The 44496-nt window shown below is 44.1% G+C and carries 37 protein-coding genes and 1 tRNA gene (1 of these 38 running past the window's edge); 28 read left to right on the top strand and 10 right to left on the bottom strand.

Annotated features, from left to right (window positions below):
- Positions 1 to 148: 148 nt before the first annotated feature.
- The 3 genes from HQR03_RS02295 to HQR03_RS02285 form a co-directional block, all read right to left on the bottom strand.
- Entirely contained in the window at positions 149 to 499 is a 351-nt protein-coding gene (locus HQR03_RS02295; protein WP_173238985.1) for an IS630 transposase-related protein, read from the bottom strand.
- 101 nt (positions 500 to 600) lie between these two features.
- Positions 601 to 930, bottom strand: coding sequence for a CopG family transcriptional regulator (locus HQR03_RS02290; RefSeq protein ID WP_173238984.1), 330 nt, complete (start codon positions 928 to 930; stop codon positions 601 to 603).
- Positions 931 to 1111: 181 nt separating this feature from the next.
- Positions 1112 to 1187: transfer RNA gene (locus HQR03_RS02285), tRNA-Asn, on the bottom strand.
- Positions 1188 to 1727: 540 nt separating this feature from the next.
- Here HQR03_RS02285 and HQR03_RS02280 point away from each other — a divergent pair.
- The 8 genes from HQR03_RS02280 to HQR03_RS02245 all read left to right on the top strand — a co-directional run bounded on the left by HQR03_RS02280 (position 1728) and on the right by HQR03_RS02245 (position 11049).
- Positions 1728 to 2072, top strand: coding sequence for a DMT family transporter (locus HQR03_RS02280; protein WP_025650605.1), 345 nt, complete (start codon positions 1728 to 1730; stop codon positions 2070 to 2072).
- Between the two features lie 31 nt (positions 2073 to 2103).
- Positions 2104 to 2676 (top strand): TetR/AcrR family transcriptional regulator, encoded by a 573-nt coding sequence (locus HQR03_RS02275; protein ID WP_173238993.1) that lies wholly within the window; start codon positions 2104 to 2106, stop codon positions 2674 to 2676.
- Positions 2677 to 2815: 139 nt separating this feature from the next.
- Positions 2816 to 4354 carry a betaine-aldehyde dehydrogenase gene (gene betB / locus HQR03_RS02270; protein WP_217271521.1) on the top strand — a complete coding sequence of 513 codons (1539 nt, stop codon included), beginning with the start codon at positions 2816 to 2818 and terminating at the stop codon, positions 4352 to 4354.
- Between the two features lie 54 nt (positions 4355 to 4408).
- Complete coding sequence (gene betA / locus HQR03_RS02265) at positions 4409 to 6109, top strand: choline dehydrogenase (RefSeq protein ID WP_173238983.1); 1701 nt, start codon at positions 4409 to 4411, stop codon at positions 6107 to 6109.
- A 294-nt stretch (positions 6110 to 6403) separates the two neighbouring features.
- The gene (betT, locus tag HQR03_RS02260; RefSeq protein ID WP_173238982.1) at positions 6404 to 8449 is read left to right on the top strand and encodes a choline BCCT transporter BetT; all 2046 of its coding nucleotides are present in this window, start codon (positions 6404 to 6406) and stop codon (positions 8447 to 8449) included.
- 189 nt (positions 8450 to 8638) lie between these two features.
- On the top strand, positions 8639 to 9127 hold the full coding sequence (locus HQR03_RS02255; RefSeq protein ID WP_173238981.1) for a YgjP-like metallopeptidase domain-containing protein: 489 nt from the start codon (positions 8639 to 8641) through the stop codon (positions 9125 to 9127).
- Positions 9128 to 9451: 324 nt separating this feature from the next.
- A complete protein-coding gene (locus HQR03_RS02250) occupies positions 9452 to 9874 on the top strand; it encodes a tetratricopeptide repeat protein (RefSeq protein WP_173238980.1) in 423 nt (140 codons plus the stop codon).
- Positions 9875 to 9900: 26 nt separating this feature from the next.
- Positions 9901 to 11049 (top strand): flavin monoamine oxidase family protein, encoded by a 1149-nt coding sequence (locus tag HQR03_RS02245; RefSeq protein WP_025650598.1) that lies wholly within the window; start codon positions 9901 to 9903, stop codon positions 11047 to 11049.
- Positions 11050 to 11304: 255 nt separating this feature from the next.
- Here the strand turns inward: HQR03_RS02245 and HQR03_RS02240 are convergent, their stop codons facing one another.
- From HQR03_RS02240 to HQR03_RS02230, 3 genes are all read right to left on the bottom strand, one after another.
- On the bottom strand, positions 11305 to 12453 hold the full coding sequence (locus HQR03_RS02240; protein WP_173238979.1) for a catalase family protein: 1149 nt from the start codon (positions 12451 to 12453) through the stop codon (positions 11305 to 11307).
- 158 nt (positions 12454 to 12611) lie between these two features.
- Positions 12612 to 14162, bottom strand: coding sequence for a Dyp-type peroxidase (locus tag HQR03_RS02235; RefSeq protein WP_173238978.1), 1551 nt, complete (start codon positions 14160 to 14162; stop codon positions 12612 to 12614).
- A gap of 67 nt (positions 14163 to 14229) precedes the next feature.
- Positions 14230 to 14841, bottom strand: a complete 612-nt coding sequence (locus HQR03_RS02230; protein WP_025650595.1) for a hypothetical protein — start codon at positions 14839 to 14841, stop codon at positions 14230 to 14232.
- A 467-nt stretch (positions 14842 to 15308) separates the two neighbouring features.
- On the opposite strand from HQR03_RS02230, the gene folD reads away from it, so the two are divergent.
- Positions 15309 to 16196 (top strand): bifunctional methylenetetrahydrofolate dehydrogenase/methenyltetrahydrofolate cyclohydrolase FolD, encoded by an 888-nt coding sequence (gene folD, locus HQR03_RS02225; RefSeq protein ID WP_173238977.1) that lies wholly within the window; start codon positions 15309 to 15311, stop codon positions 16194 to 16196.
- 105 nt (positions 16197 to 16301) lie between these two features.
- Positions 16302 to 16820: a phosphate-starvation-inducible protein PsiE gene (locus tag HQR03_RS02220; protein ID WP_173238976.1), complete on the top strand. Its 519-nt coding sequence runs from the start codon at positions 16302 to 16304 to the stop codon at positions 16818 to 16820.
- Between the two features lie 70 nt (positions 16821 to 16890).
- Here the strand turns inward: HQR03_RS02220 and corA are convergent, their stop codons facing one another.
- On the bottom strand, positions 16891 to 18105 hold the full coding sequence (corA, locus tag HQR03_RS02215; protein ID WP_173238975.1) for a magnesium/cobalt transporter CorA: 1215 nt from the start codon (positions 18103 to 18105) through the stop codon (positions 16891 to 16893).
- 168 nt (positions 18106 to 18273) lie between these two features.
- Positions 18274 to 18663 (bottom strand): DUF2237 family protein, encoded by a 390-nt coding sequence (locus HQR03_RS02210; RefSeq protein ID WP_025650590.1) that lies wholly within the window; start codon positions 18661 to 18663, stop codon positions 18274 to 18276.
- A 478-nt stretch (positions 18664 to 19141) separates the two neighbouring features.
- On the opposite strand from HQR03_RS02210, the gene HQR03_RS02205 reads away from it, so the two are divergent.
- From HQR03_RS02205 to HQR03_RS02145, 13 genes are all read left to right on the top strand, one after another.
- Positions 19142 to 20437: an ATP phosphoribosyltransferase regulatory subunit gene (locus tag HQR03_RS02205; protein WP_173238974.1), complete on the top strand. Its 1296-nt coding sequence runs from the start codon at positions 19142 to 19144 to the stop codon at positions 20435 to 20437.
- Positions 20438 to 20635: 198 nt separating this feature from the next.
- Complete coding sequence (locus HQR03_RS02200; RefSeq protein ID WP_173238973.1) at positions 20636 to 21925, top strand: adenylosuccinate synthase; 1290 nt, start codon at positions 20636 to 20638, stop codon at positions 21923 to 21925.
- Between the two features lie 172 nt (positions 21926 to 22097).
- Positions 22098 to 22517: a lysozyme inhibitor LprI family protein gene (locus HQR03_RS02195; protein ID WP_025650587.1), complete on the top strand. Its 420-nt coding sequence runs from the start codon at positions 22098 to 22100 to the stop codon at positions 22515 to 22517.
- Between the two features lie 451 nt (positions 22518 to 22968).
- The gene (gene ndk / locus HQR03_RS02190) at positions 22969 to 23400 is read left to right on the top strand and encodes a nucleoside-diphosphate kinase (protein WP_055124481.1); all 432 of its coding nucleotides are present in this window, start codon (positions 22969 to 22971) and stop codon (positions 23398 to 23400) included.
- 359 nt (positions 23401 to 23759) lie between these two features.
- Entirely contained in the window at positions 23760 to 24944 is a 1185-nt protein-coding gene (gene rlmN / locus HQR03_RS02185) for a dual-specificity RNA methyltransferase RlmN (RefSeq protein WP_407074168.1), read from the top strand.
- A 296-nt stretch (positions 24945 to 25240) separates the two neighbouring features.
- Positions 25241 to 26176: a type IV pilus biogenesis/stability protein PilW gene (pilW, locus tag HQR03_RS02180; protein ID WP_227523224.1), complete on the top strand. Its 936-nt coding sequence runs from the start codon at positions 25241 to 25243 to the stop codon at positions 26174 to 26176.
- Entirely contained in the window at positions 26173 to 26991 is an 819-nt protein-coding gene (locus tag HQR03_RS02175; RefSeq protein ID WP_101211617.1) for a helix-turn-helix domain-containing protein, read from the top strand. Before pilW ends, HQR03_RS02175 begins: the two co-directional genes overlap by 4 nt.
- Positions 26992 to 27052: 61 nt before the next feature.
- On the top strand, positions 27053 to 28168 hold the full coding sequence (gene ispG, locus HQR03_RS02170; RefSeq protein ID WP_025650582.1) for a flavodoxin-dependent (E)-4-hydroxy-3-methylbut-2-enyl-diphosphate synthase: 1116 nt from the start codon (positions 27053 to 27055) through the stop codon (positions 28166 to 28168).
- A 90-nt stretch (positions 28169 to 28258) separates the two neighbouring features.
- On the top strand, positions 28259 to 29548 hold the full coding sequence (gene hisS / locus HQR03_RS02165) for a histidine--tRNA ligase (RefSeq protein WP_173238972.1): 1290 nt from the start codon (positions 28259 to 28261) through the stop codon (positions 29546 to 29548).
- 49 nt (positions 29549 to 29597) lie between these two features.
- Complete coding sequence (locus HQR03_RS02160; RefSeq protein WP_173238971.1) at positions 29598 to 30389, top strand: YfgM family protein; 792 nt, start codon at positions 29598 to 29600, stop codon at positions 30387 to 30389.
- Between the two features lie 186 nt (positions 30390 to 30575).
- Entirely contained in the window at positions 30576 to 31784 is a 1209-nt protein-coding gene (bamB, locus tag HQR03_RS02155) for an outer membrane protein assembly factor BamB (protein WP_173238970.1), read from the top strand.
- 522 nt (positions 31785 to 32306) lie between these two features.
- Positions 32307 to 33728 (top strand): ribosome biogenesis GTPase Der, encoded by a 1422-nt coding sequence (gene der, locus HQR03_RS02150; protein ID WP_025650578.1) that lies wholly within the window; start codon positions 32307 to 32309, stop codon positions 33726 to 33728.
- Positions 33729 to 33896: 168 nt separating this feature from the next.
- Complete coding sequence (locus HQR03_RS02145) at positions 33897 to 35855, top strand: sensor histidine kinase (RefSeq protein WP_173238969.1); 1959 nt, start codon at positions 33897 to 33899, stop codon at positions 35853 to 35855.
- 192 nt (positions 35856 to 36047) lie between these two features.
- On the opposite strand, the gene HQR03_RS02140 is transcribed toward HQR03_RS02145, so the two are convergent.
- Both HQR03_RS02140 and HQR03_RS02135 read right to left on the bottom strand, forming a co-directional pair.
- Entirely contained in the window at positions 36048 to 37214 is a 1167-nt protein-coding gene (locus tag HQR03_RS02140; RefSeq protein ID WP_173238968.1) for a D-alanyl-D-alanine carboxypeptidase family protein, read from the bottom strand.
- Between the two features lie 558 nt (positions 37215 to 37772).
- On the bottom strand, positions 37773 to 38207 hold the full coding sequence (locus HQR03_RS02135; RefSeq protein WP_025650574.1) for an MCR_0457 family protein: 435 nt from the start codon (positions 38205 to 38207) through the stop codon (positions 37773 to 37775).
- Positions 38208 to 38900: 693 nt separating this feature from the next.
- Between HQR03_RS02135 and surE the strand changes: the two genes are divergently transcribed.
- From surE to moaA, 5 genes are all read left to right on the top strand, one after another.
- The gene (gene surE, locus HQR03_RS02130) at positions 38901 to 39713 is read left to right on the top strand and encodes a 5'/3'-nucleotidase SurE (protein ID WP_173238967.1); all 813 of its coding nucleotides are present in this window, start codon (positions 38901 to 38903) and stop codon (positions 39711 to 39713) included.
- A 111-nt stretch (positions 39714 to 39824) separates the two neighbouring features.
- Positions 39825 to 40631, top strand: a complete 807-nt coding sequence (locus tag HQR03_RS02125) for a LysM peptidoglycan-binding domain-containing M23 family metallopeptidase (RefSeq protein ID WP_025650571.1) — start codon at positions 39825 to 39827, stop codon at positions 40629 to 40631.
- A gap of 97 nt (positions 40632 to 40728) precedes the next feature.
- Positions 40729 to 42033: a lytic murein transglycosylase gene (locus HQR03_RS02120; RefSeq protein WP_173238966.1), complete on the top strand. Its 1305-nt coding sequence runs from the start codon at positions 40729 to 40731 to the stop codon at positions 42031 to 42033.
- A 720-nt stretch (positions 42034 to 42753) separates the two neighbouring features.
- Entirely contained in the window at positions 42754 to 44049 is a 1296-nt protein-coding gene (locus tag HQR03_RS02115; protein ID WP_173238965.1) for a molybdopterin molybdotransferase MoeA, read from the top strand.
- A gap of 122 nt (positions 44050 to 44171) precedes the next feature.
- Positions 44172 to 44496: the 5' portion of a GTP 3',8-cyclase MoaA gene (gene moaA / locus HQR03_RS02110; protein WP_173238964.1), read on the top strand. Its footprint extends 788 nt past the window's final position; only the first 325 of its 1113 coding nucleotides appear in the window; its start codon is at positions 44172 to 44174; its stop codon lies beyond the right edge, outside the window.

The raw sequence follows: 44496 nt of genomic DNA, 5'->3' as shown, positions 1-44496 counted from the left end.
GTTGGTTCGCCTTTTACCTTGCCAGTTGTAGCTATCGATACAAGGCTCACCAATCGGTGCATAGCCATGAGAGCGAATGGTCTCGTGCTCAAAGCCGCTTTCGTCCATATAAACAATGGGATAGCCTTGTTGTTTAAAGATATCAAGCTTACTGTGGTATATCGCTCTTTTGATCGGACACGCTTTTGGATGCTCTAAGGTCTTTTTTTTGACTGATACCAAGGCGCTTTAGGGCATGATAAATGCCTGTTTTACTACAGTTTAGACGACGTGCTCGCTCATACTGGTAATCATCGGGATACTCTTTGACATCATTAAGTAGCACATCATCTGGTATTTTATAGGGCTTGGTTTGCCTGGTTGTTTTACTATGAACACGCCGCTTCCAGTTTTGTATGGTGGTTGGGCTCAGATTATAAAACTCAGCTGCCTCGGCAAAGGTCATACCCTCGTCTAAGCTTTTTAGTACTTGTTTGCGAAAATCTAGCGAGTAAGTCATGGTCTTTATAATAACAATTGAATTTGATAGTTAGTTTATAACACTTTTAGGTGGGGTTGACTATAGTAACGGATTAAAAGAATTGACGATAACAATATAGATTAATCGTTGTTCTGTAGCTTAGAGAGTGGGTGAGTGATATTGTTATTATGGGTTACCACAATGGCTTCATCGATGATGCGTTGACTGACACCGCGCTTACGCAAGGTCTCGATAAATACTTCGTCATGCGCTAAGGTATAATCTTGATGGTCACGGTCTAGACCTTGACGAATATATAGACGAATCAGTCCTTGGATACGTTTAAATCCCAACTCCGATGAGGTCGCTTCTAACAGCTCAATCATTTCTTCAGACAAGCGAATACTGACCGGACGCATGATTTTTTGCGGATGATCAGAAAACTTATTTTTTATACGTACAGGTATCATAATAAACCATTACTTTTAGTGAGTAGGAGTAAAGCACTCAGACGAAAACTGACTCAATCAAACTATCCTTACCATACAACAAAAACGCCTAAAAGAACACCACGGCAGTGCTAATATTATTACCATAAAACGGGCAACATAAAAAAACCTTCATCAAATAATGATGAAGGTTTTTAGTATATGGCTCTCCAACCTGGGCTCGAACCAGGGACACACGGATTAACAGTCCGTTGCTCTACCAACTGAGCTATTGGAGAATAAGCGGTCATAACGACAAGTTCAACAAACATGATGCTAAAAAGCATTGCTTGTTTGCGTTAAGAGGAGCACATTTTAGCCAAGTAGTTATAGGCTGTCAACCTTATTACGCCATTAATTATAAATATTGTCGTAATCTGTCAAAAATAACCGGTAATCCCTGATAAAACGAACTGCTTTGGCACATTTTGACCTTTACAATTTTTATTTATTGGCTAGGGCGTGTCTTCAATTCACTCAATAGTCATGCTAAATGAGCTAAAAATAGCTGAAATCCTTATCTATGCAGAATGATTATAAAATCATAATTGCAATTTAATCAGATAAATCGTGTAGATTTTCGACTTAGTATTTTGAATAATAAGACAATCGTTTGTATGCAATGAAACAAAATAGCATAAACCAGCCCTTCACATTGCTAAATTATTTCTATACAATACCGACCGTATGGTTTCTTTAATGCATACTCAAACTATTTATGCAGACTAACTTATGCTTAATCGAGAAGATATGCATGATTTGAAGCAGGTATCTTAACTATGAGTCCTACCACTATTGCTTACGGCTACCTAGCCATTGCTATCATTTGTGAAGTGATTGGCACGACATTTTTAGTAAAGTCAGAGCAGTTTACGCGTTTGGTGCCGACCCTGATTATGGGCGTGCTTTATGCTATCTCGTTTTATTTGTTGACCCAAACTCTCAAAACCATTCCGCTTGGTATCGCTTATGCGCTGTGGGGCGGATTGGGCATTGTTTTGACCTCGCTCGTGGGCTTGCTGTTTTTTAAGCAAAATCTCGATACCGCAGCGGTGGTAGGCATTGCGATGATTGTCGGCGGTGTCATTGTAATGAACTTACTGTCTAACTCTGTGGTGCACTGACAGGTAGGTGAAAACAAACATGGAAATAAAGATGGAAACAGAAAACCCTTATAAACGTAAAAAACAGCCAGAAATGGTGCGCCGTGCACTGCTAGATCAAGCGGCACGAATCACGTTAGAGCAGGGGCTGTCTAAAGTGACCTTTCAAGCCGTTGCTGATGCAGTCGGGGTGACCAAAGGTGGCGTGATGCATCACTTTGCTACTAAGAATGCGCTCATTCTTGAAGTGTTTCATGATGCGATGGCGAAGTTTGAGGCAGAAGTCAATCAAGCTATGGCGCAAGACCCTGTGCGTTATGGTTCTTTCACCCGCGCTTATATCGATGCCACGATTAGCTTGGGCGAAAAAGGGCAGGAAGAGTTTGATAATCAAGCCACTTTGTATGTATTGATGCTGGGTGATAGCGAGCTGCGTGAGTTGTGGGCTGCGTGGTCGAATGAGCAATTGGAAAAGCATAAAGCAACCGATAATACTGAAACGCTATGTATGGTGCGTTTGGTCGCTGATGGTATTTGGCTTTCTGATTTTTCAGGAATTAATATATCGGACAAAAAATCATTACGCGCGCGTTTGATAAAAATGACGCAACCTGAGGATGATTAAAACGCCGCTCTCAAATAACTCATTAAAGAAACCTTAAGAAAGAACCACGTAAATTTTATTTTTAAAACTTAAACCATGACGAAATTATTTGGTATTAGCTTTTGTATAAAGCTGTTGCCAGTCGTCGATAGGAGAACTCATGACAGATTCAAAGACAAACCCAAACCCAAATCCGAACCCAAATCTAAATAACTTAACAGACATTATCGATTTAGAACAAGTACAAACTGCCTATATTAACGGGCGTTATCTGGCTGTCGATGATTCATTAGCTACCTTTGAAGATATTAATCCAGCGACGGGTGAAGTGCTTGCCACCATTCAGCAAACGAGCACTGAGCAGATTAACGAAGCGGTAAAAGCGGCGCAAAAAGGTCAAAAAGTTTGGGCGGCAATGACGCCAGTTGAACGTAGTCGTATCTTGTTAAACGCAGTAGCCATCCTGCGCGAACGCAACGATGTGCTGGCGTTACTTGAAACCAAAGACACGGGTAAAGCTTACTCTGAGACCAAGTATGTCGATATCGTCACTGGTGCTGATGTCGTTGAGTATTATGCAGGGCTCGCGCCAATGATTGAAGGTCGTCAGATTCCGCTGCGTGATAGCAGTTTTGTTTATACTCGTCAGGAGCCGCTTGGCGTAGTCGCTGGTATTGGCGCATGGAACTATCCTATCCAAATCGCTATGTGGAAGGCGGGTCCTGCGTTGGCCGCAGGTAATGCGATGATTTTTAAACCATCAGAAGTCACGCCATTAACCGCCTTAAAACTGGCGGAAATATTTACCGAAGCGGGCTTACCAGATGGCGTCTTTAACGTCGTGCAAGGTAATTATGAAGTGGGCGAAGCATTAACCCAGCATCCTGATATTGCCAAAGTATCGTTTACTGGCGGTGTGCCGACTGGTAAAAAAGTCATGTCGAGCGCGGCATCATCGTCTCTTAAAGATGTGACCTTAGAGCTTGGTGGTAAGTCGCCATTAATCATATTTGATGATGCCGATATCGATACCGCTGCTGACATTGCGATGATGGCGAACTTCTATAGCAGTGGTCAGGTCTGTACCAATGGCACGCGCGTGTTTATTCCTAAAGCGTTACAAACCAAATTTGAAGAGGCTATTTTAACGCGCGCCAATCGTATCAAATTGGGCGATCCAATGGATGAGAACATCAATATAGGTCCAATGGTCAGCTTTACGCATATGGAAAGAGTGCTTGGCTATATCGAGCAAGGTAAAGAGGGCGGCGCGCGTCTATTAACTGGCGGCGAACGCATCATGTCAGGCGATCTTGCCAATGGCGCGTTTGTCGCACCGACGGTGTTCACCGATTGCAGCGATGATATGACTATTGTACGTGAGGAAATCTTTGGTCCAGTGATGTCGATATTGACTTATGAGACCGAAGAAGAAGTCATTCGCCGTGCCAATGATACCGAGTACGGCTTGGCAGCAGGGGTGGTGACTGCGGACTTGACTCGCGCGCATCGAGTGATCGGTCAGATTGAAGCCGGTATTTGCTGGTTAAATACGTGGGGTGAGTCACCAGCGCAAATGCCAGTTGGTGGTTATAAGCATTCGGGTATTGGCCGTGAGAATGGCATTGAAGCCCTTGAGCACTATACACAGACCAAATCTATTCAAGTAGAGTTGGGCGCGTTTGAGTCTGTATTTTAATAAATTGTATTTTATTAATTCTTATTTTAAACAGACTATATTATGGAGCATTTTATGACATCAACCACACCTGAATATGACTACATCATCGTCGGCGCAGGCTCAGCAGGCAATGTGCTGGCCACCCGTTTGACCGAAGATGCCAACATTAAGGTGTTGCTGTTAGAAGCGGGTCGTCCAGACCATCGCTTAGACTTTCGCACGCAGATGCCAGCGGCGCTCGCTATGCCGTTGCAAGGTACTACTTATAACTGGGGTTACAAGACCGATCCTGAGCCTTATATGAATAACCGCGTCATGGATTGTGGTCGCGGTAAAGGGTTAGGTGGCTCGTCTCTGATTAATGGGATGTGTTATATCCGTGGTAATGCCTTAGATTTTGACGATTGGTCTCAAATCAAAGGTTTAGAAGATTGGACCTATTTAGACTGCTTGCCGTATTTCAAAAAGTTAGAAAATCGCGATGCTGGCGAAAATGACTATCATGGCGTCGGTGGTCCTGTCGAGATGACCACTTCAAAACCAGGGGTCAATCCGCTGTTCCAAGCGATGATCGAAGCAGGGGTGCAAGCAGGCTATCCAAGTACCGATGATTTAAACGGCTATCAGCAAGAAGGCTTTGGGCCGATGGATCGTTTTGTCACGCCTAATGGTCGCCGCGCCTCAACCGCTCGCGGTTATCTCGACCGCGCCAAACCGCGTAGCAATATTACCATTTTGACGGGTGCATTGACTGACGTGATTTTGTTCGATGGCAAACGTGCTGTCGGCGTTAAAGTCGCCCATCAAGGTCAAACCAAAAAATTCTACGCGTCTCGTGAAGTGATTGTTTCATCGGGCGCGATTGCGTCACCTCAGTTATTACAGCGTTCAGGTATTGGTCCTGGTCAATGGCTTAAAGATTTGGGTATCAACGAGGTTTTAGAGTTGCCGGGTGTCGGTAATAATTTACAAGACCATCTAGAGCTGTATATGCAGTACGAATGTAAGCTACCGGTCTCAATTGCGCCTGCCAATAAATGGTGGAATAAGCCAGCAATTGGTGCTGAATGGTTGTTTATGGGTACCGGTCTTGGCGCGTCTAATCAATTCGAAGGCGGCGGCTTTATCCGTACCGATGAGAAGTTTACCCATCCTAATATTCAGTATCATTTCCTACCATTAGCGGTGCGTTATGATGGTCGCAGTGCGGTGAACTCCCATAGCTTCCAAGCACATGTAGGTTCATTGCGCTCGCCAAGTCGTGGTCGCGTTAAGCTGACCTCAAAAGACCCAAGCGCGCATCCGAGTATCTTATTTAACTATATGTCGCATGAGCAAGATTGGCAAGAGTTCCGCGCGGCGATGCGTATCACGCGTGAGATTATGCATCAGCCAGCGCTTGACCCTTATCGCGGTCGTGCTATTGCGCCGACCGATGATTTGGTGACCGATGCGCAGTTGGATGAATATGTCCGTAACCACAGTGAGACGGCTTATCATCCTTCTTGTACTTGTCCGATGGGCGAAGACAATGATTCAGTGGTTAATGGTGAAGGGCTGGTACATGGTATCGATGGCCTACGCGTGGTCGATGCTTCGATTATGCCAAATATCATCAGCGGCAACCTAAACGCCACCACCATTATGCTGGCAGAAAAAATCGTTGATAAGATGCGCGGTGTGCAGCTGCCACGCTCAACAGCAGACTATTATGTTGCCAATGGCGCGCCGCTCAGAGCGGAGCCGATGCGTAATTACAGTTCTGTTGTCTAAACGACTGTCTAAGCTATTGGACAATGAATAATATAAGACAATTTCAATAAGAAGGCCTTTCATAGTAAAGGTCTTTTTTATCCGCGCTAATGTTAAGCAGATGAAGCTTTTAAGGCTGCCTCTGTTTATCGTTTGCTTTGCTATTTTTCTAACAGTTTAAAGGTAGCAAATTTTATTTATTGGTACTGCTTTGTGCGTCATGCGGTTATTTATATGTCATGCGGTTATCAGTCATAAGGTTATGACGGACAAAGCAATATCAGACCCTGTTTAATTTACCTATTGAGGTCTTTTATGTACAGCTCGCCATCAAAAGATGCGACGAAACCCCTGACTCTAAATAAGACGGTTTTTTTAGGTTCAGCTATTATTTCTATTTTATTAATAATCTGGACAATTGCATTTCCAGATTATAGTGAGGCATTATTAAGCTCAAGTATGGCATGGGTATCAGAGAGTTTTGGCTGGTATTACATGTTGGTAGTTGCCGCTTATAGTATATTTGCGTTATTCGTTGGCTTCTCCAAGTATGGTGATATCAAGCTTGGTCAAGATCACGAAAAAGCCCAGTTTCCCTTTCTAGCGTGGGCGGCGATGCTGTTCTCTGCTGGTATCGGCATTGATTTATTGTTCTTTGGTGCGTCTGAGCCGTTGATGCATTATCTAACGCCGCATACGGGGCTCGAGCCTGCCAGTGAGGCGGCCATGCGTGAAGCACTTGCGCAGACCTTTTTACATTGGGGTCTACATGGCTGGGGCATTTATGCGCTAATCGGGATGGCATTGGCTTACTTTGCTTATCGCAAAAACATGCCACTCGCGTTACGCTCGCCGTTGACACCGATATTTGGTGAACGTTTAATCAAAGGTTGGTTAGGCGATGGTATTGATACCTTCGGTGTCGTCTGTACGTTGATGGGTATTGCAACCAGTTTAGGTATTGGGGTATTGCAGGCCAATGCTGGCTTGACCCATGTGTTCGGTATCGAATCTAGCAAAACGGTTCAGGCACTGATCATCGTCGGCGTTGTCGCTGCCGCTGCTATCTCTGCGATGACAGGTGTCGAAAAAGGCGTTCGTCGTCTATCTGAATTCAACATGCTGTCGTCAATACTCTTGTTGCTTGCCATATTGGTAATGGGCAATACGGTGTATCTATTAAATACCTTTACTCAAAATATCGGTCAATATTTTCAAACCATCATTTATAAAACCTTTGACGTTTATGCTTATGACGGTGCTGCTGGTGCCGAGTGGAAATCTTGGTGGACGATATTTTTCTGGGCATGGTGGGTTGCTTGGGCACCATTTGTCGGTCTGTTTATCGCGCGTATTAGCCGTGGCCGTACTCTACGTGAGTTTGTATTTGGTGTGATGTTTATTCCGCTTGGTTTTATCTTCGCATGGTTCTCTATCTTTGGTAATTCAGCGATAGATTTGGTTGCCAATGGCGCAACAGAGCTTGGCGAAATCGCGGTCAATGATGCGGCAATGGGCATGTTTGCGCTGTTTGAATACTTCCCTTACAGTGAAGTATTGTCATTTGCTGGTGTGGTTATTGGTCTTATTTTCTTTGTGACTTCTGCTGACTCAGGCGCTTTAGTATTAGCGAACTTGAGCTCAAGAGGTATGACCAATGATACCGATGCTCCTGTTTGGTTACGTCTGTTTTGGGCAGCAGCGACTGGTCTTATTACGTTAGGACTGCTATTTGCAGGTGGTTTTGCCTCATTGCAATCTGTCTCTGTCATTGCAGGCTTGCCATTCTCTATCATTCTTGTGCTTTACATGATGTCTATGTGGAAGTCGCTAAAAGAAGAAGGTAACAAGCGTAAAGCCAGTACAATCGGCACGGCAAATGTGTTGGACAGTGGTAAGAGCTGGAAAGCGCGCTTGCAACGTATTGTGAGTTTTCCAGGCCATGCACAGGTTGAAAAATTCTTGCATAATGTCGTGATGCCAGCGATGTCTGAGGTCGAAAAAGAGTTTAAAGCAGGTGGTCTCAAAACCTCGTTAGATACCAAAAACCTTGCTAGTATCGGCGAAGATATCGATGCAGGTATGGATCAAGACAGTGGTCAGGTAGACGGTCTAAAGCTGCGTGTCGGTCATGGCGATGAAGATGACTTTATTTATGAAGTCAATCTGATTAAAGCTCATCGTCCTAACTTTACATTGAGCACATCTACCAAGCATGCAGAATACTACTACCGTGCGGAAGTGTTCTTAAGTGAAGGCTCGCAAGAGTATGACTTGGTTGGCTACTCAAAAGAGCAGGTATTGGTTGATATCTTAAATCAGTACGAGCGCCATTTGCAGTATCTGCATTTAGAGCGTTAATGGATTCACTGGCAATCGCGTATAAAACTATCTATACGTGGTAGGTTCTAAATAAAAGTATTGTAATAGATAACCCTATAAGTTGGATTCAACTTATGGGGTTTATTTATGAACCAATGATAGGCAGATAGTAGATATAGGGTAAAATCTAGACAGACAAAATTTGAAGTACCAGCAAAGGATAAATTTGTGACCACACTCAAGTACATCGCTCATTATTCTGAGCAAATTCAAACCCAAGCCGCGTTACTCATTAGTGATGGTAGGCTAGGAGAGTACCTAGAAAACAAGTATCCTATTCAGCACCAAGTACAAAGCGATAAAGCACTTTATCAGTATATCAATGAGATAAAAAACCAATATATGCGCAAAGTTGGCCCGTTATCGAATGTCAGTTATAGCAGTAAATTAAAAGTCTTAAAACATGCGCTGGGTATTCATACCACTCAGTCTCGCGTACAGGGCAGTAAGCTGAAATCGCATAATAGCATCACCGTGGCGAGCTTATTTCAAGAAGCGCCGCCTGAGTTTTTGCGCATGATCGTCGTGCATGAATTGGCGCATTTTAAAGAGCATGAGCACAACAAAGCGTTTTATCAATTATGCTGCCATATGGAGCCTGAATATCACCAGTTTGAGCTAGATACGCGGCTTTGGTTACACTGGCGAGAGTTGTAGCATTAATAGCAACCTTAATAAGGTTCATAGTAATCTGAATAACGGCCATATAAATATCGTGTCCTTTTCTGTGGCAATCATCTGAGCCGCTAGGGCGTGTCCTCAATTCAATTGATCATATCTAAACGGGCTAAAAATGGCTAAATTTTGCCAAACATCGTTAAATAGCTGGTTAATATCCCGATATTATCTGCGCTATTTTCCTTGTTTGACTGCAATTTATCTCATTTTTATCACCATTTTTAAAATGAGGACACGCCCTAGAATTACGTTATAATCCTAACCAAATAATCTATACCCCAAGTTAATAAAAGGTTGTAAGCAATGATTAATACCAAAATATATAAATCTATTTATAAGTTAGCTGAAGAGTTATTGGAGGCCGACCGTATAGGCAATCAAGCAGCGTTTGATGCGTTTTATGCTGAGCTAAAAGCCATCTGTACTGATAACGAAAACACAGACAAAGATCATCCAGAGCAGTGGGAAACGCTTGCTGACTTTACAGAAGATTTGGACGAAGCACTGGTCCTTTATGACAAAGCACTAACCAAAGCCACGGCGATCAATTCGAAAGATCATCTGTCGTCGATTGCTTTTTCTATGGCGGTGCTACAGCTTGAGACAGGTAACAAAGAAGCGGCTATTCAAAGTCTGCAAAATGCCAAAATCACGGCCAATAAGATTGAAGATAAAGAGTTTAAGGTTGAGATAGACGAGCTGCTGACCAAGTTATTGGCTGAATAATCTTTATTGAGCAGGAATGATTTGTTATGCAAAACCTACCTATTGTGATTGTTGGCGGTGGCTTAAGTGGTCTATATGCGGCATTTTTATTAGAGCAACGAGGCATCGATTATATATTGCTTGAGGCACGTGATAGAGTGGGCGGGCGCATCGCTATTGCGAAATCATCAGTAGATCAGAATGCTAGTAGTCAAAGTGTGGATAATGAAAAATCAAACGATGGCTTCGACTTAGGGCCCTCGTGGTTTTGGCCAGAGTATCAGCCGCAATTAAGTGATTTGATTGAGGCATTAGATTTGACACGTTTCGCTCAGTTCGAAGAAGGCGACATGATGGTTGAGCGTGCTGCCAATGAGTTACCTAGCCGTACTCAAAGCTATCAGAGTTCGCCACCATCTATGCGCCTCGTGGGTGGAATGACGGCTCTAACTGATGCTTTATACGCGCGCTTAGATGCCAAGCGTATCGTAACGCGACAGATAGTAAGGCGCTTAACCAAGACTGATCACTATATCAAAATAGAGAGCGAATGCAGCTCTGAACACATGACAAATGGTCAAATAACTACTTATCGAGCGCAGCATGTGTTGCTTGCGCTACCGCCTCGCTTGGCGGTCAGTAATATCATATTTGAACCTGCTTTACCGCTAGATGTAGCAAATGAATGGCAAGAGACTGCGACGTGGATGGCGCCACATGCCAAATATGTGGCGGTTTATGATTCACCATTTTGGCGGAATCAAGGACTATCGGGTTCAGCGCGCAGTGCAGTAGGACCGCTTACTGAGATTCATGATGCGTCCTTGCTAGAGGGCGATGGGGCATTATTTGGCTTCTTTGGGGTTCCTGCTCATGTTCGCCAAAGCGTCTCTGAAACAGAGCTGAAAGCCCATTGCCGAGCGCAGCTGGTACGTCTATTTGGGGTGCAGGCAGAGACACCAACGGCTGAATATCTAAAAGATTGGGCGCAAGACCCATTGACTGCAATACCTGCTGATGCCAGTGGCACAGATCAGCATGCCGTAGCACCTACTGCCAAGCCAAAAACAGGCATATGGCAAGATGGTATAACGGGCAGCGCAAGTGAATGGTCAGAAGCATTTCCTGGTTATATCGCTGGTGCTATCGACGCAGCAAATAGGGCGGTACAAACTTTGCTTGATGTTATATTGTAGTCTGCAATTATTTGCCAATACATGGCGAAATTGTCTAACCTAGAACGACTAGGCGTCAAAAATTTCACTGCGTATTGTCTAAAAAATAGCCACCGCCACTGCCACATTTGAATGTTCAACAGACCCTAGACACTAAAAAAATAACCCAACCTTATTAAGAAATCGGCCTATAAAAGACCGATTTTTTGGTTAATTATTTGATGAGGTCGTACGGACAATAGTATGTTCAGCATCCTCTAAATCTACATCTAAAACTTAAAAGAACGATTTATCAAAAGTCTGCTTTAAGCTCTTAGGCTCTTGGCGTTTGACATCATTAAGTTTATGACGAGTCTCCGACGCGATCTGATAAGCTTTTAGGCGCGACTGTTGTAGATTACCAATAGGCCGGTTTTCTGCTAAGCAGCGAAACGGTGTAAAGGACAAGTTCTCCATAATCTCAAAATTGCCATCATCTGGCACATCTTGACACGGAATCGTCAATGTTGCGACCGTCACAAAGGGCGCGTCAGACTCTTTCCATTCAGTCGTAATCTCTTCAATGGGTTGCTTTTTCAGGTTACGGCAAAGCTGAATCTGGACGTCAAACTGATAATCATGCTCACGTATCTCTTCGATGATCAATGGACGAATCGCTTCTTGGCTTGCGTTAACATCTAAATCACGGCGAGTTATCTTCTTAGTAGATGCTGCTGTTGGCGTAACTCTGATTTTGGCCATGTAATCACCATGACGTACTACTCCTTGCGAGTGAAAATCGTAAAGTAAGGTGTTTTTAGACTCAATCGTCGTAAAACCGCCGAGCGCTTTAAACGTTTTAAATGATTCTTTGCTTGGTAGTCTTGAGCCGTAATTGGTTAGCCAGTTAAAAGCCAGTTTTGCTTTGCCTCTCGCGCCTTTTTCAGCATAATCTGGCAGCTCTAAAAAAAGCTTAGAGATATAGGCATAATCTTCGATTCTATTACAGAAGAACACCGGATGATTGATCAAGTTAAAATCAAAAGTCGTACTATCTTCTTCACCTGGTGCTAGCTTCTCGCCCGGTACATCAAAAACTTTGATAGCCAGTCCTTGTGCTAACCCTAATTTACGGTCAGGTGAAACGCGTGAGGCGCCATTAGAAAAACGAATCACGGCATCATGAATGCCTGATGTGGCATACAGACCTTGGGCATATTCTTTTGGGATATTATCCAAAATCTCAAACTTAGCTTTGAGTGCGCAATAGCCTTTGGCATGGGCATCGCGGGTATGGTAACCAATATTACTGGCATCGTCGCTCCTAGCGATGTATTTCTTGATATCATCGGTAATCACACGAATGTTCTGCTCATCTTTTGCTGTTAGCTGAATATACTTAGCATCGTAAGGCGTAAATTTGGCTTTAAATAATTTCTTTAACATGGTTTTTCCTATTTATTATAATAGTGGGGGTGTTGAAATGGTTGAACAGCACCGAGAGATAGATTGATAAAAAGTTTATAGCTTTTATTTAAAGGGCGAACAATTGTAAGATATAAATAAGTAATAGAATGTACGAAACCTGTAGGATTATTATCCTATTACGACAGCTGGCTGATCCATTTTAGTGCTGATAAGCTTGGTATAAATAAATACTCACCGCCGTACAAGGTATTAAAAGTTTCGATACCATGATAGCGTTTGCGAATAGGATCATCAGGCACAGTAAAAGTATTCGCATCGCTGTTTTTATTACTATGATGCAAGCCTATCATTGGATCTTTTTCTTCTCCTAGGCTCATAAAGTTGCCGTCGTTAATCCACTGTGATTGTAAGAATTCGACTGTTTCCATCGCATGAGCATTGATACCAATAAAAAATAAACCGCGCTCTTTGCCATCGTCTTCGGTCACATCAGGCGGTAATACTTCGCCAAAGCCGACGCTACGTCTGACAATTCTATGAATTCGTACATCAGATAAAATAAAGTCCTTACTGTCTCTTGGGTTCATGCGCCGTGCATGGGCACCGAAGGGACATTTTTTACCGTAGGGATCGTCTTTATAGCCGAAATCATTGTTACGGCTTGCATCGTCTCCCAACGCTTCGTCATCATGATCAGGGGACAAGGCGAGGGGCGCACCAGAACGCCAGCGTCCCCACATTTTTGCGCCTAAAAGCTCAGCTTCTTCCTCGCTATCGGTGTTATCTTTGCGGAATTTATTGAAGGCAGCAACATGGCTATTATAAGCACGTAGTACCATAAACGAGCCATTTTTGCCCAAGATCTCTGGCTGCGGCATCGGTGGAATCGTGCCAGCTTCTCCTTCATAACCCAAGACAAACTCACCCGCTGCGATGGCTTCGTTCGTGCTACTCGGCGGCGTTTGGATACCACTGCCTTTAATCTCTGGATTACTGATACCATCACGATAGCCAAAGACATTTTTGACATTGTTGTCAGAACCAAAATCGTGTTCCATGAGGATTTCGATATCACCGTTGGCAGGATGCTCATAGTCGATATGCGTTTGCATGTTTTCTTTTAGTTCAGCAAGTTTTGCTTGCCATTTTTCTTTGCTATCGGCAATGATTGCAGCGCAAACATGGATATCCCCTTTATCACCAAAAGGTGCCATCCAGTTTTCAGGATCATTGCCATCGGTATCGCGCAACTTATCGGCACGATTCGCCATACCTGCTTTAAAGGAATCAGGAAAGCTCTCTAAGGAGGATTGCGGCACACCCAATGCTTCTAGCCCCTCATAAGTCATAACGATAGACAGTGTCGCTTGCATGTCTTTATGCCACTCTTTGCTGCCCGTCACATCGGGCAAAACTTGGGCAAGCATTTGTCGTCCAACGGCGGCATTATTGACTTTGACGGCGATAACTGTACCGAAATAAGGGCTAGGGCGCTCACGCAAAATAAGAGATTGAATGTCTTCTAGCTGCATATCGACCAGATTGGGATTGAATACGCCGCGCGCTTTACGGGCAAACATCTCAATATTATCGCCAACGTCTTCTTTAATAGTTTGGAGCCACGAATCGAATTTACTGTCTTCAATACGATTGCCAAACTCATCTTTTAAGTCATGCAACTTATTGGTCAACTCTGTTAGTGGTTTTTTATTATTAATATTACTCATAGGTAAGCCTACTTTTAAATGATTCTTCTACAATACAAAGTTATTGAAAATTAGACGTTTTTTAAGGTTAAGACTGCGCATCATCCAAAGCTTTATTGATACCTTTGACAATACGGTCTTGACGGCGAATATCTTGAATAGTGAGATGAGGGACACCAACGTACCAAGCCGCCGCTGTAATCTGATGGTCTAAAATAAACTGTTTGACGCTTGGGTCTTTGATACCAGGCCAGCCTTCGACACTACCAAATAAGATGTCCATCAACTCAGGAATTTTGGTCGCAAAATCATCAATGTATGGATCCCAATTTCCATCATAAGCCGTGCAAAATAGCACTCGAGTATCATTATCTAAAAACGCAAAACGCAGATCGTGCAGCGTACCTACTCGCGTAGCGCCTTTGAGGTTGCCACCTGCAATTTTTAAGATTTCTTTTAAACGCTCTGCTCCGCCTTCTTTTAAAGGGGCGATAACGGTAAGCTCAGACACTTTGCCTGACTTAAGACCTTTTTCTCCGGCATTGCTGGTCGAGTGATCGTAGCTATCATCACCGCCTTCTTTTATATTGGCCATTAACAGCTCAGCACGCAGCTTAAAAGCATCTATGGATTCGGTAATTTTAGTTTTTAAATCTTCAGAATTATCGATAATACGTTCTTTATTTTCTGTGGTGTGCATCGTGATTGTCTCCTAATTATTATTTTTAATAGCCCTCTGTTTAATGGCTAATTCCTCAATAGTTAACTAATTCTGATAGTTACCTGAGAAATAAATTCATCATAAATATAGCAAACTTAAAAAATGTTTCAAAGCACAGCAATCTAACTCAACAAAAAAATAAAATTCATTAACGTGAATGCTTATATATTTAGAAAAATAATAAATATGACGTTTCTAGTGAGTCACTGTCATTTTCTTTGTTCAGTGAGTAAGGGTTCAATAAATGACAGTTTTTAATAAAATAGCGTTTCTAACTTTTTTATTGAGTCGAATGCGAGCCGTTAAGTTCTATTGTGCGCTAGGATTTTTTAGCGTAGGCAGGTACAATATGACTATCAACCATACCTTGATTAAGGATAAGACAGGCATGCAAGTAATTGCGGCGCTGTCTTTATTTTTTTATCGCACCCTCTATTGGAGTTCCTATGTCTATTGCGTCTACTGCCCAAGCGTCCGCCACCGTATTGGATGGCAAAGCACTTGCCAAACAAATAGAACAGCAACTGCGCACGCGCGTGGATGCTATCAAGGATAAAACTGGACGTACCCCAAGCTTAGCGACGATATTGGTCGGTGATGATCCCGCCTCAGCGACTTATGTGCGTATGAAGGGCAATGCCTGTAAGCGTGTTGGTATGGACTCTATACGTGTTGAGATGCCGAGTGTGACGACGACAGAGCAGCTCTTGGCAAAGATAGATGAGCTTAATAACAATCCTGACGTTCACGGTATCTTGCTACAGCATCCAGTTCCTGAGCATATCGATGAGCGCGCTTGCTTTGAGCAGATTGACTTGGCAAAAGACGTCGATGGCGTGACTTGTCTCGGCTTTGGTCGTATGGCCATGCAGCAGTCGGCCTATGGCTCATGTACACCGCAAGGCATCATGCATTTATTAGCGCATCACGGTATTGAGCTGGCAGGTAAAGAAGCGGTCGTCGTCGGGCGTAGTGCTATTTTGGGTAAACCAATGGCGATGATGCTATTGAATGCCAACTGTACGGTGACCATTTGTCATTCAAGAACGCAAGATTTAGCCGCTCATATTCAGCGCGCTGATATCGTGGTTGGGGCAGTTGGCGTGCCTGAATTGATTCAAGCTGCGTGGATTAAAGCGGGCGCAGTGGTCATCGATGCAGGTTTCCATCCAACGGATAATGGCGGTGTCGGTGATATCGAGATGCAGGGTGTGGAAAGCATCGCCAGTGCTTATACGCCTGTACCAGGTGGCGTGGGCCCAATGACGATTAATACCCTTATTCGCCAGACTGTTGATGCCGCTGAAAAAGCCGCTGGCTTAGATATCAGTTAATAAGTTAATCATAAGAGCACGGATTGCCGATAGATAAGAAGCTTGAGCCTACATAGTATAAAGACTCAGACTACATCAACCCCTTTACCGTTGATAGGATCTAACATGGCTAAAAAGAACGTGGGTATTCATGAGCGATTGCAAAATATTGGTAGAGAGTTCGTCGATATCTCTCATTACATAATCTTATTTTTAATCAGTGTGGTCGTGGTTTGGGCTGCGGGCAAAGAGTTTATTGGCATTATCCAAAAAGGCTCAGCGGACTTAAAAGATATCTTGATGTTGTTTATTTATCTTGAACTGTTGGCCATGATTGGTATTTATTTTAAGACCCATCGTCTGCCGGTACAGTTTTTGATATTTATCGCCATTACGGCTTTGTCACGACATTTGGTAGTCGATGTGCAGGCCGTATCAGACTACTTCCATCTGTGGCTACTGGCGACGATTTCTGTGGCTATTATGGTACTGAGCGCCTCTATTGTGGTGCTAACGTGGACGGCAAAAACGTTTGGCCGTCCAGAAGACAATCTTGATCGGAAGTATGCCAACTTGGCTATCGAAGCGTTGCTTCCTGATAATGCTCAGGCTCCCGATAGTAATACCAAGCATCGCCGTGAATAATAATTGATGTAGAATTAGCATAAAAAAAGGGTTGCCAATGGCAGCCCTTTTTTACACTAACGATTTTATATTACAGCCATTTTAATCTTTTAAAGTTGTAATATAAGTAACTACATAAAGCGATGATCACTGCCATGATGACAAGGTAAGAGTATTTCCAATGGAGCTCGGGCATAAAATCAAAGTTCATCCCGTAAATACCCGCAATCGCTGTCGGAACGGCTAAAATACCCGCCCACGCCGCAAGCTTACGTACGACTTCGTTCTGTCCCATATTGACCATTGCCATATAGGTATTCATCACGACGCTGAGCATTTCATTGAGACCATTGATGGCATCTAAAGAGTGCAATAGATGGTCATTGACGTCGCGAAAGTAAGGCTTGGCTGCTTGCGAGAACCCTGAGATTAACTCGCTCTTTTTGTGATTGATAAAGAAGCTACAGATGTCTTGCACTGGTAAAATAATGGCACGCATGTGTACCAGCTGCGATTTGAGCTCATAGAGGTTTTTTAGGGTGCTTTTATCGAACTCGTAAGTAAATACATAGCGTTCCTGCTCACGCAAGTAGCGACCCAAACGATCGGTAATCGGCATATAGTTATCCACGATAAAATCGAGAATAGCATGCAAGACAAATATCGGTCCCATACGCAGCTTTTCAGGACGACGATGGCAATGTTCACGCACAGGAGCGTAAGAGTTGGATGGGCCATTACGAATGGTAATCAGGTAGTTTTTGCCCATAAATATCGCTGTCGTACCGTAGCGAATGACATTGTCTTCAAGTTTCGCCGTACGCAGCACCACAAACACCATATCGTTGTCGTAGTTTTCGACTTTGGCGCGCTGATGATCGGCAAAAGCATCTTCAATCGCCAGCTCATGTAAACCAAAAGCGTCTTGAACTTTGACCATGGTTTCTAAGCTAGGATCATACAGACCGAGCCAGACAAATTGACCATTGTTGCTCAAACAGCGATTGACGTCATTTAGGGCTATTTGATCGAGTTTTTCGCCAGTTTTACGCGAGTAGGAGTAACAGCTGACCACTTCATCTGTGCTGCTATATTCGATATCTTCATAACGCTCAGAGTCTGGATCATAGACCGTCATGGTCTCAATCGTATCTTCGGCAGTGGCGTCAGTATCGCCGTAGATATAGCTGTCATAATTGTCTAAATAGAGATGCTCGTCGTGCATATCGGCATAAATACGACTGACATTAGACTCAGGTGTAATACGCGCCGTTTTTTTGATCAATTGGTCATCATCATTGTCCATACACCCTCCTTTAATAAAATAAAAGCCCGCGCCAAGCAAACCTCTTTATCCGTTTAGCCACTATCATTATCACGGCCGTCATTTATTAAAAACAAGCCATTATTAAAAAGCAGTTATTGTGAAGTAATAACCATTAACCATTAACCATTAACCATTAACCATTAACCATTACAGCGCATAGCTTTTTAGGGTGTCGATATCGACTAAGCTCAATAAGCTTTCGTGACACGCTTCGAGTTTTATTGGTGGTGCGATATCGAAGTCTAATGCTTCGACCCAACGTAGCGCGCAGATACACCAATAATCACCAGGCTGTAGACCTGCAAAGTTATACTCAGGTAGCGGGGTAATCAGATCGTTGCCACGACTGGCAGAGAAGTTTAAAAACTCACTGGTCATCTTGGCGCAAACGGTATGTTGACCGACATCGTGATTGCCAGTATGACAAAAGCCATTGCGATAAAAACCGGTGATAGGATCAAAGCAACAACTGGCAAGAGCAGTGCCTAAAACGTTGCTTTGGTTGATGGCTGGGTTTGGATGATAATCAGATGACATAAGGCTTCCGAGATAAAAATATAGGGTAGTGTACCATAGTCTGGATCGAAGGCGTGGTTCTCACCATGCTCATGACTGTCTTTATTATACAGGGATAATGTTAACATTCTTAGGCGCACAGCGATGTATCTAAGGTGAATATAATCGTTGTCTTTGTAGCAGCGATGTCCCGAAATTAGATGCTGATTGTGGCGAATTGTCACTAGGCGAACCTTAACTGCTATGCTAAACTAAAGCATAAAGTGCCTTGATTATTTATCGTCGTTTATTAGCGCATAAAGATACTCGTCTTATCGTCCGAACTTATACTTATTACTCACCCTTTTGCGGTTACCTAGTTTGTTTATAAATAATTGGGTCAACGATGTTGCGCGTTAAAAATAAAAACGCCCAGCGTCAATGCAATTGTAAAGATAACCTTTAAGTACCGCATCAGTACCGCGTTTTTGGTAAGCGATACGCCAAACAAGGATTTATTGTGTCTGTCAGTTCTGATTCTGCAAAACCTGTCCAGTCAAATATTGCCAACAAAGCAGCGACTCAGTCCGCTGATCACAACGCCGCACCCAACCGTTTACCTTATTTGAGCAATTTCGCCAGCGATGTTGCCAACAGCTGGTTGCTGCCTGATGGGGTGGTCGATGTATTGTTTGAAGATGCCCAAAAACAAGAAGTGCTCAGGCACAAGCTTACACAGCAACTGATTACGCATGGCTATCAGTTGGTCAATCCACCGATGATTGAGTTTACTGAGTCGCTGCTCAGTGATGCCTCAGAAGATCTAAAGCGTCAAACCTTTAAAATCATCGATCAGCTGACCGGTCGCCTAATGGGTGTGCGCGCGGATATTACTCCGCAGATTTTGCGTATTGATGCGCATCACGGCGGCACAGGTATCGCGCGTTACTGCTACGCGGGAGATGTGATTCACACTTTGCCGTCAGGACTTTTTGGTTCGCGCACACCGTTGCAATTAGGTGCTGAGATATTTGGTTGCGCCTCGCTTGCGGCAGATATTGAGCTGATAGATGTGTTGTTTACGATGCTCAATAGTCTCAATATGAGTGCCGCGCTACACATCGATTTGGGTCACGTAGCGATATTCAAGCGTTTGGCTGAATTGGCCGAATTGCCTGAGCATGATACTCAGCAATTGATGAACTTGTATGCCAATAAGAATTTGCCAGAGCTAAAGCGCGTCTGCCAAGCGTTACCGATGGGCGATGACTTTTACGCATTGGCACGTTTTGGTCATGATATGGCGCATTTATTGGCAAAATTGTCAGCGACGGCGCAGCAGGATACACAGATTGCTACTGCTGTTGACGAGTTACAGCGCCTAACTGCCCATCTGCAAGAGAAGTGGCAGTGTCCGGTCAGTATCGATGTGACAGAACTGTCAGGCTATCATTATCATACGGGTATTGTCTTTAACGGCTATATCAATAGTGAGACCCAGCCGCTAGTACGCGGTGGGCGTTTTGATGGTATGCAAAGTTATAGCCAGCAGCCACGTGAAGCGACCGGTTTTAGTATGGATGTCAGTCGTTTGCTTGCCCATACGCAGCTTGATGCGCCAAGTATTGTATTGGTGGATTATGCCGCCTTGCACAATGCTGATAAGACTCAAAAGCAGACGTTGTTACAACAAGTTGAAAGCTTACGTCAGCAAGGCTACCGCGTTACCATGCCATTAGATGCGCAAGATAGTCCCGCAGATGTCACGCACCGTTTGGATTTTGCTGATAATCAGTGGCAACTAAAAACCCTTTAGCTGCAGCAGATTTTAAGTAAATAGCCGCCAGTGTAAGAAAAAATCATCATGCTAAGCGCTTTCGAAAAATACGTTAGTACTTAGCAAAACAGATAGTAAATACCTTAAAACTGTCTTAGGTTATAAGCAGTTTTAACATCATTTTAGTTTTTTAACCGTTATTGCACACACCTCAATACATAAAGGTAAGGATTGATCATGGGTAAGAATGTCGTAGTTTTGGGTAGCCAATGGGGCGATGAAGGTAAGGGTAAAATCGTCGATTTACTCACCGAAAAAGCCTCAGCAGTTGCTCGATTTCAAGGCGGTCACAATGCAGGTCACACGCTAGTTGTCGATGGCAAAACCACGGTCTTGCATTTGATCCCATCAGGTATCTTACGTGAAGGCGTGACTTGCTTCATCGGTAATGGCGTGGTGTTAGCACCAGATGCATTGCTCAAAGAAATGAAAGAGTTAGAAGACAACAACGTGCCGGTACGTGAGCGTCTGCGCATCTCACCAAACTGCCCATTGATTATGCCATATCACGTCGCACTTGATCAGGCGCGTGAAGCCAAGCGTGGTACTGGCAAAATCGGTACAACAGGTCGTGGTATCGGTCCTGCCTATGAAGACAAAGTGGCGCGCCGTGCGATCAAGCTTGCTGATTTATTCCGTGATGATTTAGAAGAAAAACTACGTAACTTAATCGAATATCATAACTTCCAACTGACCCAGTATTATAAAGTTGACGCGATTGATTTTGATGAAACATTTAAGCTTTGCCAAGAGTGGAAAGCAGAAATCAAAGGCATGGTTACTGATGTAACTGAAGACCTCAATCAATTGCGACTGGCTGGCAAGAACCTGATGTTCGAAGGCGCACAAGGTACATTGCTTGATATCGATCATGGTACTTATCCGTTTGTGACCAGCTCAAGCGTCACCGCGGGCGGCGTATCGACTGGTACGGGTATTGGTCCATTGTACTTAGACTACGTATTGGGTATCACCAAAGCTTATACCACCCGTGTTGGTAGTGGTCCGTTCCCAACTGAATTGTTCGATGATGTTGGCGCGCATTTAGCTCGAGTTGGTCATGAATTTGGTGCGACGACAGGTCGTGCACGTCGCTGTGGTTGGTTCGATGCCGAAGCCTTGCGCCGTGCAGTGGTATTGAACTCACTATCAGGTATTTGCTTGACCAAGCTTGATGTCCTAGACGGACTTGAAGAGCTGCTCATTGGGGTAGGCTATGACGTGCCAGATACGGAGTTTGCTGGCGCGCATGATGCTGAATTCTATGAGTCAGTGACGCCAAAATACGAAACGCTACAAGGGTGGAGTGAGTCAACGGTTGGTATCACCAATTATGACGACTTGCCAGAAAACGCCAAAATATATATCAAACGTATCGAAGCACTAATTGGTTGCCCAGTTGATATTATCTCAACCGGTCCTGACCGCGAAGAGACCATCGTACTGCGTGATCCGTATGATGCGTAAGTAGTGTTAAAAAACTACTATTAATAGGTAGATTGAGCGATAAAACCCCAGTGCTGAGCATTGGGGTTTTTTTTGCATGAAAAAATAGACTTGCTAACATTATTTTGGTTTAATTCGGTGTATTATGTCATCAGTGGCTTTAATTTTATCAATACACGAAAAGGAAAACGTGATGAAAACGAATATTCTTAAGCATTCCGTTCGCAAGACATCTTTAGCGCTGTTAACTTCTGCAGCTTTTATGATACCTATGCTTTCTTGGGGCGCTGAAAATTGTGATAATCCTAATAATGACTTTGATGGTTTGTACTGTTTAACAAAGGTATATTTGCAAGCCGATAAAGAGCTGAATAACTCTTATAATAAGTTGAGCAAACAGCTCAATAAAAAGCAAAAATCCACGCTAAAACGTGGACAACTGGCTTGGATACGTGAGCGTGATGATCGTTGTAGCTATCATGATGATGAAAATGGATTTTTTGTTAATATGGGCTGTGCCACTCGCACGACGACCAGTCGCGTTAACTTCTTAAATGAGCGGGTGCGTGAATGTAATGCGGGCAGTTGTCGAGACAGCCGCCTAGGCGAGTAGTTGTTTTTAGCCTTGCTTGAAAGCAGTGATCTGCATAGCTTCGTATTAACGAAAACCCTTAGCCTTATATGTTGAGGGTTTTTTCGCTAATAGTGTTTGTATAGCGTTTTTGCTTAGCCAGTCCCATGCTCATAAAGGACAAAGATGGTCAGTGATTGGATAAGTAGGGTAAGTACCTGCTATTGACGGATACTTACTTTGTCTTAAGATATGCCGCCTTTATAAATTTACTTTTATGCAAGGTGCGGTCATAAATTAACCCTATCATTTATAGCGCTAATCATTATAATAGGCAGCAATCTGGTGTTGGCGCTCATGTTTTCGTATTGATGAGCAATGAGTGGTTTAAATTAGCCTAAGTCAACATTGTGGTCAGAGATAAAATAACCCTTTTACTATTTCATTTCTTATTGAATTTTTCATTTTATTTTTTATTTATTAGGAGTTTTTCATGGCTAACGAACGTACTTTATCTATCATCAAACCTGACGCAGTTGCTGGCAATAACATCGGCGCTATCTACGACCGTTTTGAAAAATCAGGTCTAAAAATTGTTGCAGCTAAAATGATGCAATTAGATGACAAAAAAGCAGGTGGTTTTTACGCTGAGCATGCTGAACGTCCATTTTATAATGACCTAGTGTCATTTATGACTTCAGGTCCAGTGTTGGTATCAGTATTAGAAGGCGAAAATGCTATCGCTAAGCATCGTGATATCATGGGCGCTACTAACCCAAAAGACGCCGCTGAAGGCACTATCCGTGCTGATTTTGCTAGCAGCATCGACGAAAATGCCGTTCATGGTTCAGATTCAGCTGAATCAGCAGCACGTGAAATCAGCTACTTCTTTAATGAAGAAGAAGTGTGTGCACGTACGCGTTAGTAACAGTTTTTATTAGCAGCCGCTATTATAAACAATAGCGCTGATTAATAATTAGTGTGGCGAGACGGCTTATATCTTTTGGTATAAGCCGTTTTAGCTATTATAATAATCTGTATTATTCATTGAAATTTTTAGCGACTTCCCTCATTATTGTATTTACTGAGCATTATCAATCCCTTATCAGCATATTTTTATCAGCTATTAGTTATCGATAGGAAATGCGCTCATAACGGATTGCTCATGCATTGCTCGTGGCAACATTCATACAAATAATTGCAGTGCTTATCTAAGCTTATGCAAAAAGGTTACCTATTATGTCAACTGTTCAAACACCCATCCAGCACGTACCTACTAAGCCTATGAGTAGTATTAAGCTAGTAGATGAAGCGCAGGCCAAGACCAATCTATTGGGGATGACACAAGCGCAATTGGCCGATTACTTTAAGAGTATTGGCGAAAAGCCGTTTCGAGCGACGCAAGTGGTTAAATGGATATATCAGCACGGCGTCACAGATTTTGAGCAGATGACCAATCTGAGTAAGTCACTGCGCGATAAACTGTCAGCCAATGCTTGCGTCGTTCCGCCAAAAGTGATTCATCGTCAATATAGTGATGATGGTACGCGCAAATGGGTATTCGAAGTCACTGGCGGCTCTTTGGTTGAGACGGTACTGATTCCAGCAGATGACAGCAAAGTAAACGGCCGTAAGACTTTGTGCGTGTCTTCACAAGTTGGCTGTGCGTTAGATTGTAGTTTCTGTAGTACTGGCAAACAGGGCTTTGAGCGGGATTTGACGGCAGCTGAAATCATCGGACAGCTTTGGGTAGCTAATGCTTCTTATATGACTGATGAAAATGACAGTTTAGACAACGTTGATCATAGCTTGTGGGAAAATAACGTGACCAACGTGGTGATGATGGGCATGGGCGAGCCACTACTAAACTATAAGCCAGTGGTTGGCTCGATGGAGCTGATGCTGAGTGATCACGCCTACGGTTTGTCAAAGCGTCGGGTGACATTATCAACCTCAGGCGTCGTGCCAAAAATGTATCAGTTGGCACAAGATATCGATGTGGCACTGGCGATTTCACTGCACGCACCCAATGATGAGCTGCGTAATGAGCTAGTGCCGATTAATAAGAAATACCCGTTAGAAGAGTTGATGGCAGCCGCTCGCAATTATGTTTATGACGTGAATCCGCGCCATAAAAAGCATGTGACCATTGAATATGTGATGCTTGATGGTGTCAATGATAGCAACGAGCACGCTCATCAATTGGTTGCTTTACTAGGTGATTTGCCAAGCAAAATTAATCTGATACCATTTAATCCATTTCCACATGCCAATTACGACAAATCAAGCAACAATCGTATTCATGCCTTTAGTGATATTTTGAGCCAAGCAGGATTTGTCTGTACGATTCGCCAAACCCGTGGTGATGATATTGATGCGGCCTGCGGTCAATTAGTCGGACAAGTGGCTGATAGAACACGTCGCTCAGCGGCGTGGCAGCAAAGTATCAAAGACCGTGAAAACGTTTAGGGTGATGCCGTTTGTAATATTAATGGTTTAAAGTAGCATGGATAGGGGCGGTATCAACCGTTTAGACTGGTGTCAATAATTAAAGACGATATGGATAAAAGTGATGAACAATCTATCAATTTCTACTCATTAGCTGTCTTTTATCCATCACAACGGTAATAAAATTGTAGTCACAACGGCTAATAATCATGAAGACCACAATTAATAGTAACTAAATTGTACTTATGGGGGCTAAATCTATTAAACTGATGCTTCTTTGATCCTCTGTACTGAACCACAGTTTTATGATGGCGGCTATGATGACTTCTAAAGATTCTTGTCAGTTCAAATATCAAAAACCCTTTCTTTCGGCATTCAAGCCGTTGATATCAGCGCTTGAGTCACTGACTACGCCAAAGCGTATGCTGCTGGCAAGTGCATTGGCAGGCTTGCTAGTGAGCGGCTGTCAAAGCACGACGACCAATGATCTAACGGGTAGCACCCCTTATCAAACGTCCACGCGACCGAGTGACAATCGCAACTTGGATCAACAAGAAATCGCTCGTGTGCGCACCTCGCTTGCTGCGCAATATATCCGCAAAAACGAGCTTGATACCGCGCAGCGTCAGTTAGAAAAAGCCTTTGCTGCTGATAGCCGTTACGCGCCAGCCTATGATATGATGGGCGTTTTGTTGCAGCAAGAAGGCAGCCGCATCAATCTTGAAAAAGCCGACCAGTATTTTAAAAAAGCCATCGCGCTTGATAAAGATTTTGAGCAAGCGCACAATAATTACGGCGTTTATTTGTCGCAAATGAAGCGTTACCAAGAAGCGGCGGCGCAGTTTGAAATCGCCGGTGCAGCATTGGGTTACGAAGGCCGTATTGGCGCGCTAGAAAACTTGGGTCGCACCTATCTGCAACTCAATGATCATCCAGCAGCAGCCAAAGCATTCTTGCGGGCATTAGATGGCAATCGCAATAGTATTATTGCCCATATTGAATTGGTAGACTTATTGCTTGAGCAGCAGCGTGTGCAGCAAGCGCAGCGGCTCTATGACGAGACTTTGATGCTGGTACAAGGGCAGGGTATTAGCCCACGCTTACTGTTGCAAGGCATCAAAATTGCCGCTGTACAAAACAACAAGACAACGCGCCAACAATTGGCACAGCAGCTTTTATCGGCTTACCCGTTAAGCGATGAGGCAAAACAACTTAAGACTTGGCTTAATAATCCAGAGGCACCATGGAAATGATCACCCCATCATCAAACACTCAATCTAACCCGCAGGGATCATTTGGTGCCGTATTGCAGCAAGCCCGAAAAAATAAACAAATCAGCTTAGAAGAGGTGGCAGCTGAGCTATTTATTTTAAAGCGTCATTTGCAAGCGCTAGAGAGTGAAAACTTCTCTGAGCTACCGCAAGCGGCTTTTGCTCGTGGTTTTGCGATTAATTATGCCAAATTTTTGGGCTTAGATCCGGTAAAAATAGCGAGCAGTTTCGATGCCGCTTATCCCAAAGAGCTAAAAGCCCAGTCGGCAAGCAATATAGACACGCCTTTGCGCCCAATGGGTACATTGCAGCGTGATACGCACAACCGTATTCGCTTTAACCCCCTATTAATCATAGGCGTTATCGCGCTAATCATCTTAGCGATATTTTTATTTCGTATGGTGAGCAATGCGAGCAAAGAGAATAACCAAGAGCCAGCGGCAGCTGTCGAGGATATCTCAGCCATAGAGCAAGCACAAGGTGCTGCAGTCAACACCGATGCCAATGGGGTCGGCGCGTCTGGCTCTGCACTAAATTTGGGCGGTGATGCCAATACCAGTGTGGCGGCTTTGGATATCAAGATTACGGATAATGCCGTTATTAGTATTACTGACGCTTCTGGTAGCAACTTGATGAATGGCGCGCAGACAGCTGGTGACTACCAATTGTCAGGCATGCCACCATTTAATGTGCAGATTGATAATGTCGATAACGTCAGCTTAATGCTCAATCAAGAAGCCGTCGCCTTAGATACCTATGCTACGGATAAGCAGGCCAGTTTTGAGTTGGCTCCTTAGTCTTTCTGCCTTTTTACCTCTTCGCCTATTGTTTTTTCAGTTCTGATTAAAGGATTTATGTATGTCAATGCCATCGCCTATTAACCGTCGTCTGACCAAAAAAATCTATGTTGGTGATGTTGCGATTGGTGGCGATGCACCGATTAGTGTGCAAAGCATGACCAACACCGACACCTGTGATGTGGCAGCGACCGTGGCGCAAATTGAGCGCTGCGTCGAAGCGGGCGCGGATCTGATGCGCGTATCGACACCCACGATGGATACGGTCAAAGCCTTTGGTGAGATTCGCAAGCTGGTCAGCGTCCCATTGATCGCCGATGTACATTTTGATCATAAGATTGCGCTAGCGGTTGCCGAAGCGGGTGCGGATTGTCTACGTATTAACCCGGGTAATATCGGTAGCGACGCCAAAGTACGTGAAGTCGTCGCTTGTGCCAAGCATTACAATATTCCGATTCGTATTGGCGTCAATGCAGGCTCCCTAGAAAAAGACATTCAGCGTAAGTATACCGAGCCAACTGGCGAGGCAATGCTGGAGTCAGCGATGCGTCATATCGATATTTTGGAGCGTCTGAACTTTGATCAATACAAAGTCTCGGTCAAAGCCAGCAATGTGTTTTTGACCTTGGATGCCTATCGTCTTATCTCTGCTCAAATTGACAATCCACTGCATTTAGGCGTGACCGAAGCGGGTGTCTATCGCACAGGCGCGGTCAAGTCAGCCATTGCTCTTGGTGGCTTATTGCTAGATGGTATTGGTGATACTATTCGTATCTCCTTGGCAGCAGAGCCAGAAGAAGAGATTAAAATTGGTTTTGATATTTTAAAATCGCTTAATATTCGATCTAACGGCGTGAACTTTATTGCTTGTCCAAGCTGCTCGCGTCAAGAGTTTGATGTGATTAGAGTGATGACTGCGCTTGAGTCGCGTTTAGAAGACATCCGTGAGCCAATGAACCTGTCCGTGATTGGCTGTAAGGTAAATGGTCCGGGTGAAGCGAAAGAAGCAGATATTGGTATTGTCGGTGCTGCACCAAAATCTTTGGTGTACCGTATGGGTGAGAAAAGCCATCTGATTGATACCGAAAATTTGGTCGATGAGATAGAAGGTATGGTTCGCGCGCACGCAGAAGAATTGGCCAAAAAACGTGAGAATGAAATTATTCGAGTAAAATAAGCTGGGATAATTCAGATTCCAGTAGCGTTCGTTAAAGCATGACAACAATAATAGAATACTTGTTAAAATTTTTAAGGATACGACCGTACCATGATTAAAGCTATTAAAGGGTTTAATGATATTTTGCCTGACCAATCCGCAAAATGGCTGCACTTAGAGTCGATATTGGCTGATGTATTGGGTAGATACGGTTATGAACACATTCGCCTGCCTATCGTAGAACAAACCGACTTATTTGCCCGTGCTATCGGCGGGGCAACCGACATCGTCGAAAAAGAGATGTATAGCTTTACCGATAAGTCCGAGCCACCAACGCCCTTAGCATTGCGTCCTGAAGGTACAGCTGGGGCGGTACGTGCAGTGATTGAGCACAATTTGCTGCGTGGTGATACGCCTAAGCTTTGGTATATCGGCCCGATGTTCCGCTATGAGCGTCCACAAAAAGGTCGCTACCGCCAGTTTCATCAATTGGGTGTCGAGAGCTTTGGCAGTGCGCTAGCGGATGCCGACGCTGAATTAATTGCTATGACGCATCTGATGTGGCAAGAGCTGGGTCTAAAAGATGAGATGCATTTGCAGTTAAATAGCTTGGGCGAGCTGGATGAGCGCCATGCTTATCGTGAGGCGCTGGTTACTTATTTAACGGACAAACAAGAGCAGCTAGACGATGATAGCAAACGCCGCTTGACGACCAATCCGCTGCGTATTTTAGACAGTAAAGAGGCGAGTACCCAAGCAGTATTGGCAGATGCACCAAAGCTGGCTGACTTTTTAGGTGCAGAGAGTGTCGCGCATTTTGAACAAGTACAAGCTTATTTGACCGACCTTGGCATCAGTTTTGAGATTAACCCGCATCTAGTACGCGGTCTTGATTACTATAACAAAACCGTCTTTGAGTGGGTCACTGACAAGCTTGGTAGCCAAGCGACCGTTTGTGCCGGTGGGCGCTACGATGGTTTGATTGGACAGCTAAAATCAATCGGTAGCGATAGTAGCAAGCCGGTGAAGTCTGAGCCTGCGGTTGGTTTTGCCATGGGACTTGAGCGTTTATTGTTACTCATGGAAGCTGTCGCTCCGATTGCTGATGTGCCAGCTTGTGATGTTTTTGTCGTGGCTCATCCCGATGTTTATGGTGCGGGTATTGGCTATGCACAACGTTTGCGTTATAGCCGTCCAGATGTGCGGGTAAAAATGGCAAGTGCGACGAGTCTAAAGGCGCAAATGAAAAAAGCGGACAAATCGGGCGCTGCGTTGACGGTTATTATTGCGCAGCAAGAGCTGGATGATCAGACTATTAGCATCAAAGACATGCAGACAGGTGAGCAACAGACGGTCGCGCAGGATTGGCTATCGAGTAAAGAGCACTTTTCTCGTCACTGAACCGCTTTAGCATCAGCAACTTAATAACAATTTTATCAGGTAACTACCTATGGCTCTGACACCCAATTCGCCGAATGCAGACAACTCAATGCAAGCGTTAAAGCAATACGGCAGCTATATTGTCACTGCGATTTTGTTGGCACTGGCCGCTTATTTTGGCTGGACATATTGGCAGGACAATCATGCCCGTGTGGATACGGTTGCTGCCGATCACTATGCGGACATCCAGCGATTGAATGAAGAAGTCAGTCTGGCGTCACAAAATCCAGATTTAGAAGCAGAGGCAAAAGCAGCACTATCAGACAGCCGTACGCAGCTTAATAAAGACATTGATGATTTGGTCAGCACGCATGGTGACTCCGTCTATGCGTGGCAAGCGCTGATGATTAAAGCGCGTCAACAGGTTGATGGTGATGACTTTACAGGCGCAAGTGAGACGCTAGAAAAAGCGCTGGCAATCGATTTGGGTGATGCGGGTCTGACTGCGATTACGCGTCTGCGTTATGCTAAGACGCTATTGGCGGCTGGTGATGCAGATGCAGCCTTAGCCGAAGCCAATAACGATATGCCAAGCTCCTTTGAAGCCAGTCAGCAAGAGCTGCTGGGTGATATTTATCTGGTGCAAGACAATAAAGACTCAGCGATTAAGTCTTACAACAATGCTTGGGAATTGTTACGTAGTCGTCAAGAAACGCGTGCGGTATTGGCTTTAAAGATGGAAAGTTTGGGTATCGTGCCTGAGCCTATTGAGCCGCAAGCTGGCCTGCTGCAAGAGCCTACTACTGCTGAGCAGCCATTAGTCATTGAGGAAAATACCGCTACCGCCGAGCAACCCTCTTAGTTTTAATGATTTATATCTTAACTCAAACCGTTCTACAAACTAAGTAGCGCAGTAAGTCAGCAGAGCAGTATTAACAGTCGGTGCCAATGTAGCGGGAATGTACCGAACTTTTTTATTACTGCTCAATTGCCTATTTACTGATGGCTAATTTATTAATGATTAATTTATTTGTAGTGAGAACCTATCATGACTCAATCTATTCGCTCTAGCAACACGTTAAAGGCTAAGACCATCAAGACGACTGTCATGCACGTGGCTGTCATCGCAGCACTGGCAACGGCTGTCGTTGGCTGTAATCGCGGTATCAAACCTGTCGTTAACGATCCTGTAAAACTGGTGCAAATTGCTCAGCCTATTAGCGTGCTACAGCCTGTATTTAGCACTGATGTCGGTAACAGAAAAGCCAGCAAAAAAGACCCATTAGATTTACAGGTCGGATATGCCAATGGTCAAATAGTAACGGCATCACGCGGTGGTGATTTGACCGGCTTTAATAGCGCTGGTCAAGAGTCATGGTCGCTCAATGTCGGTGATCAAATCACAGGCGGCGTGGCAATAGATGCCTTGAGCCAAACTGCGATTGTCAGTACACGTAGCGGGCGAGTCATGGCTTTTGATAGTGCGACTGGCGCAAAACGCTGGCAGCAACAGTTATCAGGTTCGGTACTGTCACCAGCGCTTATTAGTAATAATCGGGTGATTTTGTCGGCCAATGATGGCTTCTTGCACGGCTTATCACTACAGACTGGTCAGTCGGTATGGCAGTTCGCCACTCAAGTACCTGCTATCAGTGTGCGCGGTAGTGCGGCACCGACGTTGTTAGATGAAAAAACAGCATTATTGGCAACGGCTGATGGACGTTTGCATGCAGTGACCACCGATAGCGGTCTACCGCAGTGGTCAAGACGTGTGGGCGTGGGCGCGGGCAGTAGTGAAGTTGAGCGTATGAGCGATGTTGACGGCAAGCCTGTCGTCAATAATAATCAGCTGTTTGCTATCAGCTATAGTGGGCAACTACTAGGGATTGACTTGGCGTCACGTCAAGTGATGTTTGTCAATGATCTTGCCAGCCTAAAAGCGCTAGCGGTAAACAATCAGCAAGTCATTGCCACCAGCTTAGACGGAAAAGTAGTCGCTTATGATCGTAGCAATGGTGAGATGCTATGGGAAAGTGAAGAGCTGGCTTATCGCCACTTAACCAACCCTGTCATGATTGGGAACTATATTGCAGTGGGTGATTATGATGGGGTTGTGCATTTATTTGACCCTGCTAGCGGAAAAATCGTCAGCCGTGTAGAGACCAAAGGCGCGCTTACCAACTTGCAAGCTCAAGGTAGCCGCTTGCTGACCCAAAGTACCTCAGGCCAAGTTGCTATCTGGCAATTAGCTCGCTAAGACTTGATGAACAGGCGCTTTATCAATGGTTTTTTTAAGCCTATGACTAATCGTACTGTTTAATGTCGATGCTAAGAGATATAAACGCTGCTTTGTCAGCGTTTCATGCCTTGTGTAAATGGCTTGTTTAACGACAGGGTTTCGCGTACTCTATGCGACCGATGCGCTGTCGGCATTATCTCTATATAATAGCGGTAGGTAATGCCTATGTATGGTATCTGGAGACAGTATTCATAAATAATGCTGTCTCTAGGCATACCATCTATTTATTGCAAAATAGTAAATAATACCTTTTTATTGCTATAGTCGGTTTAATATAATTTAGAGACAAGGAAGGCGAGTGAAAGTACTACAAATAGTAGACTAAACGAGACTGACACCGTATCTAATTTATAGAGGATTGACTATATCGTTTTATATTTATCATTCATTTTAGTTTACGTTCAAGCACAGCATGTTTACTCGTATTATTAAGCGAGTAACTGTCTTGTCCGTCATTGTGCCCTTCACTGAGAGTAACCCATGAGTATCAAGCCTGTGGTCGCCTTAATTGGTCGTCCAAACGTCGGTAAATCTACCTTATTTAATCAGTTCACTAAAAGTCGGCAGGCACTGGTTGCTGATTTGTCAGGATTGACTCGTGACCGTCAATACGGCGATGCGGTATATGAAGGCAAAGCCTTTATCGTCGTCGATACGGGCGGTATTGGTGAAGCGGATGATGGCAGCGGCAACATCGATGACTACATGTCTGAACAGTCGCATACTGCCATTCACGAAGCGGATATCATTGTGTTTGTGGTTGATGCACGGGCTGGGATGATTGGCGCTGATGCCGAAATCGGTAAGTTCTTGCACACCCTTGGCAAGCCGGTCTATGTGGTTGCCAACAAAGTCGATGGTGTCCATGACTCTGCCCCTGCAGAATTTTATGCTTTAGGGTTGGGCGAGCCGTATCCGATGGCAGCCAGCCATGGTCGCGGTATCGGTAACTTGCTCGAAATTCTGACTGCTGATATGCCTGAACAAGATGCAGTGGTAGAGCCGAGAGGTTTAAAGCTTGCCATTATCGGTCGTCCAAACGTGGGAAAATCCACCTTGGTGAACCGTCTATTGGGTGAAGACCGCGTTGTGGTGTTCGATATGCCTGGCACCACGCGTGACAGTATTTATATCCCTTATAAGCGCGATGGCAAAGACTACGTATTGATTGATACGGCTGGTGTCCGTCGTCGTGGTAAAATCGATGAAAAAGTAGAGAAATTTTCAGTTATCAAAACCTTGCAAGCCATTGAAGACTCCAACGTCACGGTTATTGTCATTGATGCTCATGAAGGAATCGTCGATCAAGATTTGCATATGATTGGTTACGCCCTTGATGCCGGTCGTGCTTTAGTCGTAGCAATCAATAAGTGGGACGGTCTGACTCAAGATCAAAGAGACTATATCAAAATTGAGATGGATCGCCGCTTTAATTTTATTCCGTATGTAAAAGTGCATCTAATCTCAGCATTACATGGCACTGGCGTGGGTAATTTATATCCATCTATCCTGCGTGCTTATCAGTCCTCTATGTTTGAAGTGTCGACCAACCGTTTGACTCAGATTTTACAAGATGCCGTGACTGCCAATCCACCACCGACGGTCGCTGGTCGCCGTATCAAGTTACGCTATGCGCATATCGGTGGCCACAATCCACCCGTGATTGTCATTCATGGTAACCAAACTGGCTCGCTCCCTAAGAGCTATCAGCGTTATCTAGAAAACCAATTCCGTCAGGTGTTTAAGCTCGAAGGTACGCCGCTTAATGTGGTCTTTAAGCTCAACGAAAATCCTTACGCTAATAAAAGTGATACGCCAACCAAAGCAAAAGCGCAACAGTTACGTCAACGTGAGCGTAATCGAACGCAGAAGTTCACCACAAAAGATAAAAAACCGCGTTAAAACAACGGTTTTACCTGCCTTTAAATGTTTATAAGTTTATTTATGAATATAGACTCACTGCAGCTTTGTTATAACAAGGCTGCAACACAGTATGTGCATGTTGCTCTTACCATATCTTACAAATACCTGTAGTATAAATAAACAGTCGTCTTAACTCAGTTGAGTGACATGAACAACCAACCGCTGCAAACCCTTCCTAAGCTTATCTGGCGCTCGGTCGTGCAAGCCATCATTTTGGCTGTATTGGCTGGTATTTTATTGTCTTTTATTTACGGTTTGGTGCATCATTATCAACAGAAGCATCGTCATATTCAGCAATTGGCCGCCTTACTGACAAGCAGTGCGTCGACAGTAGATGGTGCCGACACTGTTGCCAAGCAAGTCAGCATTCTGTTGGCGGCAGAACCAAATATCCAAAGCATCCTATTTTATTCAACGCCGCAGCCTATTGCTGATATAGATAGGTTCACCGCCTATCAGTCAAACGATGACTGGCAAAACGCTTTGTTTGCCAGTACGGTCAGCTTTAATTATCCAGTCATCAGTGATGATATCGTTGACGATAGTGCTGCAACGATAAACGCCACTCAGCAACCAAACACGCTTTTATCAGACAACACGCTTGAGCTGGCAGCCCCTGAAGCCTTAACCGATAATAGTGCCTTGGTTGGCTATATTAATATCACTTTAGATGTAGATAAGTTGCGGGCCAATTGGTTTCGTAGCAACCTGTTGTTATGGCTTATCACTACCATGCTCGCTATTATTTGGGCGCTATACATTCTGCGTAAGCTCAGCTGGCCTGTCAAAGACATCGCAGCGCTAACCGAGGTGTGTGAGATCGTTAGTAAGAACCCAGAGCTTGAACAGCTGCCAGTGATCCCGCAGCAGTTTGAGTTTCAAGAACTGGTGCAAATCAAACAGACCTTTATAACTTTGTTTGATCGCCTACAAGCGGCCAAACAAGACTACGAAGCCCTTGCCGTCTTTGAGCAGCAGCTACACCATAAGGACTTGTCTTTAGATGTGCAGTTGCATAACTTTCAAAGTATGATCACTCACGAATTAAAAACATCATTGAATGCGATTGTTGGCGGCTTGCATCTATTAGATGATGAGCGCTTAAATAATGAGCAAAAAGATGCGGTTGATATCATCCGTAATGGCAGTGAAAAATTGGTATTGTCGCTTGACCAAATCATTCAATTGAATCAAATACAAAAGGGTCAATTTAGCCTACATTTTAGTGAATTTAACCCCTTACAGTTAATCGCTGATCTGTTAGCGGATGTTGAGTGTGCTGCTAAACAAAAAGGCTTGGCGTTAGTCAGTCATATTTACCATATAGACTATACGCTCGAAGGCGATGCGAGCAAAATAAAACAGATATTATCAATACTCCTGAGCAATGCAATTAAGTTTACACCAGTGGGACAAGTGAGTATCAGCTCGCAATTGACCCATTTTGACAATAGTAACCGCTGGCAAATTACTATCAAAGATACGGGGATTGGTATCGAGAGCGATTATATCGATGATATTTTTAATCCATTTTTTCAGATAGATTCCTCACAAACTCGGCAGTACGAAGGGACAGGTATCGGCTTGCCGGTGGTCAAACAAATCGCTCAGCTGATGAGTGCAACTATCGAAGTTGAAAGCGCTCTAGGCGTCGGTACGCAGTTTATACTCACCATTCCTCTACCCAAAAAAACCCACGTTCGTCAGCAAAAACTATTGGCTGGATTGGACGTAGTTTACTACTATGATCATGAAACGGGAGTTTTGGTAGATGAGCTTGAGCGTTTAGGGGCGACAGTCATCTGTCACCAGCATGAACATCTTGTGATCGAAGCACTGCATACGAAGAAAGTCGATATGGTGATGTTTGCAGAAGATGTGTCCGCAGGCATCGCTGAAGTTATCGCCAAGCGTATTCGCCAGTTTGAAAGCTACGAGAGTGAGAACCGCGCGCTATTGGTCTACTGGTACGCGCCGCATCAAGCGCAATACTTAGACAGCTTTGAGCATGGCTTAAAAGCGGCTGGTATCGATTACTGTTATAGCGCAGCTTATGAAGATAAAGCCTTAAGTAATCTACTGAAAAGTTGGCTAATATGGGCATAGCTTATCTCAAAAGTGGCTTACTTCAAAAGTATTCACTTTGAGCTTAATTGCTTTAAAAGCAATAGATATAAGTATCAATTAGTATAGCTATAACTCAGTATAGAAACAAAAAAAGACGCCCAAATTGGAGGCGTCTTTTTTATTCACTCATGCTCTTAAAAAGTATTTGTGCGATGACTAAATAGCCTTACTTTAAAATAAGTTTTGTACCCAGCGTACGGCATGTTGCCACATACGACTCATAAAGCCTGATTGCTCGACATCATTGGTCGCTATGATAGGCACTGATGCGACTGCCTTACCATCGATGACTGCCATCATTTTGCCAACTTCTTGACCTTTTTTGATAGGCGCTTCTAAGCTTTCAGGGATATCAACTACGGTCGTGATTTTGTTCTTCTGCGTTTTACTGGTTAGAATTTGCAGATTATCACCTGTAGTCAGCTCTACTTCCTCTGCTTCCCCGAACCATACAGGGATTTTGCTCACGAACTGGCCAGCCGGTGCCTTGGTTACGGTCGTGAAGTGGCCAAAGCCCCAGTTGAGTAGCTCACGTGACTGATCGGCACGCGCTTGCTGGCTTTCGGTACCCATGATGACAGAGATTAGACGCATGCCTTCACGGTTACTTGACGCAACCAAGCAATAGCCAGCGGCATCAGTATGACCTGTTTTTAGGCCATCAACGGTAGAGTCAGTGGCGAGTAGGGCATTACGGTTACCTTGGGTAATACCATTGTAGGTAAACTCTTTTTCGGCATAAATACCATAATAGTCACCGCTGTTTTTGATAATAGCACGGGCTAGTTTGGCCAAATCCAACGCCGAGGCTTCATGACCTTCGTCAGGCATACCCGTAGAGTTGACGAAGTGGGTATTCTCCATACCCAGCTTTTCTGCTTGCTCATTCATTAGGATGGCAAATGAATCTTCGCTACCAGCAATATGCTCCGCCATGGCTTTTGAGGCATCATTACCTGATTGAATGATAATACCGCGCAGCATATCAATAACGCTGGCCTTTTGGTTCACTGGCACATACATACAAGATTGACTGCTACTACCACGGCACCAAGCATTTTGACTCATCAATACTTGTTCGTCTTCTTTAAGATCACCTGACCCTAAGCGCTGCTCAATGATGTAACTGGTCATCATTTTCGTCAAAGACGCTGGTGGGAGAGCTTGTTTGGCATTTTTTTGTGCCAATATTTCACCAGTATTGTAGTCCATTAGCACATAGGCTGTATTTTCCATCTCAGGTGGCTGAATGGCAGCGCTCGCCATCACCGCACTTATAGAAATACTCATACCAACGACCAGCTGCACCAGCTGTTTTTTTACACGCTTTACTGTCATAGATTGTTACACCGCATCATGGAACCAAATGTATCTATCGCATCATGGCTAGTACTAAACCTCATACGTTATTTCAAACCCTATGTCTCAAACATAAGGTTTTAAAAGAGCCAATGTGTGAGGAAAACGAGGCCTGAGCGACGGACATAAAATTAACGCCTTATCTTAGCAAAATGCCAACCGATGGGGAATCGATAAATAAAAAAAATAGGACGCAACTGAAAAAGGCAGGCAATACTTAAAAGGCTTTTAGGTATATTGAGATTTATGCATGTTTTTTTACTTGCCACAAAAAAGCTTGCCGCACCAACTGCAATGGAGCAGTGGGGTGACAGCAAGCTTTTTCTAGACGCGATAAGCTCACTTATAAAGCTCGTCGCGCTAGCGTTCTATTTGCTTAACTCAATAAGGCAAAGGCAGCAATATCTATATTTTTTATCATTATTTATTGCTGTTAATGTCCAAGTGAATAATAGAAAGGATTGTACAGAGTAATATTTCTAGACTTAGCAAAAGTTCTACTTTTGTCATACAACGAAAGCATCTATTAATTATCCATTAATATTCAGCGTTCGCCAAATCTTCGCACAAGGCTTTATTTTCTTGTTTAGAGAAGCCCATGGTCCAGCTACGGATGCCTTGTAATATCTGGCGATAGTCTTGCTGTGTTGATAGATATTGAATCGCCGCTTTTGGGTCTTCTAACGATGGCATCAATTCATGCAGCTGTACCGTATAAGACTTATAAAAACGCTGTTTCTGTTTACCATTTAGCATCGGCGGGCAAATCTCAGACAATACTTGCATCACGGCAATCTCGTGCTTGGTGATATTCATGCCAGACATATCCAATGGGATAGTGGTTGCTGGATTGGGTGCAGCATTGGTCGCTTGAGACAGCATGGCAACAGACGTTATCAGTCCTGCAAAACCGATTTTTGAGACGGTCTTTGCTATCACAGAAGCTATAGATAATATCGATTGATTATTCATTCAGTATTACACTCGCTTATCTTTATTTAATGGTCATATGTTAATGGGTAAAAAAACAAAAGTCACATAAAATATTGATTTATGTGTAGATATATTGTGAGCCAAAGGCATTTTGCAGCAACATATCAGTAGCATCAACCTATAAGTTACGTCAGCATAAAAGTATAAGTTTATATTGTTGTACGTTGTTGTCTATTGTAACGTGTTACCGACCAGTTTTAATTGCATCTAGTCGAGCCACTATAAAATAAACATAGTACTACTGGGATGAATTTTTCGTCGCCTCTGTCAGCTTAGACACAGCAAGTAAGGAAAATTTATACCAGTGGCGCATTATAATACTTATACTCATTTTATTTGGGACTGACTATATTGCCGTTTGACTACCGTGAAAAATAAAGGATGCTGTCAAGCAACAGGCAAATTCTGCGCAAAGAGTGGGTTCGTGTCTGCTAGCGATTCAGGTATAATCGCCCATAATATCGTTGCACCTGACACGACTATAGGGTTAAAGTGCTATCTAATAATGACCACAGTTAGCATAAAACGGAGTGATAACAATCGTTCCCAGTGGTGCATCGGGGTGAGGTGCGCTCAGCAATTAATAGTCAAATACTGGGCTAATTATAGCAATTTTACCACCCTAAAGTAGACAAGCAGACAGACGGTCAAACCTAAATATATTGAGCACAAATGAAATTTTTAGTTAGTAATGATGATGGGGTACATGCGCCAGGATTGTTAGCGCTGGTGCAAGCTTTATCAAAGGTTGGTGAGGTGAAGGTGGTCGCACCTAACAATGAGCAGAGCGGCTGCAGTAGCGCCTTGAGCATCTCTCAGCCGTTGTATACTCAGCAGTTGCCGTCGGGGTTTATCGCGGTCAATGGTTCGCCTGCGGATTGTGTTTATTTGGCGTTACACGAGCTGTATCAAGACACGCGCTTTGACTGCGTGATTACTGGTATCAATTCAGGGGCCAACTTGGGACAAGATGTATTTTTTTCGGGTACTTTTGGCGCGGCATTGACCGCCCAACTCTTTGGCTTACCGGCGATTGCGACTTCTCTGGTAGGGGCGAGAATAAAAGGCGACGAGCAAGACCAAGCGCACCGCTATCAAATGGCCGCCGATGAAATAGTCAAACTGTTGACCGAAACATCTATAGTAGAGGCATTCAAAAGTTTGCCCTATCATGTATTAAACGTTAATATCCCTGATGTAAATGATGCTGATGATATTAAAGGTCGAAAAATCACCTGTCTGGGACATAGTCAGATAGCACGGCCTGTACATCATGTGGTAGATCCACGCGGGAGAGATGCCTATTGGCTATCGCTACGTAAGCGGCAACATGAATCGTCACTAGAAACTGAAGATATTCAGTCATCGGCCATGAACATGACGGATGACCAAGCGGTGGCAGCGGGTTATATTAGTCTATCTCCAGTGCGCCTGCATCATACGCCAGCTGACACCCTTAATACGTTGTCGGCGTTAATGCTATAATTTGGTGCTGCCAAATCCTAGCTGCCAAATACTAAACGGTATAAAAGTTAGCAAAATGCTTGTGATTAGCACAAGGAGTTTGTGAGTAACATAAAGAATAGGAAATCTTGTATGAAGAAGCTTATTGCTGGATCGCGCTTGGCAACAGTAGCATTGATAGGAACGTTGACAGCAGCATCGTTAACGATAGTAGGCTGTGCGACGAAGCCTACTTACCAATCAGCTAACCAAGTGGGACCTAAGATTATTACCAATGCGCAAGGCGTTCCTAACTATCATCGCGTGCAGCGTGGCGATACGGTCAGTCAAATCGCTGAACGCTATCGCTTGAGCTATCGTCAAATTGGGGCGATGAACGGTTTGGATAGTAAATATACCATCTATAGCGGTCAGTGGTTGAAGCTATGGGAAGGCGCGCCAGTAACGGCAGCTAGCAACAATCGCTATAATACTTATAATGGTGCTAATACTTCTGCTCCGTCACAGCCGACTTATACCCCTCCTGTCACCAGCACGCCAACGCCAGCATATGAAGTAACGGCCAACGCGACATCGGGCTATGATTATCCAAGTCGTAACCAAGTGGTTCGCAACTTTGATGCGGCAGCCGGTAACATGGGCATGTGGTTCGCTGGTAACGAAGGTGATCCTGTGCTTGCCAGCCAATCTGGTACTGTATTGTATTCGGGCAATGGTCTACCAGAGTATGGTAACCTCATCATGATTCGCCACAGCGATAATTACATCACCGCCTACGCTCACAATAGTCAATTACTGGTCAAAGAAGGCGAGCAGGTACAACTTGGTCAACGTATTGCCAGTATGGGTAGCAGTGGTCAAACCAACCAAGTCGGCCTAGAATTTCAAGTTCGCTTGAATGGCAATCCTATCGATCCACGGGCTGTACTTGGACGTTAAATGCTTTGATTTTAAATGCTTAGACGTTAAATTTGATGAACGGCTGCCAATGGTTGCCGCTAATCGCTAAGTTACTTATCCATACTTGAGAGTTTTTATGATGTTAAAAAAACAGTACATTGCCCTTTTCCCTGCCTTAGTAATGGTCGGTTGTACCAGTCAACAGGCGATGCAAAAACCCAGCAAGCCTGTGCGTCAAGGTAATGTACAGATTACCCAGACCCAAACCATTCAAGTAAAGCCAACACCGGCACCGGTCGTCAAGCCGCAGCCAGTGGCAAAACCAAGTTACAACAGCTTTTCTGATTGGAAGTCTGACTTCTCCATGCGCGCGCTGTCATCAGGCTATGATGCCTCAACGATTCGACGTCTGATGGATTCTGCTTACTTAAATCAGCAGGTCATCTCGCTTGACTCAGGACAGCCAGAGTTTTCAAAAATGCCGTGGGAATATGTTGATTCTGCGGTATCAGATGGGCGTGTGAGTACGGGTAAGCGCAAGTTTGCTGAGCAACGGGCATTTTTGTCACAATTAGAATCGCAGTATGGGGTAAGTGCAGAAACCATCGCCGCGATTTGGGGCATGGAGTCGTCATACGGCGTGGTGACTGGCAATAGCGATTTACCAAGCGCGCTCTCTAGCCTTGCTTATGACGGTCGTCGCCAAGAGTTCGCCGAAACGCAGTTACTATCATTAGCGACGCTATTGCAGCGTGGTGATGTGTCGTGGTCACAGTTAGAAGGCTCTTGGGCTGGCGGCATGGGACAAACGCAGTTCATCCCAGGTACTTGGTTAGAGCATGGTGTCGATGGTGATGGTAATGGTCACCGCAACCCATGGTCAACGGGCGATGCCTTAGCCTCTACGGCCAATTATCTCAGCAACTCAGGCTGGGTTCGCGGTCTGGCGCCTTTTTATGAAGTAACGGTTCCGGCTTCATTTGATTATTCAGTGGTCGGTAGCAAGCAACCTGCAGCCAGATGGGCGGCGCTTGGCGTTGATACCATAGATGATGTGTATCTCGATGCCAATACGCAAATGGAGCTATGGCTACCAGCGGGTAAAGATGGCCCAGTGCTATTGTTAAGCCCAAATTTTGATGTGATCAAGGTTTATAACAACTCATCGAGCTATGCGCTGGGTGTGAGCTTGCTGGGTAAAGCACTGGCTGGGCAAAGTGGTCTACGAAAATCATGGCCGCGCTATGAAAACCCATTATCGACTTCTCAAGTGACCAGATTGCAGCAGCGCTTAACCAGTGCAGGTTATGATACCAAAGGCACAGATGGTATTATCGGTACCAACACGCGCAAAGCATTCCAGCGTTGGCAAGCCGATAACGGGCAAACGCCAGATGGTTTTATCAGTCAGCGGAGTGCTTCTTCATTGACATCATGGTGAAGTTGGTTGCTGGCGCTATTATGTAATAATCAACGCCACCGTTTTTGACGACTGTGTTCATAATTTTTTATAGTGATGACTCTAAAAAAGCACCTAGATTAAGGTGCTTTTTTATGCCCTATCTAAAGGCATTGATTTACAGGTAGCAGCTTACTTAAAAGGTACTGAGTTAAAAGGCTCGCATTGAAAATTAAGCAGTTAAAATTAAGTACTCACTATTCGGGCATGTCATCATTTTAAAAATGGCGATAAAAATGAGGTAAATTGCAGTCAAACAAGGAAAATAGCGCAGATATAGTCAGAGCATTTTTAAACCGCTACGGTGTTGCCCGCCCTAGATGTACTCAGTGTACTATCTGCGGTCGGTCGCCTTGTAGCGATTCTAAAATTCCTTGACTATAGTATCGAGATATTGACCAGCTATTTGATACAATTTGGTAGTATTTAGCCTGTTTAGTCTCTTCCGTTCAGATTGAGGACATGCCCTAATATCGATTATCTGTTAGTGTTTAACGAGCAGGGTGCTATATGAACTTATTTGTATGGTGCTATCAAAAACTTAAGTACACTCGCATTGAAAATATATAAAATCGACTACAACAAGTAGAAGAGATGCAATTAACGCTGATAGCAAAAAATACGGGCTACAGATGATAAACTGTTAGCAATGCCTCACTATAATGTAATACTAATAACAACCGACAAACTGAGTGTTCCCCTATGATTACGATGGAAGCGTTACAGACAGCGATAAAGCTGCGCGTAGATACTTATAATAATAATGACTTTCCATTGCCAACAAGGGTGCTCAACACCTGTGAGCTGCTAGACAGTCGTAATCAAATACTGGCGCAACATATCACCGCAACATTCGATATACCAAGACAGAATCTATCAGCGATGGATGGTTATGCGATCGCTCATGGCAGCGATATATCAAACGACAGCAGCATTCAAATCATTGGCGAATCACAAGCGGGCAGTGCTTATACTGGCGAGTTAACAGCGGGACAAGGTGTACGTATCTTTACTGGCGCCGTCGTTCCAGATAGCTGTGACACGGTCATCATGCAAGAGAATACTAACTTTGCCACTATTAGAGACACAATCGATAAATCAAAACCTTACACGGTGACGCTGTCGCAAACGGCTCAGATCGATAACAATATTCGCAAACAAGGTGAAGAAATCGAATCGGGCGAGGCCGTATTGAAGGTAGGTAAACGTCTTAATGCTGCTGATATTAGCTTATTGGCTAATTTGGGCGTCAGCCAAATCAAGGTGTTTCAGCCATTGACGGTAGGCCTGTTAGCAACTGGTGATGAGCTGGTTGCTATTGGCAATGAGCTGACAAGCTTGGCGCAAATATATAATTCTAATACGCCTACACTCAAAACCATGCTGGCTGATCTGCCAGTGACCATTCGTGATTACGGCATTATCCCTGACAATCTAGAGCAGACGACTGCCGCTGTCAATAAAGCGATGCAAGACTGCGATGTCCTGATATCAACGGCTGGCGTCTCGGTTGGTGATTATGATTTTTTGACTACCGTGATTGAACAGCTGGGTCAAATTAACCACTATAAAGTCGCGATGAAGCCGGGTAAGCCGTTTGTGTTTGGTGAATTAAACCAAGATATAGCTAAGCCCGTGTTATATTTTGGTCTGCCGGGCAATCCATTATCGACGGTCGTTGGGGCGTTACAGTTTGTGATACCAGCATTGTGGCAAATGTCAGGCGCTGATTTAGCAGAGCGACCCATGCAATTGAGTGTCAAAGCAACGCTCACAAACGATATCAAAAAATCAGCTGGTCGTAAGGACTTTCAGCGCGGTGTTCTCACACAAAACGACGCTGGCAGTTATCAAGTTGAGTGCTTCTCAGGTCAGCAATCACATAGAATCAAACAGCTTAGCCGAGCGAATTGCTTTGTTGTTTTGGACAAAGACAGTGGTAATGTGGCATCAGGTGATAGCGTCATTGTGCAGCCGTTCCCTTGGCTACATGCGTAGTGAAAGTTTTCTAAATCTCTATAAGATGACTACAAAAAAACTGAAAATAAATCATACAATGGTAGGCCAAACACGAATAATAAAGTAATGCTGCCCACAAGCACTACTGATGGTAGGAAAATATGAGTGATGACAACATTAAGATAGGCCATGCACAACTGTATTCGCCTAGTATGTCTACATTAACAGCCGCTACGGCTTTTGATAATTATCAAGCCCCGTCTGTAACAGCACCTACCGAGCAAGATATTGAGCACTCTCAACCGTTAACTGATGGTTTTGCTCGACGTCTTACCTATCTGCGTTTGTCTATTACCGACTTCTGTAACTTTCGCTGTGAATACTGTTTGCCGAACGGCTATCAAGGCAAACGCCCTGATGATGAGCTTAGTGTCCCTGAGATTGCCACACTGATACGCGGCTTTGCTCAAGTCGGCACCAAAAAAG

It is taken from the genome of Psychrobacter okhotskensis, from assembly GCF_013248965.1.
GTDB classification, from domain to species: domain Bacteria; phylum Pseudomonadota; class Gammaproteobacteria; order Pseudomonadales; family Moraxellaceae; genus Psychrobacter; species Psychrobacter okhotskensis.
Note: the sequence above shows the minus strand (reverse complement) of the source record. Positions and strands in the feature narration are given on the sequence as shown.

Coding starts and splice junctions, on each gene's coding strand:
- HQR03_RS02295 (WP_173238985.1), bottom strand. CDS start 499: ATGACTTACTCGCTAGATTTTCGCAAACAAGTACTAAAAAGCTTAGAC.
- HQR03_RS02290 (WP_173238984.1), bottom strand. CDS start 930: ATGATACCTGTACGTATAAAAAATAAGTTTTCTGATCATCCGCAAAAA.
- HQR03_RS02280 (WP_025650605.1), top strand. CDS start 1,728: ATGAGTCCTACCACTATTGCTTACGGCTACCTAGCCATTGCTATCATT.
- HQR03_RS02275 (WP_173238993.1), top strand. CDS start 2,104: ATGGAAACAGAAAACCCTTATAAACGTAAAAAACAGCCAGAAATGGTG.
- betB (WP_217271521.1), top strand. CDS start 2,816: ATGACAGATTCAAAGACAAACCCAAACCCAAATCCGAACCCAAATCTA.
- betA (WP_173238983.1), top strand. CDS start 4,409: ATGACATCAACCACACCTGAATATGACTACATCATCGTCGGCGCAGGC.
- betT (WP_173238982.1), top strand. CDS start 6,404: ATGTACAGCTCGCCATCAAAAGATGCGACGAAACCCCTGACTCTAAAT.
- HQR03_RS02250 (WP_173238980.1), top strand. CDS start 9,452: ATGATTAATACCAAAATATATAAATCTATTTATAAGTTAGCTGAAGAG.
- HQR03_RS02245 (WP_025650598.1), top strand. CDS start 9,901: ATGCAAAACCTACCTATTGTGATTGTTGGCGGTGGCTTAAGTGGTCTA.
- HQR03_RS02240 (WP_173238979.1), bottom strand. CDS start 12,453: ATGTTAAAGAAATTATTTAAAGCCAAATTTACGCCTTACGATGCTAAG.
- HQR03_RS02235 (WP_173238978.1), bottom strand. CDS start 14,162: ATGAGTAATATTAATAATAAAAAACCACTAACAGAGTTGACCAATAAG.
- HQR03_RS02230 (WP_025650595.1), bottom strand. CDS start 14,841: ATGCACACCACAGAAAATAAAGAACGTATTATCGATAATTCTGAAGAT.
- folD (WP_173238977.1), top strand. CDS start 15,309: ATGTCTATTGCGTCTACTGCCCAAGCGTCCGCCACCGTATTGGATGGC.
- HQR03_RS02220 (WP_173238976.1), top strand. CDS start 16,302: ATGGCTAAAAAGAACGTGGGTATTCATGAGCGATTGCAAAATATTGGT.
- corA (WP_173238975.1), bottom strand. CDS start 18,105: ATGGACAATGATGATGACCAATTGATCAAAAAAACGGCGCGTATTACA.
- HQR03_RS02210 (WP_025650590.1), bottom strand. CDS start 18,663: ATGTCATCTGATTATCATCCAAACCCAGCCATCAACCAAAGCAACGTT.
- HQR03_RS02200 (WP_173238973.1), top strand. CDS start 20,636: ATGGGTAAGAATGTCGTAGTTTTGGGTAGCCAATGGGGCGATGAAGGT.
- HQR03_RS02195 (WP_025650587.1), top strand. CDS start 22,098: ATGAAAACGAATATTCTTAAGCATTCCGTTCGCAAGACATCTTTAGCG.
- ndk (WP_055124481.1), top strand. CDS start 22,969: ATGGCTAACGAACGTACTTTATCTATCATCAAACCTGACGCAGTTGCT.
- rlmN (WP_407074168.1), top strand. CDS start 23,760: ATGAGTAGTATTAAGCTAGTAGATGAAGCGCAGGCCAAGACCAATCTA.
- pilW (WP_227523224.1), top strand. CDS start 25,241: ATGATGACTTCTAAAGATTCTTGTCAGTTCAAATATCAAAAACCCTTT.
- HQR03_RS02175 (WP_101211617.1), top strand. CDS start 26,173: ATGATCACCCCATCATCAAACACTCAATCTAACCCGCAGGGATCATTT.
- ispG (WP_025650582.1), top strand. CDS start 27,053: ATGTCAATGCCATCGCCTATTAACCGTCGTCTGACCAAAAAAATCTAT.
- hisS (WP_173238972.1), top strand. CDS start 28,259: ATGATTAAAGCTATTAAAGGGTTTAATGATATTTTGCCTGACCAATCC.
- HQR03_RS02160 (WP_173238971.1), top strand. CDS start 29,598: ATGGCTCTGACACCCAATTCGCCGAATGCAGACAACTCAATGCAAGCG.
- bamB (WP_173238970.1), top strand. CDS start 30,576: ATGACTCAATCTATTCGCTCTAGCAACACGTTAAAGGCTAAGACCATC.
- der (WP_025650578.1), top strand. CDS start 32,307: ATGAGTATCAAGCCTGTGGTCGCCTTAATTGGTCGTCCAAACGTCGGT.
- HQR03_RS02145 (WP_173238969.1), top strand. CDS start 33,897: ATGAACAACCAACCGCTGCAAACCCTTCCTAAGCTTATCTGGCGCTCG.
- HQR03_RS02140 (WP_173238968.1), bottom strand. CDS start 37,214: ATGACAGTAAAGCGTGTAAAAAAACAGCTGGTGCAGCTGGTCGTTGGT.
- HQR03_RS02135 (WP_025650574.1), bottom strand. CDS start 38,207: ATGAATAATCAATCGATATTATCTATAGCTTCTGTGATAGCAAAGACC.
- surE (WP_173238967.1), top strand. CDS start 38,901: ATGAAATTTTTAGTTAGTAATGATGATGGGGTACATGCGCCAGGATTG.
- HQR03_RS02125 (WP_025650571.1), top strand. CDS start 39,825: ATGAAGAAGCTTATTGCTGGATCGCGCTTGGCAACAGTAGCATTGATA.
- HQR03_RS02120 (WP_173238966.1), top strand. CDS start 40,729: ATGATGTTAAAAAAACAGTACATTGCCCTTTTCCCTGCCTTAGTAATG.
- HQR03_RS02115 (WP_173238965.1), top strand. CDS start 42,754: ATGATTACGATGGAAGCGTTACAGACAGCGATAAAGCTGCGCGTAGAT.